General features: G+C 47.4%; 41 protein-coding genes and 1 pseudogene (1 of these 42 running past the window's edge). 19 read left to right on the top strand and 23 right to left on the bottom strand.

The window, feature by feature from the left end; all coding sequences use genetic code 11:
• The 4 genes from PRUB_RS21460 to PRUB_RS21445 all read left to right on the top strand — a co-directional run.
• Nucleotides 1-679 carry the 3' portion of a M12 family metallopeptidase gene (locus tag PRUB_RS21460; protein WP_010384478.1) on the top strand. Its footprint begins 1,061 nt before the window's first position, so 679 of the gene's 1,740 nt are visible here — the last part of the coding sequence; its start codon lies beyond the left edge, outside the window; it ends in the stop codon at nucleotides 677-679.
• A gap of 297 nt (nucleotides 680-976) precedes the next feature.
• Nucleotides 977-1,474 carry an SRPBCC family protein gene (locus tag PRUB_RS21455; RefSeq protein WP_010384479.1) on the top strand — a complete coding sequence of 166 codons (498 nt, stop codon included), beginning with the start codon at nucleotides 977-979 and terminating at the stop codon, nucleotides 1,472-1,474.
• Between the two features lie 32 nt (nucleotides 1,475-1,506).
• Nucleotides 1,507-2,361 carry an AraC family transcriptional regulator gene (locus PRUB_RS21450; RefSeq protein ID WP_010384480.1) on the top strand — a complete coding sequence of 285 codons (855 nt, stop codon included), beginning with the start codon at nucleotides 1,507-1,509 and terminating at the stop codon, nucleotides 2,359-2,361.
• A gap of 126 nt (nucleotides 2,362-2,487) precedes the next feature.
• Nucleotides 2,488-3,399, top strand: coding sequence for an SDR family NAD(P)-dependent oxidoreductase (locus tag PRUB_RS21445; RefSeq protein ID WP_010384481.1), 912 nt, complete (start codon nucleotides 2,488-2,490; stop codon nucleotides 3,397-3,399).
• A 119-nt stretch (nucleotides 3,400-3,518) separates the two neighbouring features.
• Here PRUB_RS21445 and PRUB_RS21440 read toward each other — a convergent pair whose 3' ends face one another.
• The 4 genes from PRUB_RS21440 to PRUB_RS21425 form a co-directional block, all read right to left on the bottom strand.
• Nucleotides 3,519-3,854 (bottom strand): hypothetical protein, encoded by a 336-nt coding sequence (locus PRUB_RS21440; RefSeq protein WP_010384482.1) that lies wholly within the window; start codon nucleotides 3,852-3,854, stop codon nucleotides 3,519-3,521.
• Between the two features lie 741 nt (nucleotides 3,855-4,595).
• Complete coding sequence (locus PRUB_RS21435; protein WP_010387466.1) at nucleotides 4,596-5,609, bottom strand: IS110 family RNA-guided transposase; 1,014 nt, start codon at nucleotides 5,607-5,609, stop codon at nucleotides 4,596-4,598.
• 417 nt (nucleotides 5,610-6,026) lie between these two features.
• On the bottom strand, nucleotides 6,027-7,682 hold the full coding sequence (locus PRUB_RS21430) for a hypothetical protein (protein WP_010381414.1): 1,656 nt from the start codon (nucleotides 7,680-7,682) through the stop codon (nucleotides 6,027-6,029).
• Nucleotides 7,683-7,747: 65 nt separating this feature from the next.
• On the bottom strand, nucleotides 7,748-9,634 hold the full coding sequence (locus PRUB_RS21425) for an alkaline phosphatase PhoX (protein ID WP_010381412.1): 1,887 nt from the start codon (nucleotides 9,632-9,634) through the stop codon (nucleotides 7,748-7,750).
• 243 nt (nucleotides 9,635-9,877) lie between these two features.
• Here PRUB_RS21425 and PRUB_RS21420 point away from each other — a divergent pair, with 243 nt between their 5' ends.
• A complete protein-coding gene (locus PRUB_RS21420) occupies nucleotides 9,878-10,441 on the top strand; it encodes a DUF6942 family protein (RefSeq protein ID WP_010381411.1) in 564 nt (187 codons plus the stop codon).
• Here the strand turns inward: PRUB_RS21420 and PRUB_RS21415 are convergent.
• From PRUB_RS21415 to PRUB_RS21400, 4 genes are read right to left on the bottom strand one after another with little or no spacing between them, the layout of a single operon-like run.
• On the bottom strand, nucleotides 10,421-11,086 hold the full coding sequence (locus PRUB_RS21415) for a class I SAM-dependent methyltransferase (protein ID WP_010381407.1): 666 nt from the start codon (nucleotides 11,084-11,086) through the stop codon (nucleotides 10,421-10,423). The two genes, PRUB_RS21420 and PRUB_RS21415, sit on opposite strands and share 21 nt — an antisense overlap.
• Before the next feature lie 9 nt (nucleotides 11,087-11,095).
• The gene (locus PRUB_RS21410; protein ID WP_010381405.1) at nucleotides 11,096-14,752 is read right to left on the bottom strand and encodes an AAA family ATPase; all 3,657 of its coding nucleotides are present in this window, start codon (nucleotides 14,750-14,752) and stop codon (nucleotides 11,096-11,098) included.
• Nucleotides 14,749-15,969, bottom strand: a complete 1,221-nt coding sequence (locus PRUB_RS21405) for an exonuclease SbcCD subunit D C-terminal domain-containing protein (protein WP_010381404.1) — start codon at nucleotides 15,967-15,969, stop codon at nucleotides 14,749-14,751. The genes PRUB_RS21410 and PRUB_RS21405 overlap by 4 nt, the downstream gene beginning before the upstream one ends.
• A 53-nt stretch (nucleotides 15,970-16,022) precedes the next feature.
• Nucleotides 16,023-16,253 carry a hypothetical protein gene (locus PRUB_RS21400; protein ID WP_010381399.1) on the bottom strand — a complete coding sequence of 77 codons (231 nt, stop codon included), beginning with the start codon at nucleotides 16,251-16,253 and terminating at the stop codon, nucleotides 16,023-16,025.
• Nucleotides 16,254-16,689: 436 nt separating this feature from the next.
• Here PRUB_RS21400 and PRUB_RS21395 point away from each other — a divergent pair, with 436 nt between their 5' ends.
• The 3 genes from PRUB_RS21395 (at nucleotide 16,690) to PRUB_RS21385 (ending at nucleotide 22,169) form a co-directional block, all read left to right on the top strand.
• The gene (locus PRUB_RS21395) at nucleotides 16,690-17,184 is read left to right on the top strand and encodes a DUF6702 family protein (RefSeq protein ID WP_010381398.1); all 495 of its coding nucleotides are present in this window, start codon (nucleotides 16,690-16,692) and stop codon (nucleotides 17,182-17,184) included.
• A gap of 307 nt (nucleotides 17,185-17,491) precedes the next feature.
• Nucleotides 17,492-21,004, top strand: coding sequence for a hypothetical protein (locus PRUB_RS21390; protein ID WP_010381397.1), 3,513 nt, complete (start codon nucleotides 17,492-17,494; stop codon nucleotides 21,002-21,004).
• 91 nt (nucleotides 21,005-21,095) lie between these two features.
• Nucleotides 21,096-22,169 carry a hypothetical protein gene (locus PRUB_RS21385; protein WP_010381396.1) on the top strand — a complete coding sequence of 358 codons (1,074 nt, stop codon included), beginning with the start codon at nucleotides 21,096-21,098 and terminating at the stop codon, nucleotides 22,167-22,169.
• 46 nt (nucleotides 22,170-22,215) lie between these two features.
• On the opposite strand, the gene PRUB_RS21380 is transcribed toward PRUB_RS21385, so the two are convergent.
• Together PRUB_RS21380 and PRUB_RS21375 are read right to left on the bottom strand one after the other, a co-directional pair.
• The gene (locus tag PRUB_RS21380; RefSeq protein ID WP_010381395.1) at nucleotides 22,216-23,667 is read right to left on the bottom strand and encodes a metallophosphoesterase; all 1,452 of its coding nucleotides are present in this window, start codon (nucleotides 23,665-23,667) and stop codon (nucleotides 22,216-22,218) included.
• 86 nt (nucleotides 23,668-23,753) lie between these two features.
• Entirely contained in the window at nucleotides 23,754-24,545 is a 792-nt protein-coding gene (locus PRUB_RS21375; RefSeq protein ID WP_010381394.1) for a substrate-binding periplasmic protein, read from the bottom strand.
• Between the two features lie 175 nt (nucleotides 24,546-24,720).
• Here PRUB_RS21375 and PRUB_RS21370 point away from each other — a divergent pair, with 175 nt between their 5' ends.
• Both PRUB_RS21370 and PRUB_RS21365 read left to right on the top strand, forming a co-directional pair.
• Complete coding sequence (locus tag PRUB_RS21370) at nucleotides 24,721-26,298, top strand: alkaline phosphatase D family protein (protein ID WP_010381393.1); 1,578 nt, start codon at nucleotides 24,721-24,723, stop codon at nucleotides 26,296-26,298.
• 311 nt (nucleotides 26,299-26,609) lie between these two features.
• Nucleotides 26,610-27,056 carry an Hsp20 family protein gene (locus PRUB_RS21365; protein WP_010381388.1) on the top strand — a complete coding sequence of 149 codons (447 nt, stop codon included), beginning with the start codon at nucleotides 26,610-26,612 and terminating at the stop codon, nucleotides 27,054-27,056.
• Nucleotides 27,057-27,161: 105 nt separating this feature from the next.
• Here PRUB_RS21365 and PRUB_RS21360 read toward each other — a convergent pair whose 3' ends face one another.
• The gene (locus PRUB_RS21360; protein WP_010381392.1) at nucleotides 27,162-27,566 is read right to left on the bottom strand and encodes a hypothetical protein; all 405 of its coding nucleotides are present in this window, start codon (nucleotides 27,564-27,566) and stop codon (nucleotides 27,162-27,164) included.
• A gap of 5 nt (nucleotides 27,567-27,571) precedes the next feature.
• The gene (locus PRUB_RS21355) at nucleotides 27,572-30,049 is read right to left on the bottom strand and encodes a tetratricopeptide repeat protein (protein WP_010381391.1); all 2,478 of its coding nucleotides are present in this window, start codon (nucleotides 30,047-30,049) and stop codon (nucleotides 27,572-27,574) included.
• A 158-nt stretch (nucleotides 30,050-30,207) separates the two neighbouring features.
• Here PRUB_RS21355 and PRUB_RS21350 point away from each other — a divergent pair, with 158 nt between their 5' ends.
• The 6 genes and pseudogenes from PRUB_RS21350 (at nucleotide 30,208) to PRUB_RS21325 (ending at nucleotide 37,895) form a co-directional block, all read left to right on the top strand.
• Nucleotides 30,208-31,455, top strand: a complete 1,248-nt coding sequence (locus PRUB_RS21350) for a Tle-like phospholipase domain-containing protein (RefSeq protein ID WP_010381390.1) — start codon at nucleotides 30,208-30,210, stop codon at nucleotides 31,453-31,455.
• A 787-nt stretch (nucleotides 31,456-32,242) separates the two neighbouring features.
• Nucleotides 32,243-32,688 (top strand): annotated as a pseudogene (locus tag PRUB_RS21345) (Hsp20 family protein).
• Nucleotides 32,689-33,311: 623 nt separating this feature from the next.
• Nucleotides 33,312-35,036 carry a cation:proton antiporter gene (locus PRUB_RS21340; protein ID WP_010381385.1) on the top strand — a complete coding sequence of 575 codons (1,725 nt, stop codon included), beginning with the start codon at nucleotides 33,312-33,314 and terminating at the stop codon, nucleotides 35,034-35,036.
• Entirely contained in the window at nucleotides 35,023-35,601 is a 579-nt protein-coding gene (locus PRUB_RS21335) for a universal stress protein (RefSeq protein WP_081694275.1), read from the top strand. Before PRUB_RS21340 ends, PRUB_RS21335 begins: the two co-directional genes overlap by 14 nt.
• Before the next feature lie 6 nt (nucleotides 35,602-35,607).
• Nucleotides 35,608-36,000 carry a universal stress protein gene (locus tag PRUB_RS21330; protein ID WP_040644536.1) on the top strand — a complete coding sequence of 131 codons (393 nt, stop codon included), beginning with the start codon at nucleotides 35,608-35,610 and terminating at the stop codon, nucleotides 35,998-36,000.
• Between the two features lie 227 nt (nucleotides 36,001-36,227).
• Complete coding sequence (locus PRUB_RS21325; RefSeq protein WP_010381381.1) at nucleotides 36,228-37,895, top strand: tetratricopeptide repeat protein; 1,668 nt, start codon at nucleotides 36,228-36,230, stop codon at nucleotides 37,893-37,895.
• An 11-nt stretch (nucleotides 37,896-37,906) separates the two neighbouring features.
• On the opposite strand, the gene PRUB_RS21320 is transcribed toward PRUB_RS21325, so the two are convergent.
• The 3 genes from PRUB_RS21320 to PRUB_RS21310 all read right to left on the bottom strand — a co-directional run bounded on the left by PRUB_RS21320 (nucleotide 37,907) and on the right by PRUB_RS21310 (nucleotide 41,820).
• Nucleotides 37,907-38,797 (bottom strand): DUF2063 domain-containing protein, encoded by an 891-nt coding sequence (locus PRUB_RS21320; RefSeq protein ID WP_040644538.1) that lies wholly within the window; start codon nucleotides 38,795-38,797, stop codon nucleotides 37,907-37,909.
• Nucleotides 38,798-39,099: 302 nt separating this feature from the next.
• Entirely contained in the window at nucleotides 39,100-39,486 is a 387-nt protein-coding gene (locus PRUB_RS21315) for a hypothetical protein (protein ID WP_040644535.1), read from the bottom strand.
• 162 nt (nucleotides 39,487-39,648) lie between these two features.
• A complete protein-coding gene (locus tag PRUB_RS21310) occupies nucleotides 39,649-41,820 on the bottom strand; it encodes a malate synthase G (protein ID WP_010381375.1) in 2,172 nt (723 codons plus the stop codon).
• 232 nt (nucleotides 41,821-42,052) lie between these two features.
• Here PRUB_RS21310 and PRUB_RS21305 point away from each other — a divergent pair, with 232 nt between their 5' ends.
• Together PRUB_RS21305 and PRUB_RS21300 are read left to right on the top strand one after the other, a co-directional pair.
• Nucleotides 42,053-43,657, top strand: coding sequence for an isocitrate lyase (locus PRUB_RS21305; RefSeq protein ID WP_010381373.1), 1,605 nt, complete (start codon nucleotides 42,053-42,055; stop codon nucleotides 43,655-43,657).
• A gap of 549 nt (nucleotides 43,658-44,206) precedes the next feature.
• The gene (locus PRUB_RS21300; protein WP_010381370.1) at nucleotides 44,207-46,303 is read left to right on the top strand and encodes a tetratricopeptide repeat protein; all 2,097 of its coding nucleotides are present in this window, start codon (nucleotides 44,207-44,209) and stop codon (nucleotides 46,301-46,303) included.
• A gap of 69 nt (nucleotides 46,304-46,372) precedes the next feature.
• Here PRUB_RS21300 and PRUB_RS21295 read toward each other — a convergent pair whose 3' ends face one another.
• Nucleotides 46,373-47,839 (bottom strand): hypothetical protein, encoded by a 1,467-nt coding sequence (locus PRUB_RS21295; RefSeq protein WP_010381367.1) that lies wholly within the window; start codon nucleotides 47,837-47,839, stop codon nucleotides 46,373-46,375.
• A 313-nt stretch (nucleotides 47,840-48,152) separates the two neighbouring features.
• Here PRUB_RS21295 and PRUB_RS21290 point away from each other — a divergent pair, with 313 nt between their 5' ends.
• Nucleotides 48,153-48,632, top strand: coding sequence for a hypothetical protein (locus PRUB_RS21290; protein ID WP_010381364.1), 480 nt, complete (start codon nucleotides 48,153-48,155; stop codon nucleotides 48,630-48,632).
• Nucleotides 48,633-48,889: 257 nt separating this feature from the next.
• On the opposite strand, the gene PRUB_RS21285 is transcribed toward PRUB_RS21290, so the two are convergent.
• The 7 genes from PRUB_RS21285 to PRUB_RS21255 form a co-directional block, all read right to left on the bottom strand.
• Nucleotides 48,890-49,231: a hypothetical protein gene (locus PRUB_RS21285; protein WP_010381362.1), complete on the bottom strand. Its 342-nt coding sequence runs from the start codon at nucleotides 49,229-49,231 to the stop codon at nucleotides 48,890-48,892.
• Nucleotides 49,232-49,334: 103 nt separating this feature from the next.
• Nucleotides 49,335-50,792, bottom strand: a complete 1,458-nt coding sequence (locus tag PRUB_RS21280; protein ID WP_040644534.1) for a DNA recombination protein RmuC — start codon at nucleotides 50,790-50,792, stop codon at nucleotides 49,335-49,337.
• A 118-nt stretch (nucleotides 50,793-50,910) separates the two neighbouring features.
• Entirely contained in the window at nucleotides 50,911-51,603 is a 693-nt protein-coding gene (locus PRUB_RS21275; protein ID WP_010381358.1) for a response regulator, read from the bottom strand.
• The gene (locus PRUB_RS21270; protein ID WP_010381356.1) at nucleotides 51,604-51,810 is read right to left on the bottom strand and encodes a hypothetical protein; all 207 of its coding nucleotides are present in this window, start codon (nucleotides 51,808-51,810) and stop codon (nucleotides 51,604-51,606) included.
• Between the two features lie 238 nt (nucleotides 51,811-52,048).
• Nucleotides 52,049-55,144, bottom strand: a complete 3,096-nt coding sequence (locus tag PRUB_RS21265; RefSeq protein WP_010381354.1) for a DEAD/DEAH box helicase — start codon at nucleotides 55,142-55,144, stop codon at nucleotides 52,049-52,051.
• 155 nt (nucleotides 55,145-55,299) lie between these two features.
• Entirely contained in the window at nucleotides 55,300-56,262 is a 963-nt protein-coding gene (locus PRUB_RS21260; protein ID WP_010381352.1) for a transcriptional regulator, read from the bottom strand.
• Nucleotides 56,263-56,278: 16 nt separating this feature from the next.
• Nucleotides 56,279-57,511: an AAA family ATPase gene (locus PRUB_RS21255; RefSeq protein WP_010381349.1), complete on the bottom strand. Its 1,233-nt coding sequence runs from the start codon at nucleotides 57,509-57,511 to the stop codon at nucleotides 56,279-56,281.
• Between the last annotated feature and the right edge of the window lie 160 nt (nucleotides 57,512-57,671).

Here is a 57,671-nt window from a genome sequence, read left to right as displayed (position 1 = left end):
TTACTTTGGAGACTCTCTTCCCGAGAAAAAAAATGGATACCGCTACCGTTTCACGGTGGAGGCATGCTGGGATGGCGGCACATGCTCAAGCGAATCTGCAGCTCAAACAATCTCCGTACTGCAACATGCTCGTGAACCAGAACCTTACATTGAGGATAATACATCGACCGACAAAGAGTTCTATGTGCGCTGGAACAGCCAGCCACAAGTACAATACTTCAAAGCCTACCGCAATGGTTCATACCTGGGGCAGGTCACAAGCAATTCACTCAAACAATCTCTGCCTTCCGGTACCTACAAGTATGAAATACAAGCATGTAATGCTCGAGGGTGCAGTGACAAAGCAACGCTAACACATAAGCATACAGTTACGATCGAAGGCGTGCCAACTTCATCCCCACGTATTGATGACCTCATTGATTCTAATTGGGACCATATTGCTGAGTTTGGGTTTTACAAGGTTGCTCGCGCAACTCAGTATCACTTTCGTATATCAGGGCAAGGTTTAGTACACACAGGGAGTATCGAAACTCCTTATCAAGACACAGACGGCGGCTATCAGGGCCTTCCAGGCAAAAAGGCACCTGAAGGAATGTATCAGGTATCCATTACCGCATGCAATGTCAATGGATGCGGCCCTACGTCGACAAGAAGGGTTGAAGTCTGGCATGACTTTTAACTTTTGAAGTAACGTGATAATGAGATCCAAATTTAATCACAATGGTACTTAGTGCCGCGTACATTCAGTGGTGAATAGTCTGGGAAGCAATTTGAAAAGTGGCTTCCCGGGCTATTTTTCAACTTTAGAGAGTAACTAAAGCAACTCATTTCACCGTGCGTAATAAGACGTATGGCTACAAAGCAACTAAATAAAAGATAACGATCGCTCTGCTTTCATCAAACGTAGCAAGAAATATCAAAAACTCACACATGCAACCTTTTACACTGGCTTCAATATCAATTCCTGGAGCTAATCATGAAGATCACCAAATCAATCATCATTAATAAATCGGCTGAGCAAGTTTGGGATTTAGTCGCCCATCAATTTGATAAAGCACATCTATGGATGGGACCTATACCCCACTCTGAAGCACTCGGTAAAGGTAGCAGCCGCTTAGGCGCACCAATGGAAGGGCGCGTTTGTAATTTAAGTGACAATCCAGATGGTGCGAAAGTCAAAGAGGTCATTACCGAATTCAGTGAAACGGACAAGACCATCGCTTTTAATGTGCTGCCCGTTAACAACCCGGCCATTGTGCCTATCCGGCAGAACCACGTTATGATGTCAGTGCAGCCGGTTGGTAAAAACCAAAGCAAGGTGATCTGGACTGCCTCGCCGCAGCTTAAATGGTTTGCCTATCTGTTTTATCCACTGCTTCGACTGGTGTTTCCCGTCGCCTTTGGCAAACTATTAGCAGGGTTAAAACGGTACGCGGAAGCTAACCTTGTTCAATCAGCACCGATCAGCGTGTGACTATACCCATTAAGATGAAAGAGGACTATGGGATGGATCGTTTTTTTAAAAGTATTGACTACATTGAAGCGCATTTGCATGAAAAAATCAGCGTGCATGAAATCGCTGCGGCATCCCACTATTCAACATATCACTACAGTAGGATTTTCAAAGCATTGGTAGGCGACACCCCAAAAGAGTATCTTCGCAAACGCAGGTTAACCTTAGCTGCAAAGCGACTGTTAACAGAGGATGTGAGCATATTAACCCTGGCCATGGACTGTCAGTTTGATTCTCAAGAAGCATTCACTCGGGCGTTTAAGGCACTATTCGATATGACACCCGCACAATATCGAAAAATAAACGAACCATTTCGTTTGTTGTACAAAAAGCCATTTAGCCCTGACGATCTGGCATTTTTGCAAAACAACATCAGTATGGAACCCGAGATCATTGAACAACCTGCGATGAAAATTGTGGGGATTGCCAATGTATACGAAGATGGAGATCTCAGCCTGCCTAAGCTTTGGTCAGGCTTTCGCCCCTATCGTGACAAAATCCCCAATCGGGTAGGCGATCACTTTTTTGGTATCTATGAAAACTATCAGGAAGACGGAGATACCACTCGATTTGTTTATATTTGCTCAGCCCAGGTTGAAAATTTTGATGACGTGCCGGATGGCCTGATCACACGAGAACTGGCTGCACAAACTTATGCCAGGTTTACACATACAGGGCCCATCGCAAACCTGGAAGAAACCCTAAGGTATATTTGGGGCAGCTGGCTGCCAAAAAGCCGTTATGAGTACGCTGACAAGCCCGATTTCGAGTTATTGCCAGGCGGCTTTAATGACGCGGACCCAAACAATAAAGTGTACCTGAATATTCCTGTAACACTAAAAGCCTGAACTATCAGGCTTTTTTATAACCCGACAATACACATTCAATACCGCAAGAAATATCAAAAGCAGCCAGCCGCTTTTCGCTATTCTGGCCTCATAAACTCAACACCCGAATTTAGAAAGAGGCACATTATGATCACCCGCGTATTAATCACTGGCGCAAATGCAGGCTTAGGTAAAGAGGCTGCAAAGCAAATTGCTGCGTATCCGGACATTGAAAAGATCTACCTGGGATGTCGCAACCGTGACAAAGCTGAAGCTGCGAAGATGACACTGGAACAACAGACAGGCAAGCGTATTTTTGAGATTATCCAGCTCGATGTCAGCGATTTAAGTTCGGTGCGTTCTGCCGTACAACAGCTACCAGAAAGTATTGATGCACTGATCATGAATGCCGGAGGCACGGGCGGTAAACAGTTTAACAAACTGAATGAACAGGGCGTCACCGAGATATTTGCAGTTAATCTGCTGGGGCACAGTGTACTGACAGAAGAGCTAATTAAGGCGCAGAAACTTACTCAGGTTGCCATCTATGCAGGCTCAGAAGCCGCCCGGGGCGTGAAGGAAATGGGCATGAAGCGTCCGGAGCTAAGCACCTCATCGGTCGAGGAGTTTGCTTCTGTTTGTGACGGGTCGTTCTATGGCTCCACCACAGATGCGACCATACCTTACGGGCCAATCAAATATATGGGGGCATTATGGATGTCGGCAATGGCCAGACGCCATCCACAGCTGAAATTCATCACCATGAGCCCAGGTGCGACAACGGGCACTGATGGCTTTAACTCTCTCTCCTTTGTAAAACAATATGTAATGAAGAGCATGATGCAGGTTATGCTGTGGCTTGGCAAAGTCCATAAAGTTGAAGAGGGGGCGAAACGCTATCTGATCGGGTTGTTTGATGAAGAGTTAAAAAGTGGCACATTTTACGCCAGTCAGAAAGGGTTAACGGGCCCTATCGGGGATCAGGCAGAGCTATTTGAAGACCTGAACAACCAGCAGTATCAGGACAATGCCTACCAGGCAATTCAACGCTTTGTATAGCACCAGATATACAGCGGCGCTCTGAACACGTGAATTGCTTCACCCACGGGGATGAAGCAAATTTGCCCAGAGCAAAGACCCACCTCAAAACAAATATGGGTTAGCGACTTTTTTATTGGCTACCAACGAGTGTCTACACTCACCCAGGCGATGGAGCAACCCTGAGAGCTTTCGTGCACACGAGCCTGCACTTTCTTACTGGCTGCCAGCGCGTAAATTAAAGTTGAATACATTTGGTTTTTATTTTTTGCTTCGGGTCTTAAGGTAAAGTAAACACCACTTTGCGGCGTGCAGTTTGCCAGCTTTTCATCGGCCGGAAATCCCACGTAGATGTTGCCATTTTCACTGGTATAAAGTGTTTCAATGACACTTGTACAGCCTATACTGCTACAGGTATTGGCCTGTGCGCCTAAAGAAGTCAGAGCTAAAGCAACTGATAAAACGCGCTTTTTCATTATAATAATCCTTATTTAATATCTGATGAATAAATAGTAAAACCCTGTAAGGGCATTGTTTTTTATAACTTTTTATTTTTGCTATTCAAAATTCTATAGTAACAACCTTATCGGTACAATGTGAACATGTTTGCTCTAAATTTGTCCTGACCCACATCATAGATTGGCGTAATGATAAATCGGCTTCAATAAAGCACAACTTTGCGAGACACGTCCGTGAAAGCGCCAAGTGAACGGGGGCGATTAAAGTACGAGTGGCAACACTGATTAGAGCACAGCGTAAGTCCAGCTAAAACTGCTCGGTTTCACCTTGCGCAAAGACCGCGCTAAAGCACGACTTTGCACGACACATCCAGGGAAAACGCTAAGTTAGCGGGGACGATTAAGGTACGAGTGGCAATACTGATTAGAGCACAGCGTAAGTCCAGCTAAAACTGCTCGTTTCACCTTGCGCAAAGACCGCGCTAAAGCACGACTTTGCACGATACATATATGTACACCTCGACTCTGTCCAGACTTTTATTAAGGTCTGGACTACTAATTTTTCATTCTTTGATTAACTGGTTAAGCTGCTTACGTATATCCGGCCTGTTTGTAAGGTTCGTCGACCTTTGGCCCTAATGAGAACCGCCCCTCTGCTGCTAATCGTCCCTTCGAACTTGATGTTTCTGTGTGTCTGCCAGCGTTCACAGAGGTCGGTTTAACCTGTTAAATCATTACCTTTCTAGCTTAGTAGGTTGGTTACACTACTTTGTACTCTGTTTTATTTGCCAACATTGACCAGATTATCCGTGCTAGCTTATTTGCCACCGCAACCACTGCTTTGTGTTTGCCCCGGCGCTCCATGACTTTTTCTGCCCAATTCGATAGACCGTCATCACTTTGTTTAGCATAACGTAAGACACTCCACGCACCTTGAATAAGCAAGCGCCTTATGTATTGATTGCCTCGTTTGGTTATGCCATTTATTTTTTGCTTGCCTCCACTAGAGTGCTCTTTAGGAACTAAACCCAAGTTTGAAGAGAAATGCCTGCCATTTTTAAAGTGCTTACCATCGCCAGCAAAGGCTTTAATTGCTGTGGCCGTGATAGTCGATACACCTTTTATCTTTACTAATCGCCGACAATCCTCATCTGACTTTACTTGTGAGCGCATTAAAGCATCTATATCGCTTAACCGTGCTTCCACCTCTTGCCATTCTTGTCTGACATTGCCTATCAAATGCCTAATGCCTGAACTTAGGTCATTTTCTCCATCCTCTAAGATTTCTGTTAACTTATGCTTTAGTGCCTTGTCCCCTGGAGCTATCACAATACCGTACTCATTCAATAATCCGCGTAGTTGGTTTGTCAGCCTGGTCTTTTGGCTCACCCAGCGGCTTCTCACTTTGTGCAGCATGGAAGATTCTGTTTGTTCCAGACTCCGCGGTTTAACGAAATACATGCTCGGCCTTACGGCAGCTTCTGTGATAGCAAAGGCATCATTCCTATCGTTTTTATTACCCTTAACAAAGGGCTTTACGTGAATTGGCGGGATCAGCCTTACCTTGATGTTTAGCTTTTCCAATTCACGTCCCCAGTAGTTTGAGCCTGAACAAGCTTCCATAGCGACAATAGCGTCTGGATAGTTCAGCAGGAATGGCAACAGCTTGTTTCTTTTTAGTGCTTTATTAAAAATCGGCTTTCCTGCCTGGTTAACACCACAGACTTGAAGCGTATTTTTTGCCAAATCAATTCCAATTAGACATACTTTCATTTGAACACCTCTTGTGATTTATATTGAATCGTCAAATCAATATTGGTGCATTGCGACGCCGTTTGCACTTGAGGTGTTCATCTCATCATCCATGAAAAGCGTTCGCAGTGCGGGGGCGCCGAGCCTGCGATGATTCTTAATCATCGGTCGCATAAGGTACGAGTGGCAATACTGATTAGAGTACAGTGTAAGTCCAGCTAAAACCGCTCATTTCACCTTGCGCAAAGACCGCGCTAAAGCACGACTTTGCACGACACATCCATGAAAAGCGTTCGCAGTGCGGGGGCGCCGAGCCTGCGATGATTCTTAATCATCGGTCGCGTAAGGTACGAGTGGAAATACGTCCCTGTAGGGGGCTTCCGGCTTTTCATCCATGAAAAGCGCTAAGTGAGCTGCGACGATTATCAATCGTCGTTCTCACTTAGCCCAATCAAGTTGCATGTCCCATTGGTGTTGGTTTTCCTTTTTCAACGGGGCCTGGGAGTCGTCTACTTGTTGCAGTACGTTACTTGCTTCTACCAGTGTTGCGTCGCGGCCAAACAGGTAGCTTTGCTCTTCCACTATGGTTCTGTAGGCTTTGTTGAGTGCCAGTGCGCGCTCTTTTGACGGGGTGATCAACTCGTACAGGTTATCTGCGGACTCAACTTTTTCTTTGTCGACCGTGCCGTCTGCTTTGAACCACTTTTGCAGCATTTCGCGGTTCTGGCGGAATTCGTCGCCACCGCCAACGCGGTTCATGTAAGTCAGGAACTCGCCGAGTGTTTCACCTTTGTTGGGCACATCTTTCATTTCTTTGAGGTTGATATAGCCCCAGCCGCGTGCGCCTTCTACTTTGCGGGCGAATGAGAACGTCTGGTCGTAAGTTGAGCCGATGGTTTTGTGACATCCATTACAAAATGCCAGCTCTTGCTTATGCTGTGGTCTCAGGTTACCTTGTTTGTCTTCAATATACCCATTTATAGTCCAGCCAAAGGTGTTGTTGATACCCTGATCGCCCAGATACAGGGTTTGCGGCAGGTTTTCGAACGCTTTCTCTTTTGCCTCACGATAGTACGAGGAACTTAACGACTGACGCGTTTTAAACTTGTGCTTTTTCATGTAGCGCACTTCTTTCATGCGCGGTGCACTGTAAATGCCACCATTTTCATCCACACCAATGTAACGCACGGTATGCAGGAACTCAGTTTCCTGAGGGTAGAGCATATGCGCCAGCGCATCTGTGGCATCACCCACATAATGTGATTGCCTTGTTATCTCGCTGATTTTGGTGAGCTGATTGTCGCCATTTAAATCCTGGCCAATGCGTTGCTCCGAGATTGTGGGTGTTGAGATCTTATCTAAGCCTTTTAATGCCAGCTCAACCAGGCTCAGATTTGCCAGGTACACATCCTGATTGTACACACCCCCTTTTGAGCGAAACGCTTCGGGCAAACGGATCATCACATCACCCGTAGAGCCGTTGGTGGGCCAAAACGTCGACGGGAAAGGCTTGTAGTTAAATGCCACCCAGCCGCTGCCATCTCTGGCAAACCCCATCTCATCAAAGGCTTTTTCCGGATAGGCCAGATTTTCCAGCGGGGTTATTTCACCGCGCCATTGCTTGTCTTGTTTCAGCTTTTCGATAAACGGGGTGTAATTATCCTGATTGATCCATGCCATGATCTCTTTATCTGGCATACCTGCGATCAAATCAGTCCGGTCAACAAAGAGGTTTTTCCAGTGGTTTTTCAGGCCCAGGTCGGAGAATTCATAGACGCCCTGCAAATGGCCATCGCGCATTGCATTCGGTCTTTTTGGCTCTTCTTTATAAGACTGATGGCAGGCATAACAGGGGTTATTTACACCATCGGTTTTAGTGTAACACTGAGGTGGGATCACCGACTCAGGGTTATAGACCTCATCGTGCTCCAGGTAAGCGGTTGCAGGAATACCATCACCCGGTTTGTAAAGTGTAGCTTTATGCGCTGACTGCGAGGCGATTAGTTCGGCAGCTTGAGTATGATGTTGTGATTCTTCGCAGCCGGTCAGTGCTAGGCCAGTGAGTACCGCCAGGCCGATTACTTGGTATTTCATTTTTATGACGTCCATTTTTGGATAAAAAAATGCGGTGCCACGAACGGGCACCGCGAGTCTTACAGTTACTTAGCGTTAGGATCGTACAACCACAGGGTGTTGTTTTCCTGGATACCGTCTTCACCAATGATGATGCGGCCGTCCTGCATTACAATCACGTTATCAGGCTGAGACAGTTGATTGACGTCACATTGTTCTGCATCAGTCAGGCTAGAGCGGAATGTGCCACCCATCACTACTGGCTCAATGCGAGTCAGGTTGTAGTTGTTATCGATATGGGCACGGTAAACACCACCACAATCTTTAACACGCGGAGACAACTGAATATCACCTTTTGGATCAATCATTGTCTTGTCAATATCAGCAACACCGATATACATATATGCCTGCTCAACCACTTCACCCGGTACCATGTCTTGACCTGTCACAGCTTCAACTACACGGTCGTAGTTAATGCTGATCCCTTCCAGCTTACGCCATTCAGCCGTTGCACCCAATTGCTTAGCCGCCTGGCGAGACTCCAGGAATGCGGCACGGTTATCCATAGGCTTACCCGCAGTAACCAAACCACCACCTTGCGCCAGCGTTGGGTAAGTTTCGGCACCGTCTGCCCAGGCTTTTACGTCAGCCACAGACAGGTAACTTGTTTGACCTGCAACAAAATCTTCAGTATTGATTTCATCGTACTCGGCAATCCAGGCTTCAATTTCGGCATTGGTGCCCGATGCAATTTCAACCCAAGTAACATCAAAGCCAGTCACAGCCGGATCATTCAGGCCTTTGTCCTGCGTCAATTTCGCGCCATAAAGCGTACCTGAGCTTAGATCTTTAGGTTGATCCGCAATGAACTTAAACAGTACGCCACCGGTATCATCCTGAGAGGAATACACAGTACGCTCATCCGGCATAACTACTGAGTTTTCGTGCTCGTAACGACCAATGGTGAAGTGCTTCACAACATCTGGCGTATCAGAAAGCGGATTTTGCACTTCAGCAATATAACCGTAGCGGTAAGGGTTAGGGTACTCGGGTGCAACAAGTGCTTCTATTCTGTCATTACCCATTTCAGCTGGATTATTCCAGTCTGGATCCTGAGTAGTATCCTCTTCAGACCACACAATCCATTCTTCTGAGGTCAAAGGCGTGCCCCACGGAGAAACAGAACCAAAGCAGTTCGCAGCGGTGCCTTGCACGGCATCAAAGTCGAGCATCATGGCTTCTTCAATGTTCCATGTACCCGCATCGCTCTTGCTCATTTTAAGACGGCTCATGCCACCTGGGTATGATTCCCAGTTAGTAAACAGATAACCTGTATTTTCTTCGTCAGCACTTGGGATAAAACCGTTGAAGTCCGGGTTATCATTTTCAATGATCTTGTCACCAGATGTGATACCGTAGTGCACACCTAAGCCACCAGCCAGGCCCTTTTCGCCCAGATCGGCATACACATCACCAGTCTGACCCAGGATCTGATATTGACCAATCGCAGTTACAACCGTTTGCATCTCAAACTCTGTCTCTGGAACAGGTGAGCTCACTATATTACGTGGCAACTCGTTGAAATTAACACCGGTTAATACGCCCACAGTACCGCCATTGTATGGACGTCCATTTCCATCTTCCGATGTGTTCGCATCGCTTGGGTGTTGCACATTGAAGAACAAATCGCCTTGCTCAGTCAGGAACAAACCTGTGACTTCGGCGCCTGCTGGCACAGTGGCGATACGGATCAGGCCTGAACCACCGTTTTGACCATCTTTACCTGCAACACCGTTCGTGCCGTTCGTGCCGTTCGTGCCATTAGTACCGTTAGTGCCTTGATCTCCCTGAACACCTTGCTCACCCTGAACACCTTGCTCGCCCTGAGGGCCTTGTTTACCATCATCACCATCACAGGCGGTTAATGCCACTGTGACGGCAGCGGCGATCAACGAATATGCTATGCGCTTCATTATTTACTCCGAGTTAGTTGCTACAATTGCTACAGTTATTGTTATCAAGCGCACAACAGGTTGGGGTGAACCGGTTACAGATACATTGCTTAAACATTAAAGTTTTCAGTCAGTTATAAGTCAAATAAAAGACACCCCAGATGAATCAGTAGCTACCTTCTGTGTAAAGGGGGTTTACAGAACACGCAGTGGCAAAAACAGATATAATGTTCAGCGAATTAATACACATCATTTACAGAGATCATGAATTTACCAACTTACGGATTTGGCGCAGAGCAGGGGTTGCTGGCCATTTATATTGAACGCCCGCCAAAACTCGCAGAATTTCAAAAGTTAAATAAAGTCATAGCCTTACAGGCTGGAGAAATTGATTACATCAACCGGCAATGTGGCAATGGCTGGCGCAAAGTGTTTAATGTGTATGCCAAGTTTATAGCAGAACTCAGTCACCCAGATCACGATTTTACTAACCAGCCCGAATACTACCCAAGCTGGCAAAAATATCGGGATAAGCGGCTGTTACAGCAGGGGTGTCAGGAGGCTTTGCTGTTTTCTGCGCCAGATTTGGCAGCAAATCGCTATGACTGGCACATCATAGCGGGTCGCACCTATGCAAAGATATTGCTTCGGGATCATATTTTTACTAACTCTCTGCATTGGCTGGATGAGGAGTTTGCCATTGATCCCGTCAATAAGTTACTGATCTGTCCGTATTTGGATTATCGCCAGCTTAGTAATATTAAGATCTCAAAATTAGTTGAGTTGCTCAATACAGGCCTGCCTGACTTATTGCCTGATGCAAGTTAAACCACTGAATCCAAGGGCTTTAAAGAACATATGCGCGGATGAAAAGCCACTTTCATCCAACAACTCTGCCAGCCGGATCCTGTCGAGTGGGTAAAATTCTTGCTCCAGATTGTATCGCATACGTTCTTCACCAACCGCAGTCAGCCCCATAGCGCGACAGTGCTTAAGCTGAGACTCGCGCTCAAACTGGGTTTCGGGCTTCATCAAGTCTGCCAGTAGCAGCTGTTTACCAGGCTTGAGGTTACTATGAATTGACGCCAGTAGTGCCAGCTTAGCGCCACTATCCGGCACAAAATGCATCACCAGCAGGCACAGTGCGACATCAGCCTGATATTGTCCGGACTCCAGTGGCCCGGAATGTATGGTCACGCGATCAGAAAGCCCGGAGTTAGTAAAATTTTGATCTGCGATGGCCAACATGTCGTCAGACACATCTTGTACGATGAAGGTCCAGTGCGGATTGCTGTGGGCCAGCTGTAATACTTCTTTGCCTGTGCCGGCTCCCACGATCAAAATTTGCGCCTCCTCTGGGAGCACAGTCTGTAATTGTGCCTGCACCAATTCATGAAGCAGCTGATAACCGGGCACCAGGCGCTCAATGCGGCTGTCGTAATGGGCTGCTTCATCTTGTGTAAAACTGGGCATGATGTCTCCTTATCGTTCGCTGATGGTAACCGACGAAAAGCCGCCAGCCTGTTTCTGTACTTTAATTTGCGTGCCTACCCGCTCCGTCATTTCGGCCACATGAGAGATCACGCCCACTTTGCGCCCTTGTGACTGCAATGCATCGAGCGCGTCCAGCGCCACGCTGAGCGTTTGTGGATCCAAAGTGCCGAACCCTTCGTCGATAAACAACGAATTAATCTGCACCTGGTTTGAAGACAGAGACGCCAGACCCAATGCCAGCGCCAGAGAAACCAGAAAGGACTCACCGCCAGACAAAGTATTTACACTGCGCTGTTCATCGGCCATATCACGGTCAATAATGGCGATCTCCAGCGACTGACCGATGACGGTCAGGCGATAACGATGACTCAGACTGCCAAGGTGATGATTGGCATATTGCAACAAGATCCTGAGCGTCTGTGCTTGAGCCAGATTACGCATGGTTTTGCCCGTGGCGTCACCCAACAAGCGATTTAACAGGTGCCAGTGCTCGTATTCGGCCTGCTGTGCCTGAAGTGCCTCATATTGCTCGGCCAGATAAGCCTGGTTATCTTCATGCTGTTTCAGTACTGCATTTACACTGATCAACTGCGCCTGATTGGCATCGCGTGCTTGTTGCAACTGAACCAGTCGCTCAGTAAGGTGTTCCTGGGCTTGCTCGGTCACAGGCTTAGCACGCAAAGATGCGAGTTCTTCTTGCAGATGAGCGTGTTTATTCTGTGCACTGTGTAATGCTTTGTTCACAGCCTCATATTCGGCCAGCAAAGCTTGCCACTGTGACTTATCCCACTGTAACAGCGCCTCAACACCCGCTTCTGTGATGGTGTTGAACTGAGTTTGTAACTCTGCCAGCCAACTCTGGTAACGGGTTTGAACTTTTGCCAGCGACGCTTGCAGCTGCTGCTGTGATTGCTGCTTGTGTGCCAGCGTCAGTGTCTGTGATTCCTGCGCCTGACGCAGATCTGAAACTCGTTGTGTTGCCTGAGCCAGCAAACTCTCAGCTTGCTGTTGTTCATCCAGTAAAGACTGATGCCAGTTGTCTGCACTGATCTCAAGTGGCTGGATCGCTGTTCGTTCACGGGTCAGTACGTCCCCTTTTTCAGCCAGAGCGTGGCGGGCTTGCGCCGTTTTATTAAGCTGTGCCTGTTTATCCTGACTTTGCTGGCGTAGCAGTTTAGCCTGCTGTTCACCTTCATCAATCTTTTGCTGTAATTCACTGAGCTGTTGCAGTTGCTGCTGCCTGACATGCACTTGCTCGCCCAATTGAGTGATAGCTTGATCCGGTGATTGCTCAAACACCTGCCACCATGCAGAGGTTGAATATATCTGCCGGATCTGCGACAGGGTTTCTTGCTGCTCTGTCGCAAGCTCTGTTTGCCTGGTTTGGGCATAAGCCATTGCCTGTAAGGCACGTTCGAGCTGACTTTGTAACTGTTGGTTTTGTTGTTCCAGTTGCTGTATGTCGCGCTGAGCTGTCTGCTGTTGCTGCCAAAGCTGTTGCTGTGTTTTACTCAGCTGGCTGTAGGTTTGTAGCTTGTGATCCAACTGAGCCAGCAACGCCTGAGGGTCCGCGGTATCGCGCAACTCAACAGGCAACTGCGCCAGTAATTCGGCAATTTGCGCAAGCTTGCTATTGAGTTGTGCTTCATGTTGCAGTGCCGCCTGTAACTGACCATTGCATTGCTCAGCCTGACCAACCAGGTCATGGTAACGTTGCTGCGTCTGCGCGCGGGCTTGTTCAGCAGCCTGATATTGCGATTCAAAATCAGCAATCAGGGTTTGCCAGTGACTGTCGATGTGATCTACACCATAAGGGTGCTCCGTCGAGCCACACACCATGCACTCCTGGCCCGCAACCAGCTGCGTTCTCAGTTTACTAACACTGTCACTGGCCCGAAAGCGGACTTGCTGCAAATTTTCCTGAGTCAGCAACACCCGCTGTCTGGTCAGTTCATCTTGCTGCTCAGTGTCTTTAAGTTGCTGTTGCAGGCTGTGATGTTGATGCCGCAGACGATCAATGTGAAGCCGGTGCTCACCCTGCTCCTGTTGCAGCTGGGCAAGCTGTGACTGGTTTTGCTGCGCCTGAATTAACTGAGTACGCTGAAATTGTAATGTCTCATAATCCAGCTCACTCAACTGCGACTGAGTCGTGCTCAGGTTTTGCTGAATATCGGCTAATTGTTGATGTAATTCTGTCAGTCTGGGTTGCAGCGCCTGTTGCGTTTGTGTGTCTTTGTCTGCACAGGCTTGTGTGTGTTGTTGCTCATCCGCCAGTTTACCAAGCTGTGCCTGACATGCCTGCCAGTGTTTTAATGCACCGCTGATCTGTGACCACTGCTCACTCACACGCGTCAGATCCGGATCTGTCTGGCAGTCTTGCTGCAATCGGGCAACCTGCTGAGCATCCTTTTGTAACTGAGCCCCCAGCGTTTCACTGCGCTGTTGCAATGCTTCATGCTGCTCACGCTGCTCGTTATGTTCTGCACTGTTTTGTGCCAGCAGCTGTTTGTTGGCTTCGCGCTGCTGGTCCAGCTCACGTAATGATTGCAGGGCAGGGGTACTGATCTGCAACTGGCTTTTTGCCTCACTGAGTCGTGTCTGAGCGGCTTGTAGTTGATCTTGCGCAATGCGGATCTGCGGCGCGTAATCCTGCTGTTGCAACTGGCTGATATCAAGCTCTAGTTGCTTAAGCTGGGCAGTCATATCCCGAGCCTGAGCCCGGTTATCTGCGATCACCTCGACAGCTTTGGCGCGCCTCGCTTTATCAAAGTCATGGGCTTGCATAGTCAGTCGCTGCTGGCAATCGGCCTGTTCCTGCTCAGCCTGATGACATTGCTCGGCCAGCTTGTCACAAGCCTGATACCATTGAATGCCTTGCTCCAGATGCTTTTCTTCATCACGAGCCGTGGCAATGGCAGCCGTCAAATCCGCTGCGTTTTGCTGATTTTCGGCCAGTGCTTCATCGCTGAGTAAAGTGACATGGTTTAGTGATTGCTTACGCTGTTCCAGCGTATCTTGCTTTGCTTTGTGATGTTCAAATATGGCTTTACCTATTACGCTGAACTTAGCCGTGCCGGTAAGCGTTTCGAGCAATTGCGCCCGCTCATCACTGTTGGCTTTCAAAAATGCAGCAAATTCATGTTGTGCGAGAAGCACCGCACGAGAAAACTGTTCAAAGTTCAGGCCCAATAACTGTTCCAGCAACTGTTTGGCCTCGGTGGTTTTGGTAGCCAGTACCGTATCATCAGCAAGGCGCACCACCTGATGCTCAGCTTCTTTAATACGGCCATCCAACTTATTCCGGGCGCGACCGACACGCCAGCTGGCACGGTATTGATCGCCATCCTGACCACAAAACGTTACTTCGGCGCGGGCGCTGACACAGCCACGGCGCAGCAGGTTTCGGGGATCATTGAGTTTCAGCTCATCGCCGTTGAGCATCACTTTGTTTTTTGCATCAGCCTTGAGTCGGGCGGTTTTACCGTACAATGCCAGACATATTGCATCCAGCAAGGTGCTTTTACCCGCGCCAGTATCGCCGGTGATAGCAAACAGGCCGGTGTCTTTTAACGGTGGCTGGGTAAAATCAATGTCGGCATCCGCCAGTGACGCCAGGTTTTGCACCTGGATCCCTAGTAGTTTCATGCTTCCTGCTCCTGTACACTGGCCAGTACCTGCATCAGGCAATCTTGCAAAGCTTGCGGCACGGCTTGTTCACTGTCTATCTGTGCCCGATACGCCAGCTCTAATAAACTCACGGGTTCCAGTTTCTCAACCTGCCCAAGGTCTTCAAAATGCGGCATGTCTGCGCTCTGTTGCGTATTGCTCACACGCTCAATGCCACAGAAGTGCACTTGTTTATCCGCCAGTGCCTGTTCAATCTTAGTGCGGAACTGACTATCGGTGTCACTGGCATTGAGCCGCAGCCTCAGGTAGGGCGTTGCTGCGCCCTGGCTCTGGTATTGTGATAAGTCGAGTTCGTTGAGCAAAACAATGAGCTCATCCAAAGTCGCCCCACCGCGCTCGGGCAGTAAAATCACCGGTTTAAGACGCGGCACGTCAAGGGGCTTTACACTGCTAAGCTTGTTATCAGAAAACTCCACCAACAGTACCTGATGACGATAATTACGCTCAGAAAACGACATCGGCAGGGGTGTACCGCAATAGCGAATAGCCTCGCTGCCAGCGACTTTTTGCGCTTTATGTAAATGTCCAAGTGCAACATAATCGGGACGTTCCCCAAACACATCCGCAGTAATGGCATCAAACCCGCCAATGGTAATATTACGCTCTGAATCGCCGGAAATACTGCCACCTTTGGCATGTAAATGGCCCATAGCCAGCACCGGAAGTTGTGCATCTAACCCCTGGTAAGCCGCCTGGTATGCGCGTTCAACGCCACGTTGATAGGCCAAAGGATCATCGGCTTGAGTATCCAGATCGGCGCTGCGTAAAAACGGCATGGCCACAACCTGCAAAGTGCCAAGGTCAGTATTGAGGGTTTTTACCACATCCTGGGGATTGTGCTTATCAAACCGGCCGACAACATGGGTGTCGAATTGACTCAGCAGTGGTTTAGCCGTCTCTATTCGATTGGCGGAATCATGATTGCCTGCGGTGATAACAATGTGTAAGTCTGGATTATCGGCTTTTGCGCGCCTGATAAAGGCATACAGCTGCTGCTCAGCCATCGCCGAAGGCGTAGCACTGTGATAAATGTCGCCACTGACTATCAGTACATTAATTTGATGAGATGTGAGTGTGTCGCACAGCCAGTCCAGAAAATGCTGATGTTCAGCATGACGGCTGTGCTCGTAAAACTGTTGACCCAGATGCCAGTCGGATGTGTGTAAAACCTTCATGCAGCGTTCCTTAACCTTAATGCCGGTTAATATACACTGCTTAGCTGAATAGGTTAATGGCTGAGTTGACGCCAGGCGAAAATCATCACGGGGATCACAAGCAACCACAACGCACGAAGATAACGGTTCTGTCTGCCATTCAGGCGTTTCAGTGCCGATTTCTCGTTACACGCAGCCACTTTATCAACATAAAAGTAGCCGTTATCCAGATACTCTTTGCAGTTCTGTTCGTCCGCCGGTATGGCAACGAGCTTCTCTTGTTTTTTTAGTATGTAGAAATCCATACTGCTCACCACATTTTTTGCTAAACGGGTACTTTGTACAGAGCAAAACCAACGCCAGTTTTACTCGCCGATTGAAAAGTCCGCGATTTTACTGGGAATTTAGTTCCGATTTCAACCATTGAATTTGGCTTTTTTAATTTATTTGTAAAATAGAGACAATAAATTTGCAAAATGGGAACTTGGCACGGAAATTTATTGTAATTTTGACATCATCACTATACTCATTTTATCACGCCCAAAACACGTGGGTTAGTTACGTTTCGTGACAATATAGACGAATGAGGCAAAATGACCATATATGCAAATCACTCAAAAACAGAACGTACTCACTGCACACCGATTGTTTTAATCCAGATAACAAGCTCAGCAGTAAAATAACAATAATTGTGCTCAATTCGCGGTATGATAAGACCCGAACACAACCAAGGGGTACGACATGAGGGATCGGCTGATTGCCGCACTGGCATTAATGTGGGTAAACACAGCAACGGCACACCAAATCAAGGCTGCAATGACAACGGTACTGGTTGACCCAAGTAACGAGCAGATTGAATTAATGCACCGATTTTATTTGCACGACACCGAGCATGCGGTGGAAGACTTGTTTGGCGAAGACACCGACCTGTTTCAAAACGAGTCAGACAGAGCCCGCTTTGCCGAATATGTGCATAACGCAGTGGAGCTAAAGGGTGAAACCGGCCAAGCCATTCCATTGACGTTACATAGTGGCAGTATTGATGGGCAGTTTTTCTGGGTTATCCAGCGCGCCCCCATGCCAGCTGCCTTTAACCGCTTACAGATGCGTCATGATGCACTCAGAGATATCTGGCCAACCCAGGTCAATATGGTCAACTTTAAAACTCAGCAAACCGTTCAGACGCTGCATTTTAACGGCGACGATAGCTGGCTGTGGGTGAAGTTTACAGATTAAAGCTCAAAAAAAGACAACAAAGGTTAGAATTAAAACTCCATTCATGAAATAAACAAAAAATTAAAATTATAAGAATCAATAAATTAATCAAACAGTCATAATGATTATTGATAAATCAGCTCATCCGATTACAATACCAACCGCAACAATCAAAACAACATAGCAAATACTGCATCAGGATGAAGTAGGTTCATATCAAGGATATGGCGTTCCAAGCTAACCCATAACATTTTTATCCCTTCTCCCAACACAACCATGGGCCAGACCTGTGCAGTACGCTACGACCTCAAAATAGTGGAAACTCAATATGGAATTTAAAAAAACTCTGCTCGCATTAGGCGTTTTATCCGTTCTCAGCGGCTGTGGCTCTGATAGCAATGACAGTCAGACCAATACAAAAAAAGAACCCGAATCACAGGTTACGTCTAATGAAATCAAGGGTGTAGCAGCAAAAGGCACTTTGATAAACGCACCGGTTACTTTCTTTAAATACGAAAACGGTCAACCTGTCCAGCTCGATAGCCAAACTGCCGTTATTACAGATGAGAACGGCCTGTTTAACGCCACCGTAAATAATGCACAAGGCATAGTTAAAGCACAGATCAGTGTCAGCCAGGATGCACAAAATCCAACCTATATGATTTGTGATGCACCAGCGGGGTGTGGACAAAATGATACTGATACGATTGCATTCGGCGAACGCGTTAACCTGACTCAGATCGCTCCGGATCTGGTACTGAGTACATTTGTTAACGTCACTGAGCAGCCAAGCACTGCAAATATCACCCCGTTGACACATTTTGCCGCTGCAATTGCTCAGCAGCGTGGCGAAGTTACCCCTGATTCAATTGCCACTGCATACTCTGAAATTGCCGATTTATTTGGCCTGGTAGGTGCATTGCATCAGATGAAACCAGCAATGATAGAAGACAGTGCTTCGCTGGTTGATGATAACAACAGTGATGACCTGCGCTATGCTCTGATCAACGCAGGGATTGCGCATGCCCTGTTCGCGGACCTGGGTGACGAGAACAACGCTTTGAGCACACGCCTGGCCGAAGCTATTACCGATATTCAAGCCACAGACGGCGCATTTTTATCCAACTCAGCACATGATGACGATGCCAGTTTTGAGTTCAACCTCAGTGACATTCTTGCCGGTGCAGAGCTTGCAAGCCAACAGCTCATCACACTTATCAAGGCCGATCCTGCACTGGCTGACAAACTTGATAACCTCAGCGAACTAGAAAAACTATCGACTCGCTTACACAATGAAATGCTCAGTGCTGAAACACAAAATACTGATCGTATTAAAGGACAGGCACAGCAGCAAAGTGGTGACAATGCCGTCGCTAAAGCCGCAGCAATGGTGCAGGATATTCGCGTATTTGCCAACCTGTTTGATGTTGCAGACACACACGGTAAAGAAGTCCGCACACAAGGTGATGAGTTTGTTGCACTGATCGACGATGCCACAGACATGGTGCGCGATCAGGCAAACTCTTACAAACTACTCGCGGACGTCTCTGAAGCACTGGCGTTAATCGACAGTGCGCGTCGTGCCGGTCAGCTGCCCAATAACAATCAGCCGATTAAACTGGACGACTACCTGGAACTGGCTGGTGCAACCGGTATGGCTGTGATTGACGAAACCGGTTTAGTGTTCTCTGTCACCGCATCTGCGGGCGAGGAGCAACTGGAAGCGAACGCCACAATCACCGTCGCTGAAGACAATCAAACCTATACGCTGAGTGTATCGGGCAAAGTAGAGAATAATGCCGCTGCATTGACTATTAACCAGGGCAGTCAGATTGAAGTCGTACTGGATCAGCCGGTCACCGTTGAGCAACTTAAACAAGGCAATGCCCCGGCAGTTGATGGCCGCCACGGCAGTCTGGCACTAGATGTGACGATAGCACAAAAAGCCACAGAGTCGATCACTGTTCCAGTTAGCTTTCAGGGTATGATCAGTGCTGAGCTCACTGCGAAACATATTGAAAAGTTAACACAGACTTCACTGTATGAGGGTTTATCTGGCAGATATAATTTCTCAATACGTCCCGATACAATCTTTGTGCCTGGCATGCTATCACTAAGTGGCACATTCAGCGCAGCCCAGGGCAACCAGATCGGTGCAAGCCTGACTGTAAAACTGGATAACCTGAGTGAGTTTAACCCTGCCGGATTTGAACACTTTGGCCGTCTTATTCCTGACGCCGGTACATTAAGCATCGAGTCTGATTCAAAGGCCAAAATCACGAGTCGAGATGGCGAGTCATTACTCATTGAATTCCAACCGGTTAATCAGCAGGGCATTGCTACTGTCATCACCCAATACGTGAAAGATGGCGAGGACACCATCACTCACAATAGACAGATCAGCAGCTACCAAGGCGTAGACTATGTTGAACTAACCAGTGATTATGGAGACGGCTTCACAACTAAACGACTAGAACGCATCGTGCCAGATGGCTTTGGTCGGTTTGAGCTTCAGTATTTCCGCTACCAAGCAAGTAGCCTAACAGGCTATGCCAATGGAGTGGTTACTTTCGAGTCTGGCGAACGGATAGCTGTGGACGAGCTGGATTGGCGTGCCTGGTTCTCGTCAAGCGATGAAGTGGCCCTCAAAAAACTAAGACGCTTTCCGATAGACTATACGCGCATTGAGAATATTCAAACTTTGTTAACCCCCGAGCACTCGGGTTCCGTTTACATCACGAAGCTTGATGACATATATGTCGATTTTCAGTTACAGCAACAGGTGTACCAGGCAGGTCAAAATTACCCGCTGTCGGCACGTTATCTGTATCCTGAGATCCCCCACACGATAGAAGTTGACACTCGCTCTGACGGCAATGCTATTACATCTACGCTCGGCGATCTGGAGCAATCATGGACTTCGTCCAGTGACAATGACACTGCGGCTGATTATCACTATAGCGTGACACACCAGGGAACCCCGATTGAAACTATGTCGGTATTTGTCAAAGCTATGACGCAACAAACTGATAAAAATGACTTGATTATCAGTACGCGCTACTTTGATCAATTCAATGACATTGACAGCAGTGTTGCTGCATACCTGCAACCTGACGCATCAGGAGAAGGCTACACGGCTTATTTTACTCAGCCACATACTCTGAATGAACAAGGCCTGCCGATAGACGAAAGTGGAAGCTACATAGACCCAACCCAGCATACTTTGCGGACTGTGAACTATGTCAACTATATGCATGCGGTACAGGATATCACAGGTACCGAGCTGGCATTAGGTGCTCAGGGATATGCGCAATATGAATTTGAAAAGAAAATATATCAAGAACATACGCTCAATTATCCGGGATATGGTCAGGTCAACGTGGTTTATTATCAGACCTGGAACGGCGAAGGATATGATGCTACCCGCTCTATCGGAAAGCCCAATGACACCTATCAAATCGAGACCGACACTAACTACCTGGACATCAGTGCAGCCATGAATGTCAATGTTAAGCTGGGTGAGTACCATGTTGACTTGTCTCTGGTAGGCCAGCGTACCGACTTTAAAGCGGGCGAACTGGAGCTGGAGGTCGACTACCAGGTACCAGGTTCGGAGCTAAAGCGCAGTTTCACGGTCTTCTACAACACAGAAACAGAGCAACTCTCAGCCAATAATGCCGAAGGTGTTACTTTGCAGATGGCCGAGACACACTCCGATGACAGTGAAGGGGAGCAAACGCTGGGCACCATTATGGTAGGTGAAGAGCAGGCCGCAAGAATCGTGAAGCGAGATGCGGGTTTATTCATCGTTTACGCCAATGAGCAAATCGAAACACTCTAATATCCGTGTAAAGCAGGCCAGACTTTCATCTGGCCTGGCGGATAACACCTCATTCGGGGTCAGCTAGCGCTGACCCTTTTTCTGGATCACTATGAACAAACAATGGTTTTTAGGTTTGTCTGCCAGTCTGTTGGTGTCTACCGGCACAATGGCAAACACTCATGAAGTAACAGTTTATCTCGACAGCAATAGCCAAACGAATATTGCGCCAGTATTAAACATTGCCCGGGATAAATGGGACCAGCGCCCTGAGTCAGATGCCTCATTTGGCTTTTCTCAGTCACGTTTTGGCGTGGCCTATCGCCATACTGCACTGGCAAACTGGCAACTGCATACGATGCAGCGTGTTGATTACCTGATTGATACCAATGCTCACACCGCGCTCGGTTATTATCAGGAGCAAAATGATCAGCCTCTCACCAGCTACGACGCCAGGCTAACGCTGACCGGAACACGCAGCAAAGGCCTTGGGCTGGCTTATCAGCACCATTTTGATGCATTAACAGTCACCGTGCAGACCAACTACTGGCAACTCAACTACCTCAGAGACTCGCAGCTAAGTGGCGCACTCTCAGGCAGCGACAATGCGCAATTACGCGGCGCGCTGCAATTTAGCGAGTTTTACAGCGATAACAACTTTTTAAAGCGCCCTAACACGGACAACGCCTGGCGCACTCGCGGAGAGGGTTTGTCACTGGATGTGCACTTCGACTGGCAAGTGACAAAACACTTTGCGCTTTCAGGCAAGGTGATCGATCTGTATAACCAATTTGAATTTGACCAGGCAGGCTTTACCGAAGCGGACATCAACACCAAGGGCAGTTTTGTCGACAACGCGGGCTTTAGTAGTTTTCGGCCCCTATTAAAAGGCCGAGAAACCGCTCAAAATCATGACTTTGATTTACCCAGCCAGGTTTACCTGCAAGGACAATATCAATACCTGGGTTACCGCTACCTGGCCAGTGTACGTCGCCAGGGCGACCAGCACTTTGCACAGCTGGGCATGCAACTGGGGAACTGGCGTATGATGCTGGACCCGCTCAACCTGGCGCCCGAGCTGGCTTATCAGGGTGAAGCCTGGTCAGTCACCACCGCACTGGATCACATCAACCCCAACAAGGCGCTGACACTCAGACTGAATTTCAGCTGGCAGCTGACCTGGTAAACAGGGTAATTGTCGCCACCGAATCATCAGGTGGCGACCTGTTCACTCACCGTGCAATCTGGCAAAGTGCTTTTCCTTGCTCAGCCTGCTTGCTACCACAATCGAGGAACACCTGGCCCTGAGTGTTGTAAAACTGCCCCTGCCATTGGTGGTCTTTTTTCAGCTTAATGGAGATATAACCAAATTCCCCCTGAGTATTACCTTGCGCGCGCTTGCCATCAATTTGAGTACTGAATCCACTGTTTGCACCTGTTGAACTCAGGCTGACACCACTGTTGCCAACCACCAGTTGAGGCGGACGATCACTGCCCTTAGCAAAAGCCAGCGATTGATAAATATGCATATGACCAGACAACGACAAGCTGACCTCAGACGGTAACTGTTGCGACATAGTCGTCTTCAACGCCGTTTGCAGCATATCTGTGATTGAAGGTGTACCAACCGGTCCGCTTTGTCCCCACAGAGGCCTGTGGGTCATCATCCATAACGGGGTTTTTACCCGAGAAGCCAGCCGCTGCAATTGAGCATACTGGTCACGATACTGGCGCGTGAGTGTTTGTGGCGAGCGTGAATCGCAGGCATTGGCCGAATCCATCACCCACAATGCCAGAGACTCCAGTTCAAGCAAATAGGGGTCTAGCATCACAATGTGGTCGCTTGCTTCGCTGGGAGGCTGGCTGAATTCACCCTGATAGGGGCATGATTGCTGTGCAACCCCGCCTGGTAGGTCAGAGCCAGGTCCCAGGAAATAAAACCAGCCTGGACCGGCACGGCTGCACAGCTCATGATTACCGCGGGCAAATACCCAAGGTGCGCTGGCCAGCAAAGACTTCGCTGGCGCAAACAAATCAGCCTGCCAGCTCTGCCAGGTATCGGGTTTTGGACTCCCGCTGGCATTTTGCGAATAATAGGTCTCTGTTAGACCACATGACGGACCACCGTAGCCGCCATCGCCCGCATCATAAGCGTAAATATCCTTACTGATGCTGCCCGACGTACCGCGATAATTAAAATCTCCCATATGCAGGATCAACTGCTTGCTTTGTTTGGCACCCAGGTCTGCCAGCTGAGCAAAAGGTTGCGCAGCACTGACCCCTTCACATACTGAACTCTTACACCCGGAATCCCCAAATACCTGAATTTGCTCAGGTGCCAGAGTAACAGGAGCCAGTTCAATCCCGCCATAAGAAAGGCGATATTGAATACCTGGGCGGATCACGGCTTCACAAACTGTGACCGGAAAATTATCAGGATCCGGGTTTAATTGTCTGGCCCGGGTTTTTATTGCCTGTTCACCCGCGTGTATTAACTGTGGACATTGCTGATCATTGATATGTGCGCCGTCGACAATGGCTCTGGCATAGACTTGCACACCCCCATTCTGTGCGGGGGCCAGCATGGTATAAGCGGCATGGACGAGCGGATCATTCGCTGCACTGTCGGCAGTGCCCGTGCAACCAGAGAGTAAAATAACGAGAGGAAGCATGTGTTTGCGCATGGTTATTCCTTGTTTGCGGCTCCATTAGCTTCCTTAGTGTAGACCACAATAAAGCGGTGTTGATATTACCCCGCATTTCACACTGCTCAGCGTGGCACGCTGTGATGGGTATAGCGCTCAACCAACTCATCGATATCTGGACGAAGGCGCTCTATTGTGTCATTAAAACGCGCCAGTTGTGCAGCATCGAACAGCCCTTTTCGCAGTAAAAAGTGCACCTGGTTGTTGTGGACTGGATAGTCCCAAATATAAAAGTTTTTAATGCCCAGCTTACGCGCCATGAAACGACCGAGGATCTCGTCTTCAATGATAAAATCGACCCGTTTTTTCGCCAACATCTCAATACGCTGGGGGCTGCCGGAAATGCCCACCAATAGATGGCCAAAATTGGGGTTTTCGGCAAGGTTTTTGAGTTCCTCACCATAATAAGAACCTATGCTCAGGCCGATACGATAGCCCAACCGCAACAAGGCTTTTAAATCTATGGCCATACGCGGCTGGCGCAATGAAAAAAGTCGCATTTTTTCCCAGCGATAGGGGGCTGAAAACACCCCCAATTCAGCACGTTCCTGAACATAACTGACCATCAATAATACATCGACCGTCCCTTTACCCAGCTGATCTAAACTTCGGGCAGAGGTTGGCAGGCGCAAAAATCGTGGGCACATATTCAGCTGTGCGAACACCTTACGGGCTATTTCCACATCTAACCCGTACGCCCCGCGCTCATCTACCGCTGTCAGCGGTGGCCAGTCAGCGACGACGCCAATTTTAACTTCGCCGGTGCATGGTTGCTGTGCACTGACTTGTGATCCGTAAAAAAAAGCACTGGCAATAAAAAAACACCATATTCTGAGATACAACCTGATACCAACCACTCTCACCTGCTTATTCTCCGACCTGTATCTTTTAGTTATAGCCATTATCGCGTCAGTTTTAAATCAAAGATGTCAGATTGGCCACCTCATTGGTTAAATGTAATATTTTTGTTATATAAAATTAACATACACACGTTTAAATACGGCCCAAAAATGATAATTAGAGTATTTACTTATGAGTCTATCCCGTCGCGATTTCTTTAAAACCAGCCTGATGCTGTCAACCGTCCCGCTTACTTTAGGACTGAGCGGCTGTACTTTTTCTCAGAGCCCGTTCAGCCATGGCGTTGCCAGTGGCGACCCACTGGATGATCGGGTGATCCTGTGGACCCGCATTACCATTCCACCAGAAGTGCAGCAGCGAGTTGATATGAATACACTCAGTGTTAAAGTACTCTGGCAAGTTAGTGCAGATCCGCAGTTTTCTCATCTGATTGCTGAGGGCTATGAGATCACAGATGGACAGCGCGACTTTACCGTTAAGGTCGATGCAACCGGGCTGGCACCTGATACCCGATATTTTTATCGCTTTATCATCGATGAATTGGATGAGCCAGTTATCTCGCCAACAGGCCGTACAAAGACGCTGCCTGCCTATGATGTCAGCCAGGTAAAACTGGCCATGACGTCCTGCTCGCACTTTAGCTACGGCTACTTTAACGTGTATGCACGTATCGCCGAAATTGATGATCTGGATGCGGTGCTGCACCTTGGTGATTACCTGTACGAATACGGCAACAAAGATGTGTATCGCAACCCGTTCCTATGGAATCGTAAAGTTCAGCCCGCCCACGAAATGGTGACCCTGGATGACTACCGGGTTCGTCATGCCTGTTATAAAACTGACGAAGACTTGCAAACCCTACATCAGACTCACCCGATGATCTGTATCTGGGATGACCACGAATTCACCAACGATACCTGGTCGGGCGGGGCAGAGAACCACAATGACGGTGAGGGTGACTGGCAAACCCGTAAAGCGGCCGCCATTAAAGCCTATTATGAGTGGATGCCGATCCGTGAACCCAGCGATAACAACCGGGAACGATCTTATCGCCGCTTCCAGTTTGGATCTTTGCTGGATCTGAATATGCTCGACACCCGCCTGATCGGCCGTGATCAGCAAGTTGAGATCAAAGATCCGGCTCGCCTGGATGAATCTCGAACTTTACTGGGTTATGCGCAGGAGCAATGGTTATACGACAACCTGTTTGAGGCTAAACAAAATGGCGTGCAGTGGAAGTTATTGGGCCAGCAAGTGCAGATGATGCAAATTCAGATGCTGGGTAAACCCATTAATGGTGATGCCTGGGACGGGTATCCGGCCGCACGTCATCGCCTGTTAGACTTTATCGAACAAAACCAGATAGATAACGTGGTGTTTTTAACCGGTGATGTACATTCTTCCTGGGCCGCAAACATCTGTAAAAACCCCTATGACTGGCACGAATACAACCGCTTCACTCATGAAGGGGCCATCGCAGTAGAGATCGTGACTTCTTCGGTGACATCACCGTCGATCCCGGTACCAGGTTTGCAGCAGTTGGTTGGTGATGTTGGTAAAATTCTGATCCCGGAGAATCCTCACATCCGTTATGTCGACCTCGCCAATCGCGGTTTTGTAACCCTGGACATCACTCAGGACGAGCTGAATGCCAGCTGGCACCATGTGCCGTTTGTCGGCTTTAAGAATGACCAGTCACATATTGGCAAACGTTATACCGTCAAGGCAGGCAAAGCCAAACTGGTTTAATAACAAATACAAGTGGCACTTTTGCGTTATCAGGGCGCATCCGTGCCACTTTTTAGCCTTACCAACCAAGAATAAAAGCCATTAAATATCAAAAACATAAAAGAAATCTCAAACTTTATTCAAAAAACTTGCTTGAAAAGCGTTTGCCCCGGCCATAGATAGATTTGTGAGGACGCCGACAGGGTCCAAAACCAAACTAAGATTTTGTTTTAAAAGTCTTTATTTAAGTAATATTAGAGTTAAAAACCCGCTATTTACTGGTTTATTGCAAAGAGTAAATGGCTTAATTATCGCTTTATGAGGATACGATTATGCGTACAGTAGATTTATCACCCCTTTACCGTTCATTCATCGGCTTTGACCACCTTGCATCTATGATGGATGCAGCGCAGCGCAGCAGCGAAAAACAGCCCAGCTACCCGCCGTACAACATCGAAGCCTTAGCTGAAGACAAATACCAAATTACCATGGCGGTGGCCGGCTTTACGGAGCAGGAGTTGTCGCTGGAGTCGGAAAACAACACGCTGAGCGTCAAAGGCGAGAAGCAAAATAAAGAAGACAAAACCGACCGAAAGTTTATTCACCAGGGCATTGCCGAGCGCAACTTTGAGCGCAAATTCCAGCTGGGCGACCATGTAAAAGTGATTGGCGCTTCGCTTGAAAACGGCCTGTTACTGATTGACCTGGAGCGCGAAGTACCGGAAGCGTTGAAGCCAAGAAAAATTGAAATTGGTACCGGTAAGCTGATTGAAGGCTGATGCCTTAAGAGTAGTAACTACTCACTCCCTTTTCCTTGTATTACATTGTTGAATTTCCACCAGCCGCCCGCAAGGGCGGCTTTTTTGTGTGCTGTAAGAGATTATCTAAATTGCCACGCCCAGTGCCTCGGCCACCCGGGTGGCATGTGGACCTAACCAGCCCAGCACCGGAGTAAAACGCTCGACCAGCTTTTCACTATGGCTGGCAAAGCTTTCAGCCTCTTTGGCTATTTTAGCCGCACGGGCCAGCGACTCTGCTACCTCAGCCTTATCCGGCTGCGCCTGTTCGATTTCTTCTTGTGCCTCCTCCAACGCATTATTCAGCTTGCGCGGCTGCGCAATGCCAAGCTCACCCAACGCTGTGGTTAACTTACTCAGCGCCTGCTGAATATCCACCGTCTGAGGCTCAGGCATGGTGATGTTGGGAGCGGCATAAATCTGATTATGATCACCTGTGTTTATCACCGCGCCATTGGCATTGCCACCCACCTTTATTGTCCTGTCTGACATTGGAGTTACTCCTGTTCTAATTCATTGAGTTTTTCGACGATTGAATGGATCAGTTCACTATCTGGTATTTGCGCTAACGCTTCACAAGCAACTCGGTAATTACGCAACATCACCTTCATCCATGTTTTATATGCTTGTGGCCATTTTATAAAATAGGGAAATAACATCTGTATTGCCTCAAATCCACTGGAAAGGGCTGGTGTGTAAAGCCCTAAATCACTCTGTCGGTTAGCAAGATTATTCAACGACATGGCAAGATCTGGCACAAACGCATCCGGGCTTGCCAGAGCCAGTGCCCGAAAGTGTTTCACAGCTTCAAGTGCGTTTGACAGAGCAGCTTCTCGCTGCTCTTGATCACTTTGGATATTGGCAAGATTGTTAAGTGATATAGCCAAATCAGGCAGATAGACATCAGGGTGCATTTGAGCCAGTTTTCTCCTATATTCAACTGCTTCAAGCGCATTTGATAGGGCAGCTTTACTATCACCGAGTTCATTTTGTCGGTTAGCAAGATTATTGAGGGATATTGCCAGGTCAGGCAAAAAAGCTTCTGGATTGACTTTCACAAGCTCTCTTCTATGCTCAACGGCTTCAAGCGCATTTGATAGGGCAGCCTCACGCAGGCCTAGTTCACCTTGTTGGTTAGCAATGTTATTCAACGATGTTGCCAAGTCGGGTAGAAAATTATCCGGATTGATTTGAGCAAGCTCCCTTCTAAATTCAAGAGCTTCAAGAGCACTAGCTAAAGCAGCTTCATGAGCGCCCAGTTCACCCTGTCGATTAGCCAGACTATTCAAGGACATCGCCAAATCAGGCAAAAAGCGTTCAGGCCTTCTCTTGGCCAACTTTCTCCTTAGCTCTACAGCTTTCAGCACGAATGCTAAGGCACTTTCACGCTGACCAAGAACGCTTAGTCGATTGGCAAAGTTATTTATTGATTTAGCCAATCTGGCGATATCTTGTTCAGACATTGGCGTTTGTGTCTGTTTCTCTGCATGCAGGTATAGTAAGTTAGCTAGTTTACAAGCCAACTCAGCTAACGTCAGGGAGCTAAGTGGGATAGCACCGTCAAGTAATGCCAACAATAACGGGTTATGTTGATTAGCATCTATCAACTCATCTGCCCACAGCAACAACTGAGCCTGTTTTGCGTCTGGCTGGCTAACCGGGCAGGCAAAGTCCTGTAGCAGACGAACTAGCGCTGCAGCCGCATGCTCTAGACCATATTCAAGGGTCCGGGCCAAAATTGCAGGCGCTTTTAAGTTACGCTCCTGATCACTTTGCAGCAGCTGTATACACATAGCCTCGGCAATCAGATCTGGCTGAGTGGTTGACAGCCTGACTGATTCGCCCCCGTCATCCGTTGGCGGAAACGCTTGCTGCAATGCCTGCAGTTCTTTATCCAGGCTTGGACTATGCCAGCCCATGGCTACCAGCTCAGCGCTGAGCGTCTGGCGCATATCGGCAATACGGAGCCCGCCACACAGTAAATGAAAGCACAGGCAATGAGCCAGCTTAATGGCATCGCCCCCTTCGCCAAAACATTTGTAAAAGCGGTCGATTTCTCGCTGCGCCAGTTTTTCGGCCGCAGCCAGATAATGTAATGATAAGGCCGCGCGCGGCAACATGTCCCGACACAGAATACCGGCCATAACCAGCGCCAGTGGATTACCAAATTGCGGGTCGGCCAGCGCAGTATCAAAGTCGGCTTGTTCACCGACCTCGGGGATTGTACTAGTTTGAGGGTGCGGCACCAGCGCTTGCGCAGCATTCAGCGCAGCACACAATACTGCTCGCCGTAATGAGATATCACTCAGCCCAGCCAGCGCATAGGGCTCAAACTGGGTAAACAGGTCAAGTCGCGCCTGGTCGCTACCTAACGCAGAGCCCGTTAGCGTGTGCCACCAGCCAGCCTCTTTACTGGCTTCGCGCTCCAGCAGCAAGATACGCACCCGGATGCCATCGACCAGCTCGTCGAGCTGAGACAGGGCATCCAGCCATTGCGCTAGTGCCTTAGCATTGGCGCCGGCGTAATCAACCACCAGCAATAAAGAATGAGACCAGTTTGCCTGGGCAAATTTAAAGGCATGCGCCAGCTGTGCCAAGTCGTCGCTACGTACAAAACCCGCAGCCCAACCCGGTTGCTGCTCTGCCTGCTCGCACAGCTCAATGGCCAGTCGCGTTTTGCCACTGCCTGCAGAGGCAGTGATGGCAAAGACGGAAATATCCCTGTCGTCACTTAGCCATTCATTGAGTAACTTTAGCTCGTGCCCCCGGCCCAGCAATTTCAATGCTTTGTTGTGCGCGCTGAGAATATCCAGCACATTCGGTGGGGTTTGCGAACCTCGACGCCGCCGGGCAGGGGTATGATGGCGCACCAGCGGAATGCGAAATTCCACCGCACCTCCCACCTGATTATGATCACCACTAATAATAATGCTCTGATTGGCACTGCCCTGCACTGAAACGCTGCGCTCAGCCATACCTATTCTCCCTGGTGTTTGCTTATTTTTCATCCTAATCCAGCACTACAGGTCAGGCAAGGGATAACAGTTACCCAGCTCTGTAAGCTCGTGTAACTGGCACACCACAGATTGTGTTCCATACTTGCTCTCGGAAACCACAATCCGGGAGGATAACTATGCTGGACTCAACCCCACTGACCACCAAACAAGACACCACCTTTGTACAAAGCTATGGCATACATACGGGCTTTATACCGCGCTCACAATTGGTGAAAAAACACTGGATGCTGGCAGGCGATGACTATGCCAAATTGCAGGGACACTGGCACGATAACGCGCTCACGGCCATTTATGGCAACTATTTTGTGGTAGATAAAATCAATGGCGTTGAGGTCAGCGATGCCCAGGCACAGGCAACCCTTGAGGAATTAAGCCGGGTCACTCTGGCGCAGCAATTTGGTCCTCAGTACAGTAATAACATCAGCTTTTTTGCCTCAGACCGCAGCGTCGGCTGGGAATACCCCGTGCTCACGCCCTCACAGGCAAAAGAAATCAGCAACAGTCTGGATGTGATAGCCTACAACAAGGTGCTACGATATGCCTTCGCGTCAGCCTATGCGTATAGCCTGGAACCCGGTGGCTCATTTGCCTACCACGATGACCCTCTGTATCAAAAGTTAATGCTGACAAACGGTAAGCTGGAGATTATTGATTCATTACTCAATGTAGACGGCGTTTATGCCTTCGCGGTCAAAGTACCAGCCATTGCCTCTGAAAGCCTGGAAGAAGAAGTCATCATTGCCTACAAGGGCACCAATCCGTTTAACACCGGTGACCTGTACGAAGACTTTAAACTTTTTTTCGCCAACCTGGCCGAAACCGACATCGCCTGGCAACGCACCGCGTATGAGTTTTGTCAGCACATTTTGGATCAGTATCCACCCAATCAGGCATCTGTTGCCCCCGGCTACCAGATACCCGAAACGACAAACAGCCATAACGTAGTGCTAACCGGCCATAGCCTCGGCGGCTATACCGCAGTCGACTCAGGCGTACGCACAGGCATTCAAACCCGGGTTTTTGCCTCACCCGGCACTAAGATCATCGACACTTACGCCCGTTATTTCGCCAACACCATGCGCCTGCGTAATGTGATCAACTTCCGCACTGACTATGATCCAATTTCCTCTTCGGCATTGCGCCATGACGAAAACGAAGTCGAATTCCCGGCTTTCCCGGATAAAAACCTCTTTGTGAATCATTCGCTTGAAAATATGATCAAAGAACGCCTGATCCCGCTCTACCACAACTGGCAAGATCCAACAGCCCGCCCGAGCCAACTATTTATCACCCCGGACGCCAGCATAGGCGCAGGCCTAAAATTCCGCACAAATTTTTGGGGGTCCACTACAAAAGGCGATTAAGTATCGCCTTTTGTCAGTGGACGCGAGCCCTGGATGGACGACGAAAGACCGACGATTAAGTATCGTCGCAGCTTGAAGAGATGAGCGCATGGATGCGCGATGGACGCAACTACAGGGATGTACTTTACTTATAACACATTGAAAAACCTACAATTAAGTATCGTCGCAGCTTGAGGAGATGAGTGCACGGATGCGCGATGAACATAACTACAGGGACGTACTTTACTCCCAGCTTTAACGATTAAGTATCGTCGCAGGCTCGGCGCCCCCGCATGAGGAGATGAGCGCATGGACCTACATGGATGTGGGAAGTAGAACAATGCAGGAGCACATTGTCGAGATGCGCGATGGACATAACTACAGGGACGTACTTTACTCCCAACTTTAACGATTAAATATCGTCGCAGGCTCGGCGCCCCCGCTTGAGAATAATAACGAGTAGCCTCCATCATCTCGGCTTCACTTCCGTCATCCCGGCCTTGAGCCGGGAACCACTGGCAGCAAAACGGTGGATGACCTGAGCAAAGATCCATAGCAAATAACCAAAAATAAAAATCAATTAAAATCAAAGATATAAAAAACACTCAAACTTTTTTCAAAAAACTTGCTTGAAAAGCGTTTGCCCCGGCCATAGATAGATTTGTGAGGACGCCGACAGGGTCCAAAACCAAACTAAGATTTTGTTTTAAAAGTCTTTATTTAAGTAATATTAGAGTTAAAAACCCGCTATTTACTGGTTTATTGCAAAGAGTAAATGGCTTAATTATCGCTTTATGAGGATACGATTATGCGTACAGTAGATTTATCACCCCTTTACCGTTCATTCATCGGCTTTGACCACCTTGCATCTATGATGGATGCAGCGCAGCGTAGCAGCGAAAAACAGCCCAGCTACCCGCCATACAACATCGAAGCCTTAGCTGAAGACAAATACCAAATTACCATGGCAGTGGCCGGCTTTACGGAGCAGGAGTTGTCGCTGGAGTCGGAAAACAACACGCTGAGCGTCAAGGGCGAGAAGCAAAATAAAGAAGACAAAACCGACCGTAAATTTATTCACCAGGGCATAGCCGAGCGCAACTTTGAGCGCAAATTCCAGCTGGGCGACCATGTAAAAGTGATTGGCGCTTCGCTTGAAACGGCCTGCTATTGATTGACCTGGAACGCGAAGTACCGGAAGCGTTAAAGCCAAGAAAAATTGAAATTGGCACCGGTAAGCTTATAGAAGGTTAGCACCTTAAGAGTAGTAATTAGTCACTCCCTTTTCCTTGTATTACATTGTTGAATTCCCACCAGCCGTCCGAAAGGGCGGCTTTTTTATGCTTATGACGCCTCGTAACACCAAATCAAATCGGTAAAAGTCAGCCTGACATGCGACTTTTTCAACTCTAAACCCAATCCAGAATAATACCAATTTGCTTAATTAAGTGATCTATTTTGAGGCGAGAAAATAGGGTCGATAACAAGGCAAAAATTTTGCTATTTAGTTGTTCTAAATGAGAAATTTTTAACGCTGTTAGCGTCCTATTTGCTCCTTCAAATAGACCAGGTATTAAGGGAAATTGGTATAACATCCAAATCAATGCAGCCCAGGCCATCACCAAATAAACACCACCACTCGTGTGGCTCTTTTACGGGCTAATCAGATTCATAACACTTCGAGTATAACTGCCTATAAATACGGTAAATTCATACTATAAAACCCATGCCACGGCGCATTTCTGTTGCTATTTTGATGTAGAACATAGTCAGCGTAGATACCCAGAACTTAGATTGATTTTTGCGTGATGAGTTGTGAAGCTGACGACCACTAAGATCACGCTTGTAAGCCATTGGACGCGAAAAAAGGAGGTGCAATGCCAGATCTGAGTTTTATCCACCTGTCTGCTTTTTATGAGCTCACTGCCCTGGTGGTATTGGCCGCGGCACTGGGTTTTGTCGGCGTGTTGCTGCGCCAGCCTATGATTGTCAGCTTTATTGCCGTAGGGGTGATAGCCGGGCCTTCGGCGTTGAATATTGTTCAATCCCATGCGCACATAGAACTACTTGCCGAACTGGGCATTGCTGTACTGCTATTTCTGGTTGGCCTTAAGCTCGACCTTAAACTCATTCGCACACTCGGGCCCGTCGCACTGGCCACCGGACTGGGACAGGTTGCATTTACCTCAGCCATTGGCTTTGTACTAGGCAAAATGCTGGGACTGGATACCGTTACCGCTGTGTATGTGGCCGTCGCGCTGACCTTTTCCAGTACCATTATCATAGTTAAACTACTGTCCGATAAACGCGAAGTCGACTCCCTGCATGGACGCATAGCTGTGGGCTTTTTGATAGTTCAAGATTTAGTAGTGGTACTGGCCATGATGGTGCTCTCGGCCATGGGCATAGGGGCACAGTCGGGCGGCACGCAATCCGCCCTGGCTCAGGTTGGCAGTGTACTACTTTATGGGTTGATCATGCTGGCATTTGTCCTGGTGTTTATTCGCTATCTGGCAACGCCACTGGTCAGTCGAATAGCACGCTCTCAGGAGCTACTCATCACCTTTGCTATCGGCTGGGCCACCTTACTGGCGGCGATAGGCAGCCAACTGGGCTTTAGTAAAGAGCTGGGCGGCCTGCTGGCAGGTATCTCTTTGGCATCTACCCCATTCAGAGAAGCCATTGTTGCTCGCTTAGCCTCATTGCGCGACTTTCTGTTACTGTTTTTCTTTATCGCCCTGGGCACCCAGCTGGATCTCAGCTTACTTGGCTCACAAGTTTTCCCAGCGCTGATACTCTCTTTATTTGTGTTAATTGGCAACCCGATTATTGTGATGGTGATCATGGGGCTGATGGGCTATCGCAAACGCACCGGCTTTCTGGCGGGATTAACCGTCGCACAGATCAGTGAGTTCTCCCTGATCTTTATGGCCATGGGACTCACCATAGGTCATGTCACAGCCGACTCTTTAGGACTGGTCACGCTGGTGGGTCTGATCACTATCGCGATGTCGGTATATATGATCACCTATTCTCACGGTTTGTATAACAAGCTGGAACGCTGGTTAAGTGTGTTTGAACGCGACCAGCCATTCAGAGAAGCTGCGCTGGAAAACCAGCCCTCGTCTGAGCAGGCTTACGATGTCATTCTGTTTGGTCTTGGCCGTTACGGTAAGGCATTGGCTCACTACCTGCAAAAAGAAGGATTCAGTCTGCTGGCCGTAGACTTTAACCCCGACGAAGTCAGACGCTGGCGTAACGATGGCCACCTGGTGATGTATGGCGATGCCAGTGATCCGGCTTTTGTGAACGACCTGCCGCTACAGGGCGTTAAGTGGGTGGTATCAGCTATGCCACAACATGATTTAGGGGTAACGCATGAAGACCCTCGTCTGGCGCTGCTGGACGGGTTGAAACAACAACACTATAGCGGCGGTATTGCCATTTCAACCCAGCACCAGCACGACCAACCCCTGTTAGAAGAAAGAGGCGCAACCCTGGTACTGATGCCATTTCATGACGCCGCTGAACGGGCGGTAGAGCGGGTAAGAGCAGCGACCCCAGCCAGCACTCATACAGAGGTGACTAATGACACGATTTAACAGAATTCTATGTGTGGTAGACCCAGAAGCAACGATGGACACCGCCGTTATACAGGTGCTCCGCCTCGCACAAGATAATCAGGCAGACATCACTTTTATTTCAGTACTGAAAGAGGTCAAACACTGGCGCACCTTCTTTACCAGTAAAGCGGAGTATGCCAGCAAGCTTACTGAGTTGCTCGCCAATAAGCGGGCCGCCATCGAAGCGAAAATCAAAACACTGGATAACAACCTGGATCCCAATATCATCGTTTGCACCGGGATCGGCTTTATAGAGATCATCAGGCGCGCGATCGATGATCAATGCGATCTGGTGGTAAAGTGCGCCGAGGATGCAGACTGGATGGATCGCATGCTTGGCAGTGAAGACATGCACTTATTACGCAAATGCCCCTGTCCCGTATTGATGCTAAAACCCTGCCAGCTTGATGCCTTTGATAAGATCCTGGCCACGGTTGACGTGAACGACAGCTTCAGAGAATTAGATGATGAACAAGTACAGGACAAGCTCAATCAGGCCGTGATGGAGTACAGTGTGGCGCTGAGCCTGCCGAAGCCGTCTTAACTGCATATGGGCAGCGCCTGGGATGCTTACGCCGAAGACTGGTTACGTTACGGCACCTTTGCCCATCAGTCGGACGAACAGGTGGACGACTACGTAGAGCAGGGGCGCAGAGACTGTGCCACTAAGCTGGCCCGGCTAGTGACAAAAATGGACGCACTGTTCGACAAGTCAGCCGTTCAGTATCTGCAACCCAAGCTGCATCAGGTCAAAGGCAAAGCCAGCAAAGAGATCCCCCTGCTGGCACAAAAACACAAGATTGACTTAATCGTGATGGGCACAGTAGGCCGTGTCGGCATTCCAGGTTTGATCATAGGCAACACCGCCGGATCTATACTGGAACAAACCCAGTGCTCCGTACTGGCCATAAAGCCCAAAGGCTTTCAGACGCCAATCAAGTAACCGGGTTAACTCTGTGGTCCACCGGCTGACGAGTCGTGGGCCATTTTTCTGGCTTTTATCACTTCGCCGACGCCAATACTGCTATAGGGCTTTTATCCTCGTACAGTAAAACTGTACTCAATGGGTAAAATCTATCCCATTGTCAGACATCACAAAATACCGTTTAATAAAGGTATAAAACCCCATTCATGATACTAGCGGGGTTAAGCAGTTTAAAAGGAATATTGATGTCAGAACACAACCCCGAACTATCCCCAGAGATTGAAGCACTGATTGAGCAAGCCCAGAGTGGCGATGCCGTGGCGCAAAATACGTTGGCTGATGCCTATTATTTTGGTGAGACAGTCGAGCAAAATTATGAGAGAGCTGTTTATTGGTTTGGAAAAGCTGCAGAACAAGGAGAAGCCCATGCACAATATAGTCTCGGCTATATGTACAGAATGGGACAATACTTCGAGCAAAGCGATGAAGCAGCCGTAAAACTGTACCAACAGGCCGCAGAGCAAGGACATGCTAGTGCTCAATATAACCTGGGCGTATTGTGCGTACGAGGAGAAGGTATAACGCAAAGCGATACAAAAGCCGTAAAATTGTACCGAAAGGCAGCACAACAAGGAAATGCTCTCGCTCAATATGAGCTAGGCTTCATGTACGCACGAGGTAACGGCATAAAGAAAAACGATACTGAGGCCGTAAAATGGTATCGATTGGCTTCAGATCAAGGCAATACTAGAGCTCTGTGTAATTTAGGTTACATGTACGATTTTGGCAGAGGAGTAAAACAGAGCAGTAAAGAAGCTAATAAATATTATCGCCTCGCCGCAAAGAAAGGAAATAACCGTGCCCAGCTCAATCTGGCCTTCAGTTATTTTCAAGGTGATGGTGTAAAACAAAGTTACGTTCGGACAAAAGCACTGTGTGAGCGGATTCTCAAAGACCCGGAACTAAGCTTTGAAGCTTATGAGCTAGTTGATAGAGCGGGACGTTTTGAAAAATCTAAGTCAATCAGCACGTTAAGAGAACTGATACTCTTTCACCTTCAAGTAAGAAAAAACCTTACAATGACTCACTACACCTCCTTCGACGTGGGCCAAGCAATCTTACTGGAAAAAAGCCCTTTCAGACTGGGGCATATTAACGCGGTGAATGACCCCAATGAAGGCAAATTGCTATGGCAAGAGCTGGGCTATGAGCCGGAAGAGGGTAATCCGGTATTTATCGGCTGCTTTTTACCGGACAGTGACAGCCTGAATATGTGGCGCTTTTACAGTAAAAACCATTTAAATGACGATGCCTGTGGCTGCGCCATAACTTTTAATACAGAGCGCTTTTTTGACTATCGTTTAATGGCAGAGCAGGGTAGCCACACAGAACAAGAAGAACAAATGCCCTCATTTGCCAATACCGGCCAGTCGCCACAGGAAAGCGCAGCATTCTATCGGGTTGTGTATCTAAAAGATAATTTCAAACTACTGGGTCAGGGTGCAACCAAATTGCAATCTTACTTCAAAGATCTCAAAAAAGAAGTCGATAAGTTTGTTGGTAAGAACCCGACGCCCGAAAAGCTGCAAATACTTGCCTGGCTGCTTGGCCCGCTGCCTTATTTGTTAAAAGATGCCAACTATAAAGATGAGCAGGAACACAGAGTGATCGTCTCGCATCTGGACTATGGTGCAAAAGAAATTAAAAGCGAGGACCCGGACTTTGCCAAAGGCACTGCCCCGCGTTTATATCTGGAGCTACACAGAGACAACCATCTGGCGCCGATTGAGTACGTGACGCTCGGCCCTAAAGCCCCCAACAAAGAGATGATGGCACCGTACTGGCGCCACCAATTAGCCAGCAAATTTTCTGCAAAGCTGGATATTCGCCCCTCACGCTGTGCTTATAAGTAGTAGAAGAGCTCCTAGGTGGTTGCTGTCGGACGTTTTGCCGTTTCCACCACCAACAGGCCACTGGCGACGGCGACTGGCAGCCACATCGCCATTCGCGCTCTGAGTACAGCTGGTTCCATCCCCTGACGACGGGCGCTGTGTTCCAGCGCCTGTTCAAACGAGGTCGCATGATTGCAGTGACTTAACAGATCGGCCTGCCAGTGAGTCAAAGGTTGGGCGATCAGCTGGCCATTTTGCTGGGTCAGGGCAATATAACGGGTTTCTCTGGCTGGCATAGCAGGCGATTCGGCGCCTATCGTTTGACGATTTTCCAGCTGAGATAATAGGGGGAGTATATCGTACTCACTCACCAGTAAACGCACACAGTCAGGCACCATAATGTTCAGTGATGCACCGCCGCCCAGCAGTTCAAACTCGTTCAGTGCGAATTCTGCTGGTGGCATTTGCTCAAATCCTTCGGCAGCCAGCACTTCGGCTTTGGCACGTTCAAAACGGGCCAGCTCCACATACACCTCAAACAGCGCACTTTGGCTGGCGTTGAATTTGCCTTGCGGCCAGGAATTAGCCAAAAATCGCACAAAGGCTTTACCCAGAGTATGAAAGGTCAAGGCCTGAGATGGTAAAGCCATCACGCATGCCTTGGCGAACACGTCAAAAACATCTTCGCCCATCAAGGCGCACAGCAAACTAAATTCGCCTTTCAGACACGCCTTCAGCCGCTTTATATGTGCTGCGGAATACGTTTGCTGTTGATGTTCTGCGGCTAAACGAGACGCTGCTTTAGCGCCTTGTTTTAAAGACAGGCCAGATGTGAGCCACTTTTGTGACACATCACCATGAGAATTTGAAACTTGAGACAACCAGTACTGCAACTGGCTGAGCTCCGGGGTTGAGTACGTCATTTTGCTACCGGTTTTAAACTGTGTGCTAGGTCTGAGTGTTGATGCATTTCTCATACCACGAGCGTATAAAATAGCACCAATATTCACTAACCCATAACTATCAAAGGGTTCTGGTCTTTGCGTCTCTTTGTCTTAGAATTCAAACCAGTCAAACGGCGGGTTATTGGCGCTTGATATCAGACATACCGATACGCCAGACGTCAAAAGTTTTACCTGCACACAGGCTACCGCCAGACGTCAAAATAAGCTGGTGGCGCTAAAGAAGAATCGGAAGGAAAAAGTCACGGCAATAAAAAGCCGGATCAGCGGCGTCGTTCAATCTCACATAAATCAGACGCGTGCTCGTCGCACGCTTGTTGCTGCTTTGATTGAAGCACAGAAGTATCAGCACTCAGCTTGCGCTCGGCGTCTATATCGATGCCATTTGCCAGGCAGGCCTCTTTGTAAGCCTGGCGTTCCTGTGCGTTAACCACACCGTTGGACATAGCCAGTGCCAGACCGCCAGCCAGTTCGAGTTCGTGAAACACCAGATTACTGGCAGCACGCGGTGCCATTTTGATACTGGTAGATTCTTTATAAACGCCGCAATACTCATCAAAGGTCATCTCGGTATGCGGCACAAAAACACAGCCCGACAAAAACAAAGCACTGATTCCTGCTAAGGTGTATTTCCCTGACAGCATAGTCATTATCATCCGTATTTATCACTTTCAGGTAAGAGTATGCACTGCACTAAAATAATACAACGGGTTATGACATAAATCTGACGCATTCTTACATCTGCTGACATTTTACCGGGCAACAGAGCGTAAAGCCCCTTTACACTCTGTTACCCAAACCAGCCATATATCCTACTGAGCAAGTTGCTTATATTGACGTCGGTACGCATGCAACAGAGGTTCAGTGTAACCATTCGGTTGTGCCTTACCGTCAAGCACTAACGCCAGAGCAGCCGAAAACGCCAGGTTATCCGCCATATTGTCGCCACTCATAGGCACATAGTGAGGATCATGACTATTTTGCTCATCAACAATGGTCGCCATACGGACAAACGTGCGCTTAACCTGTTCTTCGGTGCAAATGCCATGATGCAGCCAGTTAGCAATGTGCTGACTGGAAATACGCAGAGTCGCTCTGTCTTCCATCAGGCCGATGTGATTGATGTCAGGGACTTTAGAACAGCCAATGCCCTGATCAATCCAACGCACCACATAACCCAGAATGCCCTGCGCATTGTTGTCTAGCTCAGTCTGAATATCCTCTTCGCTTAACTGACGCTCACCCAGCAATGGCGGTGTCAGCAAGTCATCCAGGCTCGCCATCTGGCGCTGTGCAATTTGCTGTTGTAATGTGGCCACTTTCACATCGTGATAGTGCATCGCATGTAAAGTAGCAGCTGTGGGTGAGGGCACCCAGGCGGTATTCGCGCCGGATTTAGGATGAGCCAGCTTTTGCTCCATCATTAGCGCCATTTTGTCAGGCATCGGCCACATACCTTTGCCTATTTGCGCCTTACCTGCAAACCCTGATGCCAGGCCTATATCTACGTTTCGATCTTCATAGGCTGCTATCCAGGGTTGGGCTTTTATTTCGCCTTTAGGCAATACCGGACCTGCGAGCATCGAAGTGTGAATTTCGTCACCGGTTCTGTCTAAAAACCCGGTATTGATAAACACCACACGGGATTGTGCTGCATTGATGCAGGCCTGCAAATTAACCGAAGTACGGCGCTCTTCATCCATGATCCCCATTTTCAGGGTATTAGCGGGCAAACCCAGCAACTCTTCAACGGCATCGAACAACTCACCGGTAAAGGCAACTTCTTCGGGGCCATGCATTTTGGGTTTAACGATATTGACACTTTGCGCACTGGAGTTTTTCAGTGCGCCATCACCGTGCAGATCGTGCAGTGCCGCTGTTGCGGTGATCACCGCGTCGACAATGCCCTCAAAGACTTCTTCGCCTTGCTCATCTAAAATCGCAGGTGTGGTCATCAGGTGGCCCACGTTACGCACAAACATCATCGCCCGGCCTTTGAGCGTAAGCGATCCTCCATCAGGTGTCAGGTATGCTTTATCTGCGTTTAGCGAGCGCACAACGGATTGACCGCCTTTTTCAAATTCCTCTTTGAGCGTGCCCTGCATCAGGCCCAGCCAGTTGCGGTAAACCTGCACTTTATCTTCGGCGTCTACCGCGGCCACTGAATCTTCACAATCCATAATGGTGGTCAGGGCCGACTCCAGAATAATGTCTTTGATCCCGGCCTTATCAGCCTCTCCGATCGGATCCTGAGGATCGATCAGAATCTCAAAATGCAGATCATTATGCTTAAACAACAGTGCCGTCGGATTCTGTGGCTGTCCGTTATATCCGACAAACTGTGCGGGGTCCGTCAACTTAACCTGACTGGAGTCATTGAGCGTGATGATCAGCTCACCCTGAACCACTGCGTAGTTGGTACTTTCAATATGTGAGCCATGCGCAAGCGGCAACATACGATCCAGCAACTGGCGGCCATAAGCCATTACTTTAAAGCCGCGTACCGGGTTGTAAGCACTTGCACGCTCCGCACCATCTTCTTCGGATAGCACATCGGTACCGTAAAGTGCATCGTATAGAGAGCCCCAGCGGGCATTTGCCGCATTCAATGCAAAGCGTGCATTACTCACAGGCACCACCAGCTGCGGACCGGCGATACGGGCAATTTCGGGTTCAACCTGCGCTGTGGTAATGCTTTGTGCTTCAACCGCAGGCACCAAATAACCTATGTCGGTCAGAAATGTCCGATATTTTTCAGCATCCCAGCCTGGATTGGCTATATGGTAGTCATCAATTTGCTTTTGCAAGCTATCGCGCTTTTCCAGCAGTGCACGGTTTTTAGGGGTGAGCGTACGAATAATATTGGCAAAGCCAGACCAGAAGTCGTCTGCGTTAATCCGGGTGCCAGGCAACAGCGCCTGATCGACAAAGTCAAACAGGCGCGTATCAATACGTAAACCAGCCTGTAAAATATGAGAGCTCATGTGAGTGATCCTTGATCGGGTTTGAACGGGTCACTTTAAAATAAGCCAAATTCGGTAAAAACAAACCCCTTTTACCATTCACAATAAATATACTGGCAATAACAACTATAAATTTAAAAAATTTCACTGGTCGGTCTAGTGTTTATTTAAACGCCAGCAAGCACTCTCACACTCGCAACCTGGCGAACATACATAAACCAGTTAGCTTAAACCCGTTCGAAGGAATTTTGTTATGAGCAGTTATACCTCTCAAATTGATCGTCTTACTACACTGTGCCAGTCTCAGGGCAATGCATGGCAGGGCATTAACCCTGAATTTGCAACCCGCATGCATTTACAAAACCGCTTTAAAACGGGTCTGGATATCGCCAAATATACCGCAAAAATCATGCGCGAAGACATGGCAGCTTATGACGCAGACAGCAGCCAGTATACGCAGTCTCTGGGCTGCTGGCATGGCTTTACTGCTCAGCAGATGATGATGGCCATCAAACGTCACAATAAAACCACTAAGCGTTCCTATGTATATCTGAGTGGCTGGATGGTCGCTGCGCTTCGCTCTGAATTCGGCCCGCTGCCTGATCAGAGTATGCACGAAAAAACCGCTGTGCCTAAGCTGATTGAAGAGATCTACACTTTCTTAAAACAAGCCGATGCACGTGAACTCGACCACCTCTACAAGGCGCTAGATGAGGCAAAAGCACAGGGCGGTGATGTACAAGCAATCACAGCACAAATCGATAATTTTGAAACTCATGTGGTGCCTATCATTGCAGATATCGATGCCGGTTTTGGTAACGAAGAAGCCACTTACCTGCTGGCCAAGCAAATGATTGAAGCGGGTGCCTGTGCCATCCAGATTGAGAACCAGGTATCAGATGCCAAACAATGTGGCCACCAGGCAGGTAAAGTCACAGTACCTCATGAAGACTTCCTGGCAAAAATCAATGCGGTACGTTACGCCTTCCTCGAGCTGGGCGTAGAAGATGGCATTATTGTTGCGCGCACGGATTCTTTAGGTGCCAGCCTGACTCAAAAAATTCCGGTCTCGAAAACGCCTGGCGATCTGGCCAGCCAGTACAATGCGTTCCTGGATACCACAGTGATCTCAAGTGCAGCCGACCTGGAAGAGGGGGATATGGTGATTAAGCAGGAAGGTGAACTGCGCAAGCCGGTGCGTCTCGACAATGGCCTGTACCAGTTCAAAGAAGGTACCGAAAAAGACCGCGTGGTGCTCGATTGCGTTACCAGCTTACAATCAGGCGCCGATCTGTTGTGGATTGAAACCGAAAAGCCCAATGTAGAGCAAATTGCTGAGCTGGTTAACCGCGTACGGGAGCAAGTACCGAACGCCAAACTGGTTTATAACAATTCGCCGTCATTCAACTGGACCCTGAAATTCCGTGAACAGGTTTATGCAGAATGGCAGGCACAGGGTAAAGACTTATCTGCTTATCCGGATCCCAACCAAGATCCTAAAGCGTTAATGGCACCAGAGCTGGATCAGTCAGAACTGGCAGCTGAAGCAGATACAAAAGTACGTACCTTCCAGCGTGATGGGGCTGCTCAGGCCGGTATTTTCCACCACCTGATCACTTTACCTACGTATCACACAGCGGCACTGAGTACCGACATTCTTGCAGAAGGCTATTTTGGCGACCTGGGTATGCTTGCATACGTCCGCGATGTTCAAAGACAAGAGATCCGCCGCGAACAGGCGTCAGTGAAGCATCAGGATCTGGCAGGCTCCAATATAGGTGATACGCATAAAGAGTACTTCAGCGGTGAGAATGCGCTGAAAGCCGGTGGCGAAGCCAACACCATGAACCAGTTTTAATTGTCATAAAGTTCCTTAATCAAGCAAGGGCCTTCGGGCCCTTTTTTAGATCAAGTTTTTACCAGCTTTGAGGTGCCACGGTTACCTATGCACCCAACTCCCCACACCGAGTGTCAATGCTCAGCGAGCTGGCTTCTATTATTATCAGCCGGATAAATGACGGATCAACATTTTACCTGCGCGGGCAATCGAGATCAGAATTTTATCAGCAGGGCGTTATTTGGCAGTTTTACCGAACGGGAATAACGAAGAAGCAGGCTATGCACCTTGTTTTAGTCAAAAAATAGGAAAAAACAGTGCCTTTTTAGCTGAAAAATTCGACTAGGCGCAATAATAAATACGTCTCAGGCCACATTTTTACTAACTCCGGTGTCCATAAATCAAATTTTTACTAAGTCAGCATCGAGATAAAACAAAATTTTACTAACTAGACAAACAACAAATCACCTTTTTACCAACTCAGCAAACTGTAAACCCCCTTTACAACTCCATATTTGCCCCACAATTATTTCATACTCTGAATAAAGTCTTATGTGCCATTAAAAAATTATGAAAAAAATACTGCTTCAATCAGCTTTTGCGTTACTCAGTATAGTCTCTGTTAATGCTCAGGCTACTAGCTCGACAATTACCTTGCCGGAAATCAAAAAGCTTGAGCTATCGGGCAACTACGAGCAGGCACTGAGCAGTCTGACCCCATTTTACAATCACTCCGATCACCTGAAGCAATTAAATGCACGCTTTGTTGAAGCGAAAATCTATCGCAAACAGGGCAAACATCAGCAAGCCATTGATGCGCTGGGCAGGCTATCAGAAAAATTTCAGCTGGATATCGACAATCAGTTTCAGCTTTATAAAGAGCTGGGGATCAATTACCGACGCATGGGTAAGCTGGATGAAGCTGAAACTAACTACAAACAGGCATTAAATACTGCTAAGGCAATGAATAATAGTGATTTAATAGGTCAAAGCTATTCGAATTTAGGCACCTTGTATGATTCTAAGAACGAATTGGCAAAGGCTATGCAATTCCAGCTCAAAGCCAGAGATGCACTCAAAGGCAGTCAGCTCCACGGCGTAGTCGCAAACAACTTTTATAATCTGGGTGATATGGCAATGCGCTTCAACGACCTGGAGCAGGCTGAATTCTTTTTTACCAAAGCCCTGATAGCAGATAAGAAAGCAGGTGAATTGAGCCACATCGCCGGCACAGCACTGCGACTGGCTCAGGTTACATCGAAACGAAAAAACTACTTACAGGCAGTTGAAAAAGCCACCGAAGCAATTGAACTATTGGAACAAATCCCGGCCAATGTCAGCCTGGCTCGTGCCCATCAGCTGATCAGTGGCGCTTACCTGAAGCTGGAAAAAGGCGAGAAAGCCGAAGAGCACGCAAAGTTATCAATGCATTACGCCTCGCAAAGTGATAATCAGATCCAGAATTTTCATGCACATGTGACTATGGCCAGAGCCTACTTATACCTGCATAAATCTGAACTCGCGCGCCCACACTACGAGTGGCTGACACGCTTTATGGACGAAGAGGAAGAGAATTCCTACATATCTCAGCTTTACTACAACCTGAAAGCCAAGTTTGACTTTCAACAAGGTCGCCACCAGGAAGCGTATGAAGCCCTGATCCAGGCAAATACTTTTTTTGCTCAAACGATTGAAAAAGCCAACTCAGAGCAAGCACTTACCCATAAGCGCACCATAGATACGGTGATGCAGCAGCAACGCCTGGATGACTCAGAACATCACCGTAAGCTGACGGAAAGTCAGTTGCGCAATGCGCAGCTCATGCAGCGTATGTGGCTATTTGTTGCCCTGACCTGCTTGTTGCTGGGTATTTTGATCAGTTATATTTTGTACAGTAAAAATAAGACCGCACGCCTGAAAGCCAACCTGTATCAGCAAAACCTCAAACAAAAAGATCAAATGCTGGCCGACATTTCTCACGAACTCCGAACCCCGTTGAGTGTGCTCAAACTGCATATTGAGGCTTTGGAATATAACCTGCTTGATGACGATACCCTTGCATACAGCAAAATCAATGAGAAAATATCCCAGCTTAATCATCTGATCTCAGACGTTTATCAACTTTCTCAGGCCGATAACCAGGCCATAGTTGTCAATAACCAACCTTATTGCACCCGAACGCTTGCCGACAGTTACTGTTATGACATTAAGCGACTGGTGAAAAGCAATGGGTTGCATTTTAATGCCGATATTTCGATCCCCACAGATGCCAGTGTATTAATAGACAAACCCAAACTGGACAGAGTCATAGATAACCTGGCAAAAAATGCCTGCCTGTACACAGACAAACCAGGCCAGGTGCGGGTAAAAATCAGACAAAACTGCGAAGGGTTGATCATTCAGTTGGAAGACTCCTCTCCGGGTGTTTCAGACAATGAGAAACCACGCTTGTTCGAACGCTTGTACCGGGTAGAAAGCTCGCGAAGTCGTGCGACAGGAGGGTCTGGTCTGGGGCTATCCTTATGTAAAAGCCTGGTGGAATCCATGTCAGGTGATATTGAACTCAGGGATAGCAGGCTCGGGGGTCTATCTGTTCGCGTAACATTACGACAAGTTACGTCTGAGTTACCCGCTAAAAAACTCAGTAACAGTCAGGTAAGTGCGTGATCTCGTCACAATTCAGGTCGTTAGATACCTAACGACCTGACCTTTTAGGGAGCAGCAAGACATTGCGGATTAATTTAACTGACCGACAGCAACAAGCCTCAGCTTGCCATTAACTTTGACAAATGTCGCACCAGAGTAGTAACCCTGTCCATTACCGATATTGAGTGGTTTGTTAAGGTACATATGCTGACCACCAACAAACTGACACCCCCAGGTAGAACCTTCGACATATATAATACTGCCATCTGAGAACTCACTGGCATCCAGCTCACATCCGATACGATTAGCACCATTCCCATTGATGCTGACCGTATGGCTGGACATAGGGACAGTGATCACCTGATCGTCACCGTGTAATACACAATCAAACACGCCGATGTTGTCTAGTTGATTGCCACCCAAAGAGGTGTCTATGCTGGAGCCTGAATACAGCTTTACAGGCGCGGCAGCGCTCTGGTTCACGGTTGATCTTGCGGTCAACATACTGGTGTGTAGCTGCCAGGGCTCAACAAAGGTCACGGTATCACTTCGTACCGAAGAAGAGTGGGAGACGAGTTTACCTTCAGATGAAAAACTCGCATAAGTCATTGTTGCTGATGCAGATTGTAGTTCAATGGTATTCTTAATATCCACAGCCTGAGTGCTACTCTGTCCGACTATATTCAAAACAGAATTATAAACAACCACAGGGGAAAGTAGCGTGCCAGAATCGACAAATGCAAGGTAACTGTTGCCACTGCAACTATGGCGGAAAGTACCGTCGTCATATTGCGTGTCAGTGGAGAGCAAAATCGCTGAATCAACCATGGCATTTGCACCATATGATGATCCGTTTCCGTTCAGGAGCCTGGCATACTTGAGCTCGACTTCAGAACCCATAGACTCAGCCAGAATACAGGTGGCAGCATTACCGTTGGAAGCATCAAATGTAATATTAACGCCATGCACTTTCGCCCCCCGGTGCGCCGCTATCAGCTCAGAAACTGGCTGTGAACTGGCTCTCAGGGTTAAATCCTGAAAGGCCACCTGTGCGGACTGACCCGTTACATAAACAACCGCAGTTGAATAACCAACAGCAGAATCCAACACCACTTGTGCATTTAACGCAGCACGGATCACGACGCCACCAGACATAGTGTTGCCAGTACGAGTAGTGCGGCTCACGATCGTTTTTCCGTTACACATCAGGAGTGCAGGTCGGCCAAATTGACTGGCAGCGTTAGATGGACGTGATGATGTATTGTATATACCTTCGGCAAGTTCTATCGTTTGCTGATGCAGAATGACATCAGGCAGATTGTCCCAGGCAGCTTGCGGAGTCGCAAAGGGCGCGTCCATTGAGCCATCATTGTTGTCACTGCCCGTGAGTGCGTTCACATACCAAACTTTCTCACCTTCCGTTACCGAAGGCGAGGTTTTGCTAGGTACAACAACCTCCCCAGTGCTTGCAGACACAGCGCCAGAGGCTCCAGCCAGCCCTACCAGTCCAGCCGACGCGATGAAGCGACGACGACTAAAATTATTATTATCGTTCATTAGTTCCCTCAATTACATTATGTAGAGTCGTACAGAATATAGCCTGACGTTTAAGGGAAAGGTACACCATCTGGATACAAGTGTTTGTTTTAATTTGTTACCAGGCGGTAATAGTCCCTGTATTATTTAAGAACAAACAGCACACGGTCGATAATTATCATCAAAAAAGCTGGTGCTTATTTCTTACCCATCACATAAACCAATCAATTTAATCTTTTCTTAACTGCTCCGATCAGAGAGAACAAAAGATGGCCTCCATTTTCTTTCCACAATGATTGGTTTTAATAAGCAATATACACGGGAGGAATAGTCTATGACACAGCGTACTATGAAACACAATGAATGGGTAAAAATTGTTGAATCCAGACATCGTCAAAAAAAGCAAAACACGACAGTAAAAACCACATTACCGATCTGGTCTATGTTACTGGGTGGCTTTATCATTCTTTCTGCTGCATGGTCTTATTTTGTTGATAGCTCATCTGAAGAAGTTCAGATCGCAGCGATTGATTCAAGCGCCCAAAAACGTATTACGCGCTACTTTTCTAAGCAGTTCATGATGGGCAGCTGGAAATTCAATAATATTGATTTTAAAAGCGGCGAGCTAAATGTATTCATTCAGATCCCAACCAAACTGGCGATGTCTGAAAATGAAGTTAAAGAATATATCCGTAACTCATTATGCCCTGCTGCTAACAGTCGAGTATGGCAAGATGTACAAAATAACGACATGTATATTTACTTATATACAGATATGCCTCGCAGGGGCAAGTACGCTTTGTGTAATAGCTGATCATACGCAAATAAAAAAAGGGGCCTGATGGCCCCTTTTTTTATTGTCTTAAATATCTTGTTAACACTGATTATCTACTCAGAATAATATAACCATATATTATCAGCAGCTTCGAAAACAGTTTCATACCTACAGAAAAGGTGCTCAGACGAGAGTAACAGACCACAAATGGAAAGGTTGAAAAGTAATAATGGTTAAGACTGGAGGCATTACATAGCTGATTAAATTAACTGATACTGAAAATACTATCAGCCCGTTTAACGGTAAACGTTGATAGCCTGAACTTTCGGGTAACTAGTTCCCCAATTTGAAAAGCAACCGTTTCCGTAAATCGCAACATTTTTACCGGCCATAAACGCGGCAAGTAACGTTGAATAATGCCTCTTTCCACCTTCTGTACTAGTATCTATCCATACAATTTGTTTTTGAGCACAGCCTATGCTGTTAGCATCGTTTGCTGAAAAATAAACCCGCACTCCCATAGGCTCAGAGTTAATAAAATCGATACGTGCACTTCTATCTTTTGTTACCCATCCCGCAGCTGAGAGCGCGCCAAAACTGGTTGCAGCCAATAAAGCGCCAAAAATTACTTTTTTCAAAATTGTTCCTTGTTTAGATTATCAATAAGAAGTCGTATAAAAGAATATCGTAAACATAAAAGGTACACAAAATTAAAAGCAGTTGTAGCCACATTATTGTCTATTACTCCAACTCCAGCTTTGCTTTTTCAGTTAACTCGCTCGGTAATTCGCGCGACACTGAGACGCCGAGCTCTTTAAACTCGGAAGCCTGTTTAATCAAATTTCCTTTTCCGCTGTAGAGCTGGGCCATAGCTTTATCATACCCTTCACGAGCCTTATCAAGCTGTTTACCAACCCCTTCTAAACTATGCAAAAACGCATTCAGCTTGCTGTAAAATTTTTCAGCACGCAGGGCCAGCTCTTTACTGTGTTTACTCTGTTCTTCAAAACGCCATAACTGTTTGACGATATTCAGGCTCGTCAGTAATGTCGTCGGTGTGGCAATCAAAACTTTGTTCTCAAGCGCATACTGATATAAATCGGGTGCATATTTGATAGCCTCGACAAACGCAGATTCAACCGGAATAAACATAATGACCACTTCTGGCGAGTTCAATCCCGGCAAGCGCTCATAAGATTTATCTCCGAGCTCTTTGACCCGGGCTTTCACCGCTTCAACATGTGCCACAATAGCTTGATTGGCATCGCTATCTCGTTCCGCGTTTACATAACGGGTATAAGCATTCAAAGATGTTTTAGCGTCGACAACCAGGTGACGCTGTTGTGGAAGATAAACAATCACATCGGGACGATATTTGCCTTCTTCGGTAGAAAAACTGACTTCGCGCTGATAATCATTGCCCGGGCGCAAACCTGCGCTGTCCAGTACATTTTCTAACATCAGTTCGCCCCAGTTGCCCTGAGTTTTCTTTTGTCCCTGTAACGCATTGGTAAGTTTGCTGGCCTGCTCAGTAATGGCCTGATTATTTGCCTGCAAATGCAATAACTCGGTACGTAACGCCGCTCTTTGTTTAAGCTCTTCGCTATGAATAGCCTCCATTTTATCCCGAAAGCCTTTGAGCTCTCCCTGAACGGGTTGTAATAACTGAGAAATTTTGTCCTGACTGTGGCGAGCAAACTTTTCACTTTTATCTTCAAAAATCTGTGTGGCCAGGTTTTCGAACTCCTGTTTAAGAACTAACTTAGACTGCTCCAGCTGTGCCAGCTGCGCATCAAAAGACTGCTGTTTCTGTACCAGCGTGGTTTTGACATCAGTTAGTTCAAGCTCAAGGCGATGTGCATATGCTTGAGTATCCTGCGCCATGTCTTCGGCTTTTTGCCAGCGCGTCTGTAATTCGTTGGCCTGGCTTTGTTTTTCAGCCAGTCTTGCTTGCAGCTGCTGGCAGTCACCGTGTAGTTGCCAGTGTTGAGTTTGTGCCTGTTTTAGCTCATCACTGCGCAGCACGAGCTGCGCCTGTAACTGCTCGTTTTGCACCTCGAGTTGTTGCCGGCATGCCGCACTTCTTTGTCGAAATAAAAAATAGAGCGGAGCAAAAATACATGAAGCAAGTACAGCGCCTGTACCAAGTAAAGTAAAAATATGAGCGGGAGAGAGGGAGACTAAACTAGACCAAAACATAGGCATTCTCTTGATGTGACTATGCTTAGATAATATCAATTACACAGCCTAAATGCCTATTATATTGTGCTTTTCCAGAAATTAGTTTTGACAAGATGCGGCGCATGCGCGCCGTCATTTATGCGTCGAGCTGTTGCTCATTGAAGCGATAGCCTGCACCATAGACTGACTCAACTATCTTGGGCGAACAATCGATTTGCTTTATCTTTTTTCGAATATTTTTGATGTGGCTATCGATAACGCGATCGGAGATATCAAAGTTATCGGGCTGAATATGGTCCAGGATCTGTTGACGCGAAAACACCCGATTAGGAGACTGGTACAACATGGCAAACACATCAAACTCAACCTTAGTCAAAGACAGTGTGTTGCCTTTGATAGCCACAATGAGCTGATCAACATCGACGACGATTGCGGCTTCCTGAGAGGCACTAGGAGCGCTCTGACAGCGACGTAGTATCGCTTTGATGCGCATGACGAGTTCAGCAGCACTGAATGGCTTACAAACGTAATCATCGGCACCAAACTCCAACCCTTTCAAACGGTCTGCCTCAGATACCTTAGCGGTCAGCATGACGATAGGGACCATAGAGAACTCACGGATCTGACGCATGCATTCGACGCCGTCCTGATTTGGCAGCATGATATCCATTAGAATGGCTTCAGGGTTGTTCGCTCTCACCCAGTCGACCACCAGAGCACCATCAGCAATATGAGAAATTTCGAATCCAGAAGCTTTAAAAAACAGCATTACCTGCTCTGCAATATCGTAATCATCCTCAACGATAAGAATATGGTGCTTTGAAGTCATTTAGCCTCTCGATTTAGCCTTAAGTTGTGAAAGCTGCCTTTTAACCTGACCTTTTAATTTATCCGACAGTGTTTCGTCAAACAGCAGCATGGTCAGAATACTCGCCAGATCTTCTGAACTGGCTACCTCATTCAGTAGATCATAATCACACTGTGACTGAGGTTCAATAAAGTTTAACTGTGAAATTGAATTTTCGTAGCACAACATAGCTCGCCCCTTGAGTCCATCACGTCCTAATTCGCCAATATGGTCATTAAAGTAAAACAATATGGATCAAATATGGAACAGCTTAAAAATGCGCAAAAAAAAGCCGGTTAACTGTTAACCGGCTCGATACAATACTTGTATTTAATAGGGGGAAATCAACAATATGCTTACTACAAACTAGGCGTTAACAACAAGCATAATGATAGACCTCACCGGGTTCGAAAAAGTTCAGAAAAAATTAGTTTTTTATCATTTCGAGCATTTGCGCTTCATTGAACTGGGTCAAATTCACTCCTGCATCGGCAAATAACGCATCAACCAACGCCTGTTTGTCTTTTTGCATTTGATAGACCTTTTGCTCAATCGAGTTAGCAATGATCAGCTTATAGACGAATACAGGCTTATCCTGGCCAATGCGATAGGCTCTGTCTGTTGCCTGATTCTCAACGGCGGGGTTCCACCAGGGATCAAAATGGATCACCGTGTCAGCCTGGGTCAGGTTCAGGCCCGTTCCACCCGCTTTAAGGCTGATCAGGAAAACATCGACCTCTCCTTCAGTAAACTTTGTGATCACCTTGTCCCGCTGACGCGTTTGCCCTGTGAGCATAGTGAACGGGATGTTTAACCCGTCGCAATGGCTGGCTATCATGTCGAGTACACTGGTGAACTGGCTGAAAATAATCACCTTACGACCTTCTTCGAGGAAAATCGGCAAGTGACTAGACAACCAGTCAAACTTAGCACTGTTAAATGTCTGCGTTTTGTCTACCAGACTCGGATGACAACAAATCTGACGTAGCTTTAACAGCGCATCTAAAAAGGCCAGCTTGCTGCGCTCTACACCTTGCTCTTTGAATAAATCAAGCAGGCTGGACTCAACCTTAGCCTGGACCTGATGGTACATATCTGCCTGATCACCGCTGAATTCAAGCTTCTTAACCAACTCAGTTTTCGCTGGTAGTTCCCGCACCACTTCTGACTTGGTTCGACGCAGAATAAAAGGTGCAATCAGAGACTGTAACTCTTTTGCGCGTCGGGTATCGTTTTCTTTCTCAATGGGATGCTGAAAATAATGCTTAAATTGTTGTTTTGTGCCCAGTACATCGGGCATCACAAAGTCGAGTAGCGATTTAAGTTCGAGCAAGTTATTCTCGACAGGAGTGCCACTTAGGCACAGCTTAAACTCCGCTGATAACTGTTTAACGCACTTAGAAATTTGCGCGGTTTCATTTTTAATGTACTGTGCTTCGTCGAGCACAATCGAGTCAAACTCCAGCTCAGAGTAGTGCGCCAGATCACGTTTTAGTAACGGGTAAGTGGTAATGATAAACCGTGCGTTAGCCACCTGATTGAGCTGCTTGTCACGCTGAGCACCATGGACCGTTAATAAGGGAAGATGAGGTGCAAAGCGACGGAATTCGTTTTGCCAGTTACCCACCAGACTGGTTGGGCACACGATCAAAGAGGGCTTTGTCACCAAAGTGTTATGCTGGGAAATGAAATAAGCGATCACCTGAAGGGTTTTACCCAGGCCCATATCGTCGGCGAGGATCCCACCTAGCTGATGGCGATTCAGGAACCTTAGCCAATCCACGCCCTGAACCTGATAATCACGTAACGTGAAATGTTCACCGGTGCTGGATACCCCCATAGCTCCCGTTGCCTCAGGCTTGCTTAGCTCTTCCAGATAATCAAGCAGGCGCGGGTCGTCAGACACACTCTCAACCGCCCCAAGATCAAATAACTTACTGGCATAGGAGAGCGGGAACTTGAACTGCGAGCTTGACAGGTAATAGCTAAAGCGGGCTTTAAGTTGCAATAATTCGTCATACACCGCTTTTGGGATAGCATAGAACTGCTCCGCGATGTTGATGTACTGATAAACATTGGCCAGAGAATTCACTTCATGAGACGGTACTTTATCCCAATCAAGGGTAACCAGTTTATCATCAAACATCACTCGGCCAATAACATGATGTTTTTTATCCCGCTTAAGTACCAGAGTCACTTTAGGGGTTAATACCGGACGACCACCTTGTAGTTCGTCTACCTGCCAAAGCTTACTTTGCAGGAAAGGGCGAACTTCGCTATTAAACCAATGATAAGTAACATCATCATCGTGTGGCAGAACAAAATGATTTTGCTGTGCAGAAAACCCAAGCCCATTGAGCATTTTTTCACAACGATTTAGTTGTTTAGCTTTTGAGTAACGGCCTTCCTTATCGAGCAGAGACAATGCCAGTTTCAATGGCGCGCCAGGCTCTATACTTAATTTGGCAACCAACTTATCTTTGTTTACCAGGTGCTCGTGGCCCTGAGGCGGTGGCACTATGTTATCAGCAAAGACATCCTGAAAGCGTTTTATCACCGCTTCAATCTTTGTCGCATTGATAAGTGGCATGGTATGCAGGTGCGCGATCTCCTGAGCACTTAACTCAGATTCAATCCGACCCAACACCATATTCTCGGTGTCCAGATAAACGGGTGGATCTGTTTTAATCAGTTGCCATTGTTCCACTGCGGTTAAATGGCTGGTGAGCCGATATTCATCTCGCTCCTTTTCCCAGCCAAATTCCAGATGCTGCTTGTGACCAAATGCGAGCGGCTTGCGACTACTCTGATAAAAACAACGCTTGCTCTGTACTAACTGCTGTAAGGCAGAAAAGCCCCAACTCCCGGACAGTTCAAAGTGGCCTGGTGTATTTTGCGAACGGATCCAGGAAAATAGCCTGAAATCGCTCTCGAGTATATCTTTTGGTGGCACCTGACTATTAAGTTGGTGCTCGGTCAGTGCTCGACCCAGCGGGTATATTCCGTCTGGCTTTTGCGGCGTGGTCTTAGGATTAACCAGTAACTCATTACCACGTGATTCAAGCACAAATAACAGCACATTGGTCACGTCCAGATCATTGACCTGCTGCAACTGAGCCAGCTCATTAAACCAATCATTGACCAGATAAGACTCACCAAACCCACCTGAATGGTCGATTTTCAGTTTCAGCAATACTGCTGCGATATGACGGCACTTTGGGTTATTAGAACAGGTACATTGTGCCTCAACGGAGGGGGTACCTTTAACTTGTTCAATCTTGATATGCTGCGTAAAGGTATTACCAAAATTGCCCATGACCTGGGCGTCTATTTTCGTAAAATCCTCAGAGTGCTCCAAAAAGCAGATCTGCTCGTCGTGCAAATACTGTTTGGCCTTGCTTAACAAGGCAGCATTAAAATACTGTTTGAGAAATCGCTCTGACAATGGAAACTGAGTCGACTGTTCCTGCTTAATTTCCTCAAATAGTGCTAGAAGTTGCTCTTTAGATAACTGCGAAGACATTCGTTTACAATAAAAAAGACGTAAAAGAGCAGTATATGAAATTACGTATTTGAGCTAAAGGGAAAAATGGCGATAAATTGGGAAAAAATGACTGGTTGGATGACAACTGACGCCATAAAGTACGAAAAACGGCCGAGAAATCCGGCCGTTAGTGATTAATTAAAACTTGCGAGTAATTTCTCTAATTGCTCCAGGCGTTTTTCTGTCATGACGCGATCATCAATTTTTACCGTAATGGCACCACTTTTAATGTTCTTTTGCACTTTGACATAGTCATTTTCAAGTAATGCGATATTTCTGGCTTCAGCTTTAGAAAAGGTCGTCAGATAGTTGGTGAGCAGTACTGCACGCTTCTCGTCACTTACCGGATCTGCTGTGAGCTTATCTGGATTGTATTCAGCTACTTTTTGTTTGAAAGCATCATTATGATCCTGGATCGCAGCAATGAGTTTTTTGGCGGCTTCCCGACCCAAATGGTTTGCTGTTGGATACAAGCTCACTACGTCAACAGGGATCTGCTCATAGGCTTTTAAAGAGTCTGCGATGGCTGTGTGTGACAAGCCTTCGATTGCCGCAATTTCACGATATGAGCCTTTTTTCCCTTGCTGAATGAGTGCCTGCTTAGTCTGAGAAAAGGCCTTTCCCTGCTCCCATAAGCTAGGCGCAATATATTGGTCTGAAGATACAGACAGTACTTTTGCGTCTTCATCAGTGAAATCTGCTGACGTTAAAATGACATAATCAGCGCCACCCAATAAACAAGCTTTTCTGCGTCTGGAACCCGATAATACCTCATGCACAGAGCCTTTTTCCCAACATAAAGCGGGGTGTAAATTACGTTTATCAGATTGAATCGCGGGTAAAATATCAGCAACTGAACGTTCATTAAGCAGTGTTTGGTCACGTCGGTTGTCGCCGTAAACACGGGTGCTCTGAGTGATCTCGCTGTGTTTGATCACCTTACAGATCAAAGTGATCGTTCTGTTTGGATCGCTAGGAGCTGGCATGGTGATCACATCGCCAACTTTGGCCTGATCTAACAAATCGTCCAGACTGCTCCCTTCAACGGGTGTTGCAAATGGGTCGATGCGTGTGTCGTTTTTACGTTTTCTAGCCATGAAATAGTTTACCTGCTTACTGATCGAGTGATGACTGTGTTGAAGGCCAATTTGAACGAATCAACATTTCGAGTTCATCGACCACGTCTTTAATATTTTCCTGAGATTTGATCAACGCCTCACGACTTGCCAGTGAATCTGAGGTTTTCTGATCGAATATTGTGTTGAATGAAGAAGAGCTTGCTGTGATAGCAGAGCTATGGTTAATAGGATAACTCATTACCTGACGGCCAAAGGCACTTCTGACATCTTTGACTATATCACGCTGAGAATGGTTACCTTTAACATAGTTAGTTACCAGGAACTGCATGAAGTCCCAGCCTTCATGTCCAAGCGCAGCTACCGTGTGATAAATTTCACCCAATCGCTTCAGGTATTTGTTATTCGCATCAAAGTCGACTGCTTCCGGATGTACAGGTATCAGCATAGCCGTAGACGCCATCAACGCGTTGTAGAACATGAAATTAAGAGAAGGGGCTGTATCTATCAAGATAATATCAAACTGCTCTGAAACTGGCTCTATGACCTTTTCCTTTAACTTATGATAGTGACGAGTTTGAGCGTAGCTTGAGGATTCCTTAAGTTCAGTGGCTGTCTCATGCTCAAAATAAAAGTCATCCATTCCTGATGGTAATACACGAATATTTGGAATATGAGTCTCTTTAAAAGCGTCTGAAACGAGTTGGCTCCATGTTTCACCCTCATCAAGTTCTATGCAATCTCGCATTAGATCACCGACGGTAATCGGTTCTGGATCTTGTGAAGGAAAAAAACTAGATGATGATCCTTGAGGATCCAGATCAATGATCCCGATGCGATACCGTTTAATATTTGTTGTTGCAAGCGCTGCTGCAATATTTACGAGGCTCGTTGTCTTACCACAACCACCTTTCAAACTATTGATAACGATAACCTGAAGTTTGTCTTCAGACTTTCTGTGATCAGCCTGGATCCCTAAAATTTCTGCCATTGAGAAAATATTAGCAAGTGTGTAGGCATAATGACCGTTTGCGCCTTTCTGAATTGCCAGATGATCAAAGTCGCCTTGATCATGACGTCTTTTTAGTGTTCTGTTATTTACACCAAGTAAGTCTGCCGCTGCTTTTTGTGTATAGGTACGAAGTTCTTTATCTTCGCTCTTAAGATGTGCACGATAATGCTGAATTCGGCCTTCAAGGGACTTTTCAGCTACTTCAGCGGTTGCTTTCAGCAGCCGATACGTAGAGAGGGCGTTGCTATTAATAGACATACGTTATTTCCTTCAAATGATGGTTATTATTATAATGTCCATTACTTTTGCAGTAAACATAAAAAAACAAAGACATCTATATTGATAGCTTACTTAAAGAATAAATAAATAAGATTAGAATTGGTTAGATCTATAGGTATTAAAGGCTAAAGGGCTGATA

Source organism: Pseudoalteromonas rubra, assembly GCF_000238295.3.
Classification (GTDB): Bacteria; Pseudomonadota; Gammaproteobacteria; order Enterobacterales; family Alteromonadaceae; genus Pseudoalteromonas; species Pseudoalteromonas rubra.
This window is presented reverse-complemented; position numbering and strand designations above follow the sequence as displayed.

Coding starts and splice junctions, on each gene's coding strand:
- PRUB_RS21455 (WP_010384479.1), top strand. CDS start 977: ATGAAGATCACCAAATCAATCATCATTAATAAATCGGCTGAGCAAGTT.
- PRUB_RS21450 (WP_010384480.1), top strand. CDS start 1,507: ATGGATCGTTTTTTTAAAAGTATTGACTACATTGAAGCGCATTTGCAT.
- PRUB_RS21445 (WP_010384481.1), top strand. CDS start 2,488: ATGATCACCCGCGTATTAATCACTGGCGCAAATGCAGGCTTAGGTAAA.
- PRUB_RS21440 (WP_010384482.1), bottom strand. CDS start 3,854: ATGAAAAAGCGCGTTTTATCAGTTGCTTTAGCTCTGACTTCTTTAGGC.
- PRUB_RS21435 (WP_010387466.1), bottom strand. CDS start 5,609: ATGAAAGTATGTCTAATTGGAATTGATTTGGCAAAAAATACGCTTCAA.
- PRUB_RS21430 (WP_010381414.1), bottom strand. CDS start 7,682: ATGAAATACCAAGTAATCGGCCTGGCGGTACTCACTGGCCTAGCACTG.
- PRUB_RS21425 (WP_010381412.1), bottom strand. CDS start 9,634: ATGAAGCGCATAGCATATTCGTTGATCGCCGCTGCCGTCACAGTGGCA.
- PRUB_RS21420 (WP_010381411.1), top strand. CDS start 9,878: ATGAATTTACCAACTTACGGATTTGGCGCAGAGCAGGGGTTGCTGGCC.
- PRUB_RS21415 (WP_010381407.1), bottom strand. CDS start 11,086: ATGCCCAGTTTTACACAAGATGAAGCAGCCCATTACGACAGCCGCATT.
- PRUB_RS21410 (WP_010381405.1), bottom strand. CDS start 14,752: ATGAAACTACTAGGGATCCAGGTGCAAAACCTGGCGTCACTGGCGGAT.
- PRUB_RS21405 (WP_010381404.1), bottom strand. CDS start 15,969: ATGAAGGTTTTACACACATCCGACTGGCATCTGGGTCAACAGTTTTAC.
- PRUB_RS21400 (WP_010381399.1), bottom strand. CDS start 16,253: ATGGATTTCTACATACTAAAAAAACAAGAGAAGCTCGTTGCCATACCG.
- PRUB_RS21395 (WP_010381398.1), top strand. CDS start 16,690: ATGAGGGATCGGCTGATTGCCGCACTGGCATTAATGTGGGTAAACACA.
- PRUB_RS21390 (WP_010381397.1), top strand. CDS start 17,492: ATGGAATTTAAAAAAACTCTGCTCGCATTAGGCGTTTTATCCGTTCTC.
- PRUB_RS21385 (WP_010381396.1), top strand. CDS start 21,096: ATGAACAAACAATGGTTTTTAGGTTTGTCTGCCAGTCTGTTGGTGTCT.
- PRUB_RS21380 (WP_010381395.1), bottom strand. CDS start 23,667: ATGCGCAAACACATGCTTCCTCTCGTTATTTTACTCTCTGGTTGCACG.
- PRUB_RS21370 (WP_010381393.1), top strand. CDS start 24,721: ATGAGTCTATCCCGTCGCGATTTCTTTAAAACCAGCCTGATGCTGTCA.
- PRUB_RS21365 (WP_010381388.1), top strand. CDS start 26,610: ATGCGTACAGTAGATTTATCACCCCTTTACCGTTCATTCATCGGCTTT.
- PRUB_RS21360 (WP_010381392.1), bottom strand. CDS start 27,566: ATGTCAGACAGGACAATAAAGGTGGGTGGCAATGCCAATGGCGCGGTG.
- PRUB_RS21355 (WP_010381391.1), bottom strand. CDS start 30,049: ATGGCTGAGCGCAGCGTTTCAGTGCAGGGCAGTGCCAATCAGAGCATT.
- PRUB_RS21350 (WP_010381390.1), top strand. CDS start 30,208: ATGCTGGACTCAACCCCACTGACCACCAAACAAGACACCACCTTTGTA.
- PRUB_RS21340 (WP_010381385.1), top strand. CDS start 33,312: ATGCCAGATCTGAGTTTTATCCACCTGTCTGCTTTTTATGAGCTCACT.
- PRUB_RS21335 (WP_081694275.1), top strand. CDS start 35,023: ATGACACGATTTAACAGAATTCTATGTGTGGTAGACCCAGAAGCAACG.
- PRUB_RS21330 (WP_040644536.1), top strand. CDS start 35,608: ATGGGCAGCGCCTGGGATGCTTACGCCGAAGACTGGTTACGTTACGGC.
- PRUB_RS21325 (WP_010381381.1), top strand. CDS start 36,228: ATGTCAGAACACAACCCCGAACTATCCCCAGAGATTGAAGCACTGATT.
- PRUB_RS21320 (WP_040644538.1), bottom strand. CDS start 38,797: ATGACGTACTCAACCCCGGAGCTCAGCCAGTTGCAGTACTGGTTGTCT.
- PRUB_RS21315 (WP_040644535.1), bottom strand. CDS start 39,486: ATGACTATGCTGTCAGGGAAATACACCTTAGCAGGAATCAGTGCTTTG.
- PRUB_RS21310 (WP_010381375.1), bottom strand. CDS start 41,820: ATGAGCTCTCATATTTTACAGGCTGGTTTACGTATTGATACGCGCCTG.
- PRUB_RS21305 (WP_010381373.1), top strand. CDS start 42,053: ATGAGCAGTTATACCTCTCAAATTGATCGTCTTACTACACTGTGCCAG.
- PRUB_RS21300 (WP_010381370.1), top strand. CDS start 44,207: ATGAAAAAAATACTGCTTCAATCAGCTTTTGCGTTACTCAGTATAGTC.
- PRUB_RS21295 (WP_010381367.1), bottom strand. CDS start 47,839: ATGAACGATAATAATAATTTTAGTCGTCGTCGCTTCATCGCGTCGGCT.
- PRUB_RS21290 (WP_010381364.1), top strand. CDS start 48,153: ATGACACAGCGTACTATGAAACACAATGAATGGGTAAAAATTGTTGAA.
- PRUB_RS21280 (WP_040644534.1), bottom strand. CDS start 50,792: ATGTTTTGGTCTAGTTTAGTCTCCCTCTCTCCCGCTCATATTTTTACT.
- PRUB_RS21275 (WP_010381358.1), bottom strand. CDS start 51,603: ATGACTTCAAAGCACCATATTCTTATCGTTGAGGATGATTACGATATT.
- PRUB_RS21270 (WP_010381356.1), bottom strand. CDS start 51,810: ATGTTGTGCTACGAAAATTCAATTTCACAGTTAAACTTTATTGAACCT.
- PRUB_RS21265 (WP_010381354.1), bottom strand. CDS start 55,144: ATGTCTTCGCAGTTATCTAAAGAGCAACTTCTAGCACTATTTGAGGAA.
- PRUB_RS21260 (WP_010381352.1), bottom strand. CDS start 56,262: ATGGCTAGAAAACGTAAAAACGACACACGCATCGACCCATTTGCAACA.
- PRUB_RS21255 (WP_010381349.1), bottom strand. CDS start 57,511: ATGTCTATTAATAGCAACGCCCTCTCTACGTATCGGCTGCTGAAAGCA.